The sequence below is a fragment of the Paenibacillus hunanensis genome (genome assembly GCF_014645615.1).
Taxonomy (GTDB): domain Bacteria; phylum Bacillota; class Bacilli; order Paenibacillales; family Paenibacillaceae; genus Saccharibacillus; species Saccharibacillus hunanensis.
In genome coordinates this window covers 519,043-576,713 of sequence record NZ_BMMB01000003.1, presented here as the reverse complement: position 1 = coordinate 576,713, position 57,671 = coordinate 519,043, and the positions used below count along the sequence as shown (strand labels likewise).

41 protein-coding genes and 1 tRNA gene (2 of these 42 only partly in view) are annotated in these 57,671 nt (G+C 45.9%); 34 read left to right on the top strand and 8 right to left on the bottom strand.

Going from position 1 to position 57,671, the window contains the following annotated elements; translation table 11 throughout:
• A protein-coding gene (locus IEX62_RS08640) for a phospholipase C (protein ID WP_229685685.1) crosses the window boundary here: on the bottom strand, positions 1-1,362 show its 5' portion. 270 nt of this gene lie to the left of the window's left edge; 1,362 of the gene's 1,632 nt are visible here — the first part of the coding sequence; the start codon lies at positions 1,360-1,362; its stop codon lies off the left edge, out of view.
• A gap of 953 nt (positions 1,363-2,315) precedes the next feature.
• Here IEX62_RS08640 and IEX62_RS08635 point away from each other — a divergent pair.
• The 10 genes from IEX62_RS08635 (at position 2,316) to IEX62_RS08590 (ending at position 14,966) form a co-directional block, all read left to right on the top strand.
• Entirely contained in the window at positions 2,316-3,515 is a 1,200-nt protein-coding gene (locus IEX62_RS08635) for a saccharopine dehydrogenase family protein (protein ID WP_188775015.1), read from the top strand.
• A 17-nt stretch (positions 3,516-3,532) separates the two neighbouring features.
• Positions 3,533-4,684, top strand: coding sequence for a carboxynorspermidine decarboxylase (gene nspC, locus IEX62_RS08630; RefSeq protein WP_188775014.1), 1,152 nt, complete (start codon positions 3,533-3,535; stop codon positions 4,682-4,684).
• A 229-nt stretch (positions 4,685-4,913) separates the two neighbouring features.
• A complete protein-coding gene (locus tag IEX62_RS08625; RefSeq protein ID WP_188775013.1) occupies positions 4,914-5,795 on the top strand; it encodes a protease inhibitor I42 family protein in 882 nt (293 codons plus the stop codon).
• Between the two features lie 433 nt (positions 5,796-6,228).
• On the top strand, positions 6,229-6,891 hold the full coding sequence (locus IEX62_RS08620; RefSeq protein WP_229685684.1) for an RNA polymerase sigma factor: 663 nt from the start codon (positions 6,229-6,231) through the stop codon (positions 6,889-6,891).
• Positions 6,881-7,648 carry a hypothetical protein gene (locus IEX62_RS08615; RefSeq protein ID WP_188775012.1) on the top strand — a complete coding sequence of 256 codons (768 nt, stop codon included), beginning with the start codon at positions 6,881-6,883 and terminating at the stop codon, positions 7,646-7,648. Before IEX62_RS08620 ends, IEX62_RS08615 begins: the two co-directional genes overlap by 11 nt.
• 429 nt (positions 7,649-8,077) lie before the next feature.
• Entirely contained in the window at positions 8,078-9,673 is a 1,596-nt protein-coding gene (locus tag IEX62_RS08610) for an ArnT family glycosyltransferase (protein WP_188775011.1), read from the top strand.
• Positions 9,673-10,680, top strand: a complete 1,008-nt coding sequence (locus IEX62_RS08605; RefSeq protein WP_188775010.1) for a hypothetical protein — start codon at positions 9,673-9,675, stop codon at positions 10,678-10,680. Before IEX62_RS08610 ends, IEX62_RS08605 begins: the two co-directional genes overlap by 1 nt.
• A gap of 869 nt (positions 10,681-11,549) precedes the next feature.
• Entirely contained in the window at positions 11,550-12,956 is a 1,407-nt protein-coding gene (locus IEX62_RS08600; RefSeq protein ID WP_188775009.1) for an amino acid permease, read from the top strand.
• A 446-nt stretch (positions 12,957-13,402) separates the two neighbouring features.
• On the top strand, positions 13,403-14,158 hold the full coding sequence (gene truA, locus IEX62_RS08595; protein WP_188775008.1) for a tRNA pseudouridine(38-40) synthase TruA: 756 nt from the start codon (positions 13,403-13,405) through the stop codon (positions 14,156-14,158).
• 187 nt (positions 14,159-14,345) lie between these two features.
• Positions 14,346-14,966 carry a hypothetical protein gene (locus tag IEX62_RS08590; protein ID WP_188775007.1) on the top strand — a complete coding sequence of 207 codons (621 nt, stop codon included), beginning with the start codon at positions 14,346-14,348 and terminating at the stop codon, positions 14,964-14,966.
• A 157-nt stretch (positions 14,967-15,123) separates the two neighbouring features.
• On the opposite strand, the gene IEX62_RS08585 is transcribed toward IEX62_RS08590, so the two are convergent.
• Complete coding sequence (locus IEX62_RS08585) at positions 15,124-15,855, bottom strand: aminoglycoside 3'-phosphotransferase (RefSeq protein WP_188775006.1); 732 nt, start codon at positions 15,853-15,855, stop codon at positions 15,124-15,126.
• Between the two features lie 298 nt (positions 15,856-16,153).
• Here IEX62_RS08585 and IEX62_RS08580 point away from each other — a divergent pair, with 298 nt between their 5' ends.
• Positions 16,154-16,318 (top strand): hypothetical protein, encoded by a 165-nt coding sequence (locus IEX62_RS08580; RefSeq protein WP_188775005.1) that lies wholly within the window; start codon positions 16,154-16,156, stop codon positions 16,316-16,318.
• Positions 16,319-16,676: 358 nt separating this feature from the next.
• Entirely contained in the window at positions 16,677-17,573 is an 897-nt protein-coding gene (locus IEX62_RS08575; protein WP_188775004.1) for an SDR family oxidoreductase, read from the top strand.
• 211 nt (positions 17,574-17,784) lie between these two features.
• Here the strand turns inward: IEX62_RS08575 and IEX62_RS08570 are convergent, their stop codons facing one another.
• A complete protein-coding gene (locus IEX62_RS08570) occupies positions 17,785-18,273 on the bottom strand; it encodes a DinB family protein (RefSeq protein ID WP_188775003.1) in 489 nt (162 codons plus the stop codon).
• Positions 18,274-18,573: 300 nt separating this feature from the next.
• Between IEX62_RS08570 and IEX62_RS08565 the strand changes: the two genes are divergently transcribed.
• The 11 genes from IEX62_RS08565 (at position 18,574) to IEX62_RS08515 (ending at position 33,691) form a co-directional block, all read left to right on the top strand.
• Entirely contained in the window at positions 18,574-19,113 is a 540-nt protein-coding gene (locus tag IEX62_RS08565) for a histidine phosphatase family protein (protein ID WP_188775002.1), read from the top strand.
• A gap of 79 nt (positions 19,114-19,192) precedes the next feature.
• Positions 19,193-20,296 carry an NADH:flavin oxidoreductase gene (locus tag IEX62_RS08560; protein ID WP_188775001.1) on the top strand — a complete coding sequence of 368 codons (1,104 nt, stop codon included), beginning with the start codon at positions 19,193-19,195 and terminating at the stop codon, positions 20,294-20,296.
• Positions 20,297-20,638: 342 nt separating this feature from the next.
• Entirely contained in the window at positions 20,639-21,943 is a 1,305-nt protein-coding gene (locus IEX62_RS08555) for an NAD-dependent epimerase/dehydratase family protein (protein ID WP_229685683.1), read from the top strand.
• A gap of 188 nt (positions 21,944-22,131) precedes the next feature.
• On the top strand, positions 22,132-22,788 hold the full coding sequence (locus IEX62_RS08550; protein WP_308422635.1) for a M48 family metallopeptidase: 657 nt from the start codon (positions 22,132-22,134) through the stop codon (positions 22,786-22,788).
• A gap of 125 nt (positions 22,789-22,913) precedes the next feature.
• On the top strand, positions 22,914-24,680 hold the full coding sequence (gene dhaK / locus IEX62_RS08545; RefSeq protein ID WP_188774999.1) for a dihydroxyacetone kinase subunit DhaK: 1,767 nt from the start codon (positions 22,914-22,916) through the stop codon (positions 24,678-24,680).
• Positions 24,681-25,170: 490 nt separating this feature from the next.
• Positions 25,171-26,733 carry a GGDEF domain-containing protein gene (locus IEX62_RS08540; RefSeq protein ID WP_229685682.1) on the top strand — a complete coding sequence of 521 codons (1,563 nt, stop codon included), beginning with the start codon at positions 25,171-25,173 and terminating at the stop codon, positions 26,731-26,733.
• Positions 26,734-27,133: 400 nt separating this feature from the next.
• Complete coding sequence (locus IEX62_RS08535) at positions 27,134-27,784, top strand: TetR/AcrR family transcriptional regulator (RefSeq protein WP_188774997.1); 651 nt, start codon at positions 27,134-27,136, stop codon at positions 27,782-27,784.
• Positions 27,785-27,996: 212 nt separating this feature from the next.
• A complete protein-coding gene (locus IEX62_RS08530) occupies positions 27,997-28,650 on the top strand; it encodes an HlyD family secretion protein (RefSeq protein ID WP_188774996.1) in 654 nt (217 codons plus the stop codon).
• An 18-nt stretch (positions 28,651-28,668) separates the two neighbouring features.
• The gene (locus tag IEX62_RS08525) at positions 28,669-30,192 is read left to right on the top strand and encodes a DHA2 family efflux MFS transporter permease subunit (protein WP_188775075.1); all 1,524 of its coding nucleotides are present in this window, start codon (positions 28,669-28,671) and stop codon (positions 30,190-30,192) included.
• 60 nt (positions 30,193-30,252) lie between these two features.
• Entirely contained in the window at positions 30,253-31,767 is a 1,515-nt protein-coding gene (locus IEX62_RS08520; RefSeq protein ID WP_188774995.1) for an efflux RND transporter periplasmic adaptor subunit, read from the top strand.
• A 307-nt stretch (positions 31,768-32,074) separates the two neighbouring features.
• Positions 32,075-33,691, top strand: coding sequence for a sensor domain-containing diguanylate cyclase (locus IEX62_RS08515; RefSeq protein ID WP_188774994.1), 1,617 nt, complete (start codon positions 32,075-32,077; stop codon positions 33,689-33,691).
• On the opposite strand, the gene IEX62_RS08510 is transcribed toward IEX62_RS08515, so the two are convergent.
• A complete protein-coding gene (locus IEX62_RS08510; RefSeq protein WP_188774993.1) occupies positions 33,688-33,879 on the bottom strand; it encodes a hypothetical protein in 192 nt (63 codons plus the stop codon). The two genes, IEX62_RS08515 and IEX62_RS08510, sit on opposite strands and share 4 nt — an antisense overlap.
• A gap of 378 nt (positions 33,880-34,257) precedes the next feature.
• Between IEX62_RS08510 and IEX62_RS08505 the strand changes: the two genes are divergently transcribed.
• Positions 34,258-34,710: a MarR family winged helix-turn-helix transcriptional regulator gene (locus tag IEX62_RS08505; protein WP_308422634.1), complete on the top strand. Its 453-nt coding sequence runs from the start codon at positions 34,258-34,260 to the stop codon at positions 34,708-34,710.
• A gap of 199 nt (positions 34,711-34,909) precedes the next feature.
• Entirely contained in the window at positions 34,910-35,500 is a 591-nt protein-coding gene (locus IEX62_RS08500; protein ID WP_188774992.1) for an NAD(P)H-dependent oxidoreductase, read from the top strand.
• Between the two features lie 211 nt (positions 35,501-35,711).
• Here IEX62_RS08500 and IEX62_RS08495 read toward each other — a convergent pair whose 3' ends face one another.
• The gene (locus IEX62_RS08495; protein ID WP_188774991.1) at positions 35,712-37,412 is read right to left on the bottom strand and encodes a methyl-accepting chemotaxis protein; all 1,701 of its coding nucleotides are present in this window, start codon (positions 37,410-37,412) and stop codon (positions 35,712-35,714) included.
• Between the two features lie 531 nt (positions 37,413-37,943).
• Here IEX62_RS08495 and IEX62_RS08490 point away from each other — a divergent pair.
• From IEX62_RS08490 to IEX62_RS08460, 7 genes are all read left to right on the top strand, one after another.
• Entirely contained in the window at positions 37,944-39,254 is a 1,311-nt protein-coding gene (locus tag IEX62_RS08490; RefSeq protein ID WP_229685696.1) for an MATE family efflux transporter, read from the top strand.
• 302 nt (positions 39,255-39,556) lie between these two features.
• A complete protein-coding gene (locus tag IEX62_RS08485; RefSeq protein WP_188774990.1) occupies positions 39,557-40,657 on the top strand; it encodes an ATP-binding protein in 1,101 nt (366 codons plus the stop codon).
• A 42-nt stretch (positions 40,658-40,699) separates the two neighbouring features.
• Positions 40,700-43,339, top strand: a complete 2,640-nt coding sequence (locus IEX62_RS08480; protein ID WP_229685681.1) for a DUF5682 family protein — start codon at positions 40,700-40,702, stop codon at positions 43,337-43,339.
• Positions 43,340-43,375: 36 nt separating this feature from the next.
• Positions 43,376-44,554, top strand: coding sequence for a VWA domain-containing protein (locus IEX62_RS08475; protein ID WP_188774989.1), 1,179 nt, complete (start codon positions 43,376-43,378; stop codon positions 44,552-44,554).
• Between the two features lie 253 nt (positions 44,555-44,807).
• Positions 44,808-48,383, top strand: coding sequence for a DUF4132 domain-containing protein (locus tag IEX62_RS08470; protein ID WP_188774988.1), 3,576 nt, complete (start codon positions 44,808-44,810; stop codon positions 48,381-48,383).
• 21 nt (positions 48,384-48,404) lie between these two features.
• Positions 48,405-50,288, top strand: coding sequence for an SWIM zinc finger family protein (locus tag IEX62_RS08465; protein ID WP_188774987.1), 1,884 nt, complete (start codon positions 48,405-48,407; stop codon positions 50,286-50,288).
• 147 nt (positions 50,289-50,435) lie between these two features.
• Positions 50,436-50,708 (top strand): hypothetical protein, encoded by a 273-nt coding sequence (locus IEX62_RS08460; protein ID WP_188774986.1) that lies wholly within the window; start codon positions 50,436-50,438, stop codon positions 50,706-50,708.
• 505 nt (positions 50,709-51,213) lie between these two features.
• On the opposite strand, the gene IEX62_RS08455 is transcribed toward IEX62_RS08460, so the two are convergent.
• Positions 51,214-52,122 (bottom strand): WYL domain-containing protein, encoded by a 909-nt coding sequence (locus IEX62_RS08455; protein WP_188774985.1) that lies wholly within the window; start codon positions 52,120-52,122, stop codon positions 51,214-51,216.
• Positions 52,109-53,404 carry a helix-turn-helix transcriptional regulator gene (locus tag IEX62_RS08450; RefSeq protein ID WP_188774984.1) on the bottom strand — a complete coding sequence of 432 codons (1,296 nt, stop codon included), beginning with the start codon at positions 53,402-53,404 and terminating at the stop codon, positions 52,109-52,111. The genes IEX62_RS08455 and IEX62_RS08450 overlap by 14 nt, the downstream gene beginning before the upstream one ends.
• A gap of 331 nt (positions 53,405-53,735) precedes the next feature.
• Here IEX62_RS08450 and IEX62_RS08445 point away from each other — a divergent pair.
• Together IEX62_RS08445 and IEX62_RS08440 are read left to right on the top strand one after the other, a co-directional pair.
• Positions 53,736-53,800, top strand: a tRNA-OTHER gene (locus IEX62_RS08445).
• A 797-nt stretch (positions 53,801-54,597) separates the two neighbouring features.
• Positions 54,598-56,136 carry a TROVE domain-containing protein gene (locus tag IEX62_RS08440; protein ID WP_188774983.1) on the top strand — a complete coding sequence of 513 codons (1,539 nt, stop codon included), beginning with the start codon at positions 54,598-54,600 and terminating at the stop codon, positions 56,134-56,136.
• 94 nt (positions 56,137-56,230) lie between these two features.
• On the opposite strand, the gene IEX62_RS08435 is transcribed toward IEX62_RS08440, so the two are convergent.
• Positions 56,231-57,671, bottom strand: the 3' portion of a protein-coding gene (locus tag IEX62_RS08435; RefSeq protein ID WP_188774982.1) for a cellulase family glycosylhydrolase. Its footprint extends 293 nt past the window's final position; 1,441 of the gene's 1,734 nt are visible here — the last part of the coding sequence; its start codon lies off the right edge, out of view — the gene reads right to left on this strand; it ends in the stop codon at positions 56,231-56,233.

Here is a 57,671-nt window from a genome sequence, read left to right as displayed (position 1 = left end):
CGAAATGATCAGCAATGGTAGACGCGGACCATAGCCTGCACGATCCTTATAATCGCCAAGCTTAGGTGTGCCTGCATCACCCTGTCCATTCAGTGTATCCAGCTTTGGATCATTGGAGCCATTGACGAGCGGTGCCATCACATGATCATACCAGCCATCCGAATCGTCGTAGGCGATGATGACTGCTGTGCTTTTCCACTCCGGTAGCTGTTGTAGCTTGTTAATCGTGTTCGTCAAAAATACCTGTTCATCGATTGGGTCGGAATAGCCAGCATGACCGTCCTCATACATCGGTGCTTTGAGAAAGCTTACTGCTGGCAGATGCCCTGCATCAGCAGCCGTCCAGAAATCCGCCATATCATATTGATGGTTAGCCTGATCTGTTTTGCCAATCATACTAGCCGCGGATGGTGGAAGATGGTTCGGATTCGAGGTTGATTTATAATATTGGAATGGTTCATGATGCTCGCTGTAGTCTGTCACGGAATGACCACCGATGTTTTGGTGCTGTTCATTAATATTGCGGAAGCCACCCTGGAACCAGCCCCATGTAATGCCTTTATCATTAAGTAAATTGCCGACGTTTTTATTCGTATCATCCATCGCGGCAGTCGTTCCTTTGGATGCTTTATCATAAAATGGATCATTGTCCTCGGTAATGGTACGTGTATCAAGCTGGGAATCCGCAAGCTGTCCATGCTGCGTGCTATTCGCAGTATACAGGCTTACTCCATGTGTCTGACCAGAGATTAGATTCAGCGCACCCGGTGTGGATGGGCCATAGCCTGTGCCAAATGAATTATCGTTTAATGTGTAATGCTGTGCATAGTTCCACATCGCCGTTACCGTATTCCCGTCAAAATAATCCATAACGACGCTAGAGCCTTTACCACCGTATTTTACGAATTGATCCATTTTGCCACCGTTAAATGCACTTTGCTCAGCGGAATAATTATGATCCATGTCCGCAGTCAATGCCTGTGACCGATCAAGTCGCTGTGGATTCGCACCATTTGGATTTTTAGTCAATAAAACGCTACTCAATCCATTCACCGTTGGTGTATTAGAAGCGGCCTTGAATGCAGGCTCCCCTTTAGGATTTAGCGCATACGGATAGGTGCCAAAATAATGATCAAATGCGACATTCTCCTGGAATAACACAACCACATGCTTAATAGGAGTCGTTGTCATCGAAGCATTGGCGCCAGTGTTGTTTGCTTTGGAGGATGAATGGGCAGTCGCTGCTTGGGCCTCAGCTGTTAGAGGAAGGAGATGGACAGATGCTGCGGTAAACGCGAGGAGTGAGCTTAGCGTTGTAGCCATAAACAACTTAATCGGAGTGGACATCAATTTCTTGGTCATGATAAAGCCTCCATACATATTTAAGTAATTGCATATATAGTATGGATTTATTTTATTAAATCTAATGAATGTAACTATGTACATCATGTAAAACTGTAAGATGGAGCTAATCTGCTTACTTGCAGTTGGAACCCAGCATGATAAGCTTAACATCAGGCAATTTCAATCAATTATCAAATACTGTCAGCTATGATTGTAAAGGCAGTGTTATTTTATCGCTTCTTTCTATAGCAATGATCAATAATCGTGTAACAGATAAATAGACGAGATTATAATGAACTAAAAGAAGAGTTTATGTTAAGAGCAATCAATAACATGACTATTTATAATGTAATAAGTATAAATATACATTCGGAAAATAAATCTTCCTTCATAATAAGCAGTGATTTTGAAGGTGACAGATGTAATATTCACTGTACATAACCCTGAATATAAGCTGGTGCAGAGCAAGGAATCGTTTTACACTCATTTCATTGTAATTAAATAGCGCCCTAATAAATGATAGCTACTCTATACTCAGCTACAATATCCATTCGCTGGAAGACGGAATCATACAAGCTCAATCTAGTGCAATTCTCCAATCCAGATCATTCAGGTGATGACATGAGTTCGATTCCTTGAAAGCAAATCTCTTTCATCCATATAAAACGTATAAATATCCATTTTAAAAAATTGAATCTTATCCTATCGAAAATACCCACATCATTTACTGCGCTAAAGCTTGAAAAATAAAGTATTAACGTGCATTTCAGAGCATTTCAAAGAAAAACTGTGACTAAACATGTGCCATAACGGAATTTGTCGATTTTTATTGATTAACTGCGGATAGTTATGTATAATCAACGTTGGCGTTTTTGATTGGCAGGTGAGCACCAAGACCTGTCCATTAGCATGTTCAGGCATAACCTGACAGATTAGAGCAAAACGAAACGGACTTTAAGGAGGTCAATATTTTGGGAAAAGCGTTAATTATCGGCGCCGGCGGCGTGGCTAGTGTGGTTGTACACAAATGCGTTCAGAACCCTGATGTATTCGAGGAAATCTGCATCGCAAGCCGTACAGTTGAAAAATGTGAAGCTTTGAAAAATAAATTGGACGGAGGGAAGACCAAGATTAGTACCGCGCAGCTCGATGCCGACAATACGGACGAGATCATCGCTCTGATCGAGAGCTTCCGTCCTGACGTTGTAATCAACGTTGCGCTTCCGTACCAGGATCTGACCATTATGGACGCATGTCTTGCGACCAAGACTCACTACCTGGATACAGCAAACTACGAACCGCCTGAAACGGCAAAATTCGAGTACAGCTGGCAGTGGGCTTATAAACAGAAATTTGAAGAAGCTGGCATTATGGCTCTGCTTGGATGCGGCTTTGACCCAGGCGTAACCGGTGTATTCTCCGCTTATGCTGTAAAGCACTATTTTGACGAAATCCACACGATCGATATCGTGGATGCGAATGCGGGTGACCACGGGTATCCGTTTGCAACGAACTTTAACCCGGAGATCAACATTCGTGAGATCACAGCGAACGGTCGTTACTACGAAAACGGCGAATGGATCGAAACTGCTCCATTGTCCGAGAAAAAAGTATACGATCTGCCAGAAATCGGACCAAAAGATATCTACCTGCTGTACCATGAAGAGCTGGAGTCCCTGGCGAAAAACATCCCGGGTATCAAAAAAATCCGTTTCTGGATGACATTCTCGCAAAACTACCTGACTCACCTGAAAGTATTGGAAAATGTAGGCATGACTTCGATCGAGCCAATCGAATTTGAAGGCCAACAAATTATTCCACTGCAATTCCTGAAAGCGATCCTGCCTGATCCAGCTTCCCTCGGTCCAAGAACGAAGGGTAAAACAAACATCGGTATTATCGCTCAAGGTACAAAAGATGGCGAAGAGAAAACATACTATGTATATAACGTATGTGACCACCAGGAGTGCTACCGTGAGGTTGGTTCCCAGGCGATCTCTTACACTACAGGCGTACCTGCGATGATCGGCGCAATGCTGATGATCAAAGGCGAGTGGATGAAAGCCGGCGTTTACAATGTAGAGGAAATGAACCCGGATCCATTCATGGAGCAACTGAACAAACAAGGTCTGCCTTGGCAAGAAGATTTCTCGCCAACGCTGCTTGACTAAGGGTAAGGGAGAAGGAAATGACCGATAACCTGAAACCGATTGATTACAGCACTGTTCCCTCTCCAAGTTATGTTGTTGACGAGCGTCTGCTCGTGAAAAATCTGGAGATTTTAGATTCCGTACAACAGCGTACAGGCGCGCACATCCTGCTGGCTCAAAAGGGCTTCTCGATGCATGCACTGTACCCGTTGATCGGGCAATATTTAAAAGGTGTAACGTCCAGCTCTCTGTTCGAGGCACGCCTCGGCTATGAGAAAATGGGTAAGGAAACGCATGTGTATGCACCGGCTTATGTCGATGCAGAATTCGATGAGATGATGAAGTATAGCGACCACATCGTTTTCAACTCGTTCTCCCAGTGGCACCGTTTCAAAGACCGCGTACAAAGCGCGGACAAAAAGATCAGCTGTGGTATCCGCATCAATCCAGAATATTCTGAGATTGAAGTGCCACTGTATGATCCTTGCTACAACTATTCCCGCATGGGAACAACGCTGGACAACTTCGACGAAAGCGATCTGGAAGGCATCGATGGTCTGCATTTCCATACGATGTGTGAGCAGAACTCCGATACACTGGAGCGCACACTAAAGGTCGTGGAAGAGAAGTTCGGCAAGTACATGCACGGAATGAAATGGGTAAACTTTGGTGGAGGACACCATATTACCCGTGCAGATTATGATCTGGATACACTGTGCCGCTGCATTACGCATATCAAAGAAACGTACAATGTTGAAGTGTACCTGGAGCCTGGCGAAGCGATTGCGCTGAATGCGGGTTACCTCGTCGCTACCGTTCTGGATACAATGAAAAATGGAATGGACATTGCGATTCTGGATACGTCGGCAGAGTGCCATATGCCGGATGTACTGGCGATGCCATATCGTCCGCATATTATCGGTTCCGGCAAGTCGGGCGAGCATCCACACACCTATCGTCTGGGTGGACTGACCTGTCTGGCTGGCGATGTGATTGGTGATTACTCGTTCCCTGAGCCGCTGCAACCTGGCGATCGTCTCGTATTTACCGATATGGCGATCTACAGCATGGTGAAAAACCATATGTTCAACGGTGTGAACCTGCCTTCCATCGTCAGCTACAATGACGAAGAAGGCGCTCGTGTTATCCGTAAATTCGAATTTGAAGATTTCAGCGGACGCCTGTCGTAAGCTGTGCTTTAAAGGAAGAATAAATAAAAATGTGATTTTCAACCCTCTCGGTGCTATTGGTGCATCGGGAGGGTTTTTTATATCTATTTTTGAATATAATATATACCCGTTGCAACAATAACAGGTGGTGTAGTGTGTATTGGATAGACAGTAAGCAACAGCAGTGTCAACGCAGCAATATAATGATTTATAAGTACGAATAACAACGTGCTAAGAGGAGAGAGCCAAAATGACCAACCATATGAGTGAACACCACCAGACAAAAACAAATACAAAAACGAAATCGCGTCGTTCTGGATTAAAAGTGATTGCATTAACAATAGGCTGTCTTTCATTACTGGGAGTAGGTAGCGGAATGATCTACGCAGCTCCTCAGCTGAATACGTATACCCCACAACAACCGATTACTATTCAAGCAATTGATGCTAGTAGTGAAGGAGATTCGGCAGTGAATGAATCCAAAGTTGTGAACAAAACAATGGCAGCAATCACAGGTCACACATTTACAATCAAGCTTCAGGAAAATGCATCAACTGGCTATTCGTGGAGTTACAAAGCAGATCCACAGTTGAAGTTTATAAAAGAAGTAGAAGTATCCCCAATACCTGCTAGCGTCGACCAGAGCAATGCGCCCATCGTTGGTGTACCTAATGATAAAATATGGACATTTAAAGCAACTGAATCAGGTACGTATAAAGTAACATTTCAATATACACGTCCGTGGGAAAAGGATACCAATCCCGTCGAAACTGTGGTGTATACGATCAAAGTGAGCGACAAAAAAGCAGCAGATCAATCGAATGTGATCAACAAAAAGATCGAGGCAGTAGCAGGCCAAACATTCAATATTAAGCTGGAGCAAAACGACTCGACCGGCTATGCGTGGAGCTATAAAGCCGATGAACAACTGAAATTTGTGAAAGAAGCTGAACAGGATACAGCTTCCAAAAGCAAAGACAGTGATCCGATCGTAGGCGCACCAACTAACAAAACATGGACATTCCAGGCGAGCAAGCCGGGCACCTACAAACTGACATTCAAGTATGAACGTGCATGGGAACAGGGTGCAAAACCAGCGAAGACGGTAGTGTATACTGTACATGTCAAATAAAAACGGTGGCCTAAAGCGAGCATGATGTAAGTTATAGCTTTAAGCTGATGCCAATACCGGGCAAAAAGCATTCCGAACCCTATTTCGGAATGTTTTTTGCCTGTCTGTAGTGGCGTACATCTGCAATCGATTTTTAAGGGCTATAATAGGCACTTTTACTGGCATAACTGTCTAACAGAGAGCGCTAGTTTCAGCCACAAACTCCAACAATTGAGCAACAATCATTCCGTTGTCGTTGTGTACTAGATACAGTACCCAAATCCGAAACGATAACGACAGTATCCGTATAATCACGTATAATGAAAGGGAGTCAGATAAAGACAAACAACAAGCCGTTTATACAGACTAACGTTAGCAACGCGCTGTTCGATGACTGATCATCCCATTTCAAAAGTGAAACCCATTCTTAATTTGTCGTGTAGGAGGTCATTTTTTGTTTGAGACAGGTACTTCTATATATAATCCTTTTCAAGCGCTGAAAGGTAGAGTAAAGCAGACTATTGCAAGCCTGACTTCGATCTGGAAAACGATGGTCGATAAAGAGCAGCCTGAAACGCATAGCGAAGCTGCTCGTAACAACGTAACGGTACTGGAGCCATCCGGTGCAAGGCGAGAGGAAATGAATCGCCAGGCTGAACGAGTGCTGGAGCAATACGGGAATTCCATTTTGCGTCTAGCCTATTCGTATTTGCATAATATGATGGAAGCGGAAGATATGGTGCAGGATACGATTATTCGGTACATGCAGTCTGCACCGGAATTTAATAGTCCGAGCCATGAGAAGGCATGGGTGCTACGAGTTGCGATTAATTTATGTAAAAATAAAATTCGGTATAATCGGGTTCGTCAAACAAGCGAGCTGGATGAGGGACTGATCGCAGACGAAGAGCAGCAGCTTCAATTTGTCTGGGAGGCGGTCAAGCGATTGCCTGACATGTATAGTGAGGTAATGCACCTGTTTTATCAGGAGGGTTACCCGACTGCTGCAATCGCGGAGATTATCGGTAAAAAGGAAACGACTGTGCGTTCATTGCTTCATCGTGCACGGGAAAAGCTAAAGCAGGTACTGAAGGAGGAGTATGACTTTGACGAGTGAGCCGCGCAAGCGCAACAAATACAACGAGATTATGGAGCGGGTTCAAGTGACTCCAGAAATGCATGAACGCATTATGGGACGAATTCGTACGATGGATATTCCACAGCAAGCTCCACCTGCGAAACCAACGCTATGGACACGCTATCGCAAATATATGGTTACCGCAGCAAGCTTGATTGTTGTATTAGCAGGCGTGCTGGCAGCACAGCACGGATTTGCTCCGGGTACAAGTACAAGTCAACAGCAATCGGTCACAGGAACGAACGCACCGGAAGTGAGCAAACAACAGGTGCCTGAATCGACTAAAGCGCCACAGTCCTCAGATATGATATCGCCTTATAGTAGCACTGTACCAAATAATCGTTCAATGGCAGTTACAGGTACGATGAGCTATGCATCACTGGCAGAGCTGACCCAGGCGGTTGGTTATGAGGTGAAGCAGGTGAACAAACTACCATTCCAATCGACGCAAACGCAGTATTCTGTAATTGGTAAGCTGGCAGAAATTCGCTATATAGGTAGTAGCAACGATCTAACCTTCCGCATGCAGCCAGGCAGTGGCGATATTAGCGGAGATAATGGAGAGTATAGCAATATCCGCACAGTAACCGAGAATGGTGCTTCGGTAACGATGAAAGGCTATGACAAGGGCTTTAATCTGGCAATATGGGAGCAAAATGGGTATACGTATTCGATTATGCTACAGCAGCCGATTAATAGTGAACATCTGATTGAAGCAGTACGTTCGGTAAAATAAAAGCTTTTTACACCCGAAGCCGAGTAACCCGAATCGATTAGCGAGGGAGATCAATGAATAGCGTATCGATTGAAAAGTAATATCGATTGTGGAGTCTTCCCGATTCGTCTTGATAACTTTATAAAGTGTCCCTTATAGAATGGGAGAATGCTCTGGATAGTGTTAGAGTGTTCTGCGAGCCCTTCCTATAAGGGACTTTTTGCTGTCTGGATCGTTAAGCCAATACCGCCTGAGCTAGCTAGTGAGAAATTTTATATATTTCTGTGCTGATTTTCAGGCATTTTTCATGTTTGCCCTTTATAATAGCGGCAATAGATCGACAGAGACGAGAGAATAGAAACGATCTGCCCCGATTTTTCCATCTCACATCATGGATATACGGTTCCTTGCACAGCTGGCAAACATTACACTACGCAAAGGGGTTTTTGCATGCAAACCTGGTTTCAGAAAATGCTATATGGGCTGCTTATCTTTTTTACAGCTCTCTTTATCGTGTCCTGCTTTTTTATACGAGCAGAGTATATTTATGCGGTGTATGCGGATAATCCGCTATTGGAGCAGCAGCAGTGGCTGATTTTCCTGCCGCTTATTCTTATTCTAGCGGCTTTAGCCTTTGTGCTATATCGGCTATGCTTGAAGCTGGAGGCTTATCGACCGCGAACGATCATTCCGCTTGTGCTGCTGGGTTCGTTTGTGATTCAGCTGGCGATTATTTTTATTTTCCCGCGTCAGCCGACGGATGACTCGCAGACGGTGCTGGGATTGGCAATGAGTATGCTGTACAACGGGGATTATTCTACCTTCCAGTCGGGCGGATATTTGCACATGTTCCCATTTAACTACTCGATTGTGCTCTATCTGGAAGCATTACTGGCTATTTTCCCGGATAATTATATTGTGATTAAGCTATTTAATATTTTATTTATGCTGCTGACGACCTGCATGATTTATCTGATCTATAAGCAGCTGAATCCGCAGCGTCCGAGTCGAGATTATGGTGTGCTGGTATTTGCAGCGACATTTATTCCAGCACTATTTATGAATAATCTAATCTATAACGATGTGGTAGGAACATCGCTATTAATTAGTGGATTTTATTTTGCGCTACGGTTTATGCGTGAGCAACGGATCAAATATATCGTGTTTGCTGCAATTTTACTGGCATTAGGGAATTATTTGCGTGGGATCGGTGTTATTTTCCTGATTGCCATTGTGATTACGCTGTTGCTGCGCTTGCGTAGCATTGGATGGAAAAAGCTACTGCTCAGCTTCGTGATTCTTGGCGCACTGTTTAATGTGCCGTCATGGACGCAAAATGCCTGGCTTCAGGCAAGTGGCAAAGTGTCTGGCTCTGTGACAGCTAACTCCGCTCCGGTCTATATGTGGCTGAATATGGGGATTAACCTGCAACGCTTTGGCTTCTGGGACAATATGGAGAGCTATATGATCTATCAGCGTGAAGCGGATTATCAGAAGGCAGAGAGTGCGGAGCTATACAAGCAATCGATTGAACAGAAGCTATCCGAGGCTACGCCGCAGCAGCTCGCCGAAATGTATTATAAAAAGCTGATCTGGACATGGACGGAAGGCACCTATCAACTGGAGCGCTATGGAATCGGTACAGATGGCACAGCGCAGGATGGGCTTCGTATGCGTGGCATTATGGGAAGCTATAGCTATACCAATCCGATTACAGAGCTGTTTGCTGGCAATTCCCCTTATCGACTGGGTGTATTATGGATTGCCTATACGGTTAGCTTCCTGATGTATGTGTTTATGCTGATTCGATTGATTACCAGCTTCCGTGCGAAGCGTTATGAAGAAGTATCGTTAGTGCTCGTCATTCTGGGCTTTATTGGCTTCTATCTGTTATGGGAAATCAAGTCGCGTTACGTATTCCCGGTGTATCCGCTTCTTATTGTGTTGTCGTATATGGGCTTCCGCGATGTATACGAATGGCTGCTGCATCGCAAGGGCTGGTCATTTCTTGCTGTAAAGCAGTCGACAAAGAGAGGTGAACAGTAATGTCTATTCATAAAAAGGGTCTATTTTCGATACATTCTAATGAATGCGTGACCTCGACTGAGCAGAAAAGCAGGCATATCAATAAAGATATTCAGCCTGTGCGTTCTGTTATTCATATAGCGCGTCATCGTCGGCGCGTACTGACCACGATGGCCGTTCTACTGGGCAGTGTACTCCTGCTAAGTGCATGTAACCCAATCACTTCGCAAAATATCAAGCTCAGTAGCGCAGCCGCTACAGGCACAGGCGCTGGTATGATGAGACCGATGAACGGCATGCGTGATGCTGGGATGCGCGAGCTAGCCAATCCAGATCTGATCGCGCGGGTCGTAGCGGTGGATGGGAATAAGGTCAAGGTAGAGCTGATGGAATCCAGCACCAGCAAAACAGATGCTTCAACACGAAATACAGATAAGAGTACCACAGATAAAACCACAACGGATAAAACCTCAACAGATAAAGCGGCAACAGACAAAACAGCAACGAATCAGGGCGCAGCAGGCTTACCAGATGCTACTGGAATTGAAAAAGGAACAGGAACGAGTGCAAACGGATCGGATTATACCGCAACAGGTGAGCGAAAGACGATTACACTGTCTGACGAAGTTCAGATTAGCGAAATGTCGACACTGATGGAGCGTTCAGGTCGTGGTGGCGGTATGGATCGAAATGCTGGCGGTACAGGCGGTGGTAATTGGATGGGCGCGGGCTCTCGCTCCGATACACCGAATACAGGCTCTGGACAGCAGGGCAATGCGACAGATCCAGCAGGTAATGGAGCTGGTGGGATGAACGGTAATGGTAGCCCGGCTATGCCTGGCGATCCGACTGGTGCAGGAAGTACGCCAGGTGATCGTTCAGCGTCCGATTCTACAACACGTGAACGTGGCACAGGCGGCGATACTGCAACAACTCAGGCAGAACTCCAAGCAGGCGATATCGTAATGATATGGTATGAGGAAGGCGAAGCCATCGCCAAGCGCATTGTGATTTTACCAATGCAATGAGTGGGAATGAGTAAGAAGGATGAAGTGCAGTATTGTTCAGTTCTATTCTATGATACACACGGGAATACCGCTTGGAATAGAGATAAACACGTAGGAGCATAAAAGATTGAATTGGATGAATAATCGTAAAAAGAGAAGGGCGCATCTATGGGTGTGTCCTTCTCTTTTTTATTTGATCGTTTAGCTTGATAGCTACCAATCCGCCTATAGACTGAAACCCAACCCAACCCAACCCAACCCAACCCAACCCAACCCAACCCAACCCAACCCAACCCAAAAATACACTTTCTACCAGTGTGGGATCTGACATATCCTAATTCACTGCAAATCGTATGTACAAATACACCATATTATGGATCAAACATAACGCTCTCACATTAAAAACGAACATCACGATGGAAGGTTGTTCATAAGGCGAAGACAGTTTTAGTAAAACGCTTTAATTATCTTTGTCACAATTTGTTCAAAAAGTACGTGTGGAATGGACAAGTTCCTTTCGAAACATACTATTTTAAGCTAAAGATACATTTTCTTTGTAAAGGATGTGGCAATCAAGAACAAAATATAATCCATCGTTCTATGTGGATCAGTCTCTTTTACCCTAAGGTACATAAAAATAAAGAATCATTTTGACTTCATGGATATAAAATGACCGGATATCTAAACTATAGTGACTTATAAAAAGAATAAGGGTTGTCCACTCCATAAAAACAGTGTATGACCTGCTTGTACATCCGTCTCCAGTGGAGTGTTCCGCATACTATTGAAATTACATAATGTTTACATTACACTGGCACAGTGTCGTTCTGCATTACATTAACGCGTTTGATTGTCAGAACGAAAGTTGTTCGTATAAAGGGGAGCTTTTTATGGAGCAAAAGCAATTAAACAGGGGATTAAAATCACGACATATTGAACTGATTGCACTGGGCGGAACGATAGGTGTCGGTCTGTTCATGGGCTCGTCAAGCACAATTCAGTGGGCAGGGCCATCCGTATTGCTAGCTTACTTGCTGGCAGGGGTTATTATGCTTTTTGTCATGCGTATTATGGGGGAAATGCTGATCGTACAGCCGGTCACAGGCTCCTTTGCTACATTCGCTCATCGGTATATCGGGCCGCTGGCTGGCTTTGTGACAGCATGGAGCTACTGGTTTCTATGGGTCACGGTCGGTATGGCAGAAGTTACGGCGATCGGAATCTATGTGAACTACTGGTTCCCGGATATTCCGCAATGGTTGCCCGCTCTTGCAGGGGTAGCGATCATTGCAGCCGCCAATCTGGCAGCGGTGAAGTTCTATGGTGAATTTGAATTCTGGTTTGCGATGATCAAAATTGTCGCGATCGTGTTCATGCTCATACTGGGCACAGCGATGATCTTCTTTGGTCTTGGCAATGGAGGCGTACCGATCGGATTATCGAATCTGTACAGTCATGGCGGATTTTTTGCTGGAGGATTAAAAGGCTTCCTGTTTGCACTCTGTATCGTCACCGCCGCCTATCAGGGCATCGAGATGATCGGAATTACAGCCGGTGAAGCCGAAAATCCAAAGCAAACCTTACGTCGCTCCATTAAAAATATTATTTGGCGTATCCTGATCTTCTACGCAGGTGCCATCTTCGTGATCGTAACGATCTATCCATGGAATGAGGTTGGACAAAATGGTAGCCCATTCGTCCTGACCTTTGCCAAAGTCGGCATCGTAGCCGCCGCAGGCATCATTAACTTTGTCGTGCTGACTGCTGCGATGTCAGGCTGCAACAGTGGGATCTATAGCGCTGGACGTATGCTGTACACACTCGCTGAAAATGGACAGGCACCGAAGTTTTTTGCCAAAGTATCTGCAGATAGTGGAGTACCACGCAACAGTATTATTACGACTATCGCGCTATTGCTGATCGGTGTCCTGTTCAACTATCTGTTCCCGGATTCCAAGCTGTTTCTGTACATCTACAGCGCCAGCATTTTGCCAGGGATGATACCATGGTTCGCTCTGGCAATCAGCCAATTCAAATTCCGTCGTCAAAATCGCGAGGAGCTTAAGGGACACACCTTCAAATCCCTATTCTTCCCGGTCAGCAACTACATCGTTATCATCTATCTGATCTGCGTTCTTTTCGGTATGTGCTTCAATCCCGATACACGCGTCCCACTTATTGTCGGCGCAGTATTTATCGGAATTGTGATTATTGGCTATTTCAGCTTCCGTATCGGCAAAGGCGACAAACGAAATGAACTGACAGAAGCACAGAAAGTAAGCGATCAGAGAAGTTGATGTGAAGCTATTTACTTGAAGTGTATATAAAAAGCTAAAAAAGCTAAAAGAGCTAAAAGGGCTAGTTTAACAAGTCGATTAAACAATCCCTTCTCGTCAACGTTTATTAACTGTATATGCTGCAATTCGCACAGAGCGATGGCAAGGAAATAAGGGAAAAGGCCGCCTTTCGAGCCCGGGAATCTACATTCCTTCCCCATTCATAGATTCCTGGGCTCCACCCAAGGCCGTTCCCTTATTCCTTGCCTGAGCGCTTGGTGCACTCCACTCCAAAACTCGTTTTTAACACCCCACCTCCTATCATTCAAATCCCATTTTTGTTAAGCTAAAAGAAGGCAGTCCACTCCAGGAATTGGCACCTTCGCTCATCGCTATATCATGATCCATACGAGCCTCCAATTCATTTTAGGAACACCGCTTAATTTACCGATTCGGGAGCAATGCAGATGAACAATTACAAATTAACGATTCAGTACGATGGCAACCGCTATAAAGGCTGGCAGCGTCTGGGTGATAGTGACAGTACCATTCAGGGAAAAATTGAAAAAGCGATCTCAGTGCTGATCGGTGAGCAGATCGAGATTATCGGCTCCAGTCGTACGGATGCAGGCGTACATGCGCTACAGCAGGTAGCGAATTTTAAAACCGTTCAAGAGCTAACAACCGAGCGCATTATGAGCTTTTTGAATCATTATTTGCCACCAGATATTAGTGTGATCCAGGTAGAGCAGGTCGATGAGCGTTTTCACGCGCGTTTCCATGCGACCGAGAAGACGTATTTGTATAAAATTTGGAATCGTGAATACAGTCAGCCTTTCCTGCGCAAATACAGTATGCATGTGGTGAAGCCGCTGGATATCGAGAAAATGAAGCAGGCAGCAGCGCATTTTATCGGCGAGCATGACTTTACTGCTTATGCCAATGCCAAATCGAAGAAAAAGGATTCGGTTCGTACCATTCATCAGCTGGAATTGAGTGAACAGGACGGGATGATCGAGCTGCGCGTGACAGGAAACGGCTTCTTATACAATATGGTTCGTAAAATGGTCGGTACACTGATTGCGGTTGGATTAGGTGAAAAGCAACCGAACGATGTTCCCGGCTTCATTCAATCCAAGGATCGTTCGCAAACAGGTGGTATGGCGGATGCGGAAGGTCTATATTTGGAACAAATTCGTTTTAAGAACGAACAAACTGAATGAAATGGATCACATAAAAAAGGCTCCGATAACGGAAAAGAAGGCTCCAGTTACGGAGCCCTTAGCCCTTAGCTTTTAGAAGTGTTCAAATTTTTACCGATTGCTGTGAAGAAACATGCATTCGTTGTAGCTTTTATATACTTCATATTCGTTTGATCTAACTTCCTCTATACATAAGGAGCGATGCCGTATGGATACAAGAACAGTACTGAGCCAGCTGCCTTCCATTGAGCAATGTCAGCACTATTTTCGAGCAGCAGCTATGCTGGATGCGATCATTATGCCGGAATGGGAATATCGGTATTACTCCTACAATGCACACTGGGACAGTGGAGAAGAGATGGCGTCGATGCGAGACGGCGAGGGTGATCATTATTTTGCACTGTTTACAGGTAGCGGCTTGATGATCAAAGCGTTTGAAGGTGGCATTATCCATCCGACTATGCAGCAGGGGATGCAGAGCGTCTCGGAGCAGGTGCCAGAGACGATGCAAGCTTTTCTGAGCGAGCCTGCATTTATTGGAGAGCAGGTAACCTGTCTGCTCTGGCATGAGCGTAAGGAAACTGGCTGGCGTGCTATAGGTGCAGAAGTAGATGCAGGCAGCGAATGGTTTCGTTTATTGCTAGAGGGTGCTGCTTATTATCATGCATGGGCAGAGGAATATTATGAGGTCGAGCTGGATCGTACAGTGATCGAACGAATTTTCCAGCAGGAACCATTAACGCGTGAACTGGCAGAGCAATTGAATGATGAGCTGGAATGGGATGATCTACAGGAGGATATAGCAGAAATTGCGTATCCAATCGCTTGAATGATGATGCTATGCTGGAATATGCCAATCACGACACATAAAGACAAGCTGCGCCTTGAGGACGCGGCTTGTCTTTATATATGTTATTCATTTCATTTTTGTGATTGTGGGGTGCTCAACCATAGGCGAATTACCGATTAAAAAAGCACAATGTCCCTTAAAAATCCAGACTATCAATAATACGGCTGAAATACACGATTCCCTTTTCATCGATATCCTTTCGTCCATAAGCATCTAAGAAATGCTCATGATAGCGATCCGTCTCCAGATTAAATTGCAACGACCATAATCCCCAAGCGAGATCATGATGGCGATCACCAATGCCGCCATCTCCGTTGTCAATAAATCCGCACAGCTCAAAATTATTCATGATGACATTAGGCAGGCAATAATCTCCATGGATAATAACATCATCTACAGGTGTATAGTCGCCGGATGCTTGTAGCTCAGCCTGCATCGCTGGAGAAGCTTCCAGCAGAATGTCGGCACTGCGATGAGCATAAGGACATCCATCGACAGGAATAGTATGCAGTCTGCGTAGATGGTTACCCAGTGCGGCTGCCAGCCGCTCGGGCTGCTGCATAAAGGCATCGGCTACGCCATCCTCACCAGCTACGGCAGTTGTGAGCAGATAATCCTGCTGTTGCTCTGTTGTATATAAGAGTGAAGCGGGTGCAAGCTCATGCTGATGGAGAAATGCATTCATCCGATACTCTCGCTCCAGTGTATGCGCAGCAGCGATTTTTAGAAATAGTCGTTCCGAGCCATCGATCAACAGCGTCTTTGCCTGTGGTGATGAGCTGCTATCATAGATGGTTGCTCCATTGACGTAAGGCAATAATGAGGTGGGTAGTGTGGAGAGGTCGTAGTTCATTTTAGTTTGCTTCATAGTTAAGGCTCCTGTGCAATATGTAATAGGGTAGTGCTGAGATAGGTAGCTTATTCGGTTGAATCTAGTATTGTCTGCTTGAGTATAGCCTATCGACAGCATAATAGATTTTAGTGATTGCAGCAACCACCCGGCCTGATCCGCAATTGCTTTAGCGCTTGCTTGCACCGTGTAAGCAGTCTGCTACAATAATCGCTGCATTCCATATGCTAGGCGATTCATAAGGAATAAAACCGTTTAATAACACTCAAATCACTTAACAACCAGAGGCATAATGCCTGAAAGGGAGCGAGAGGTTATGAACGAAAATCGTAATGTCGATGTCGATAAACGGGAAGTACGTGTAGAGCGCAAATCGGATTCCGGGATGGTCGCTTCGACATTTATCAAATATGCAGCTTATATTATCATTTTGGCGATCGTACTGTGGTTTGTAATCAAGTATCTGCTGCCAATGTTCTAATGAACATCCTGTAGCCTATAGGATGCAAATGAACAAAAGAAGCCCGATCGATAGCAACGGCTAGAGATTGGGCTTTTTGGCGTGTAATTTTGTGGAGATTTTTAGCTACCATATAGAGGGATTTATCACTGTATCAAGCTATATCAATGGGAATGCAAGCGGATTCATTTTGAAATATAAAAGCAATCGAAGTATGGGGATCACAATTTCCTGATCATGATATGCCCATTCTTCGTGGAGTGAACAATAGAGCAGGCTCGTTTGAACTGTACAAAACCCGGTTACATAAAAAGAGTTGGGATTGATGCAAGAAAAGAACAGCATGTACACATCCATCTATATGAGGAGGATATTCATCATGGCAGATCAATACACAATGCAAGATCCGACAAAGCAATTTACAAAGGCAGGCCCAGAATTCAAGCAGCAGCAACCCGAACCGGGCTTGCAGACCAAAATGACACCTGTACCGGATTGCGGCGAAGAATCGTATCGTGGCACAGGCAGACTTCAAGGTCGCAAAGCGATTGTAACGGGCGCAGATAGCGGAATCGGACGCGCGGCAGCGATTGCTTATGCACGCGAAGGCGCAGATGTGGTACTGGCGTATCTTCCGGAGGAGGAAGACGATGCACGTGAAGTTGTGAAGCTGATCGAAGCAGAAGGCCGCAAGGCTGTCGCTGTACCAGGCGATCTGAAGGATGAGCAATATTGCATTGAGCTGGTGGAGACAGCGGTTCGTGAGCTGGGCGGTATTGATATTCTGGCTAACGTTGCTGGTAAGCAGCAATATGTGGAGGATATCGCCGATCTGACGACAGAGCAATTTGATCATACATTTAAAACGAATGTATATGGACTATTCTGGGTGTGCAAAGCTGCGATCCCACATATGAAGCCGGGCAGCAGCATTGTAAATACCTCGTCCATTCAGGCATATAGCCCATCTGAAATTTTGCTGGACTATGCGACAACGAAGTCTGCGATCAACACATTCAGTAAAGCGCTGGCTCAGCAGGTAGCACCAAAAGGGATCCGCGTTAACGTGGTTGCACCGGGTCCAATCTGGACACCACTGCAAATCGTTGGCGGACAGCCTGCGGATGTATTGCCGGAGTTTGGCGAACAGACACCACTTGGTCGTCCAGGTCAGCCCGTTGAAATGGCTTCCGCTTATGTCTACCTGGCAAGTCAGGAATCGAGCTATGTGAGTGGCGAGACACTGAATGCCAATGGCGGTATGCCAACACCGTAAGGATTATAGTCATTAGCGATTCTATTCGTCGTTGCTTGTGTTGATGCTTATGATCACAGATAAATGAGCGAGGATCATCTGAATCCATCGCACTACGACAAAATAGGATGCTGAGTGCTTGTATACAAGACGATTCTATCGTCGCTTGATAAGCCCGGATAGGTAGCAGCAGTAGCTACGCCTATCCGGGCTTTTTTTGGTATGAGCCCCTTTAATCCTGTATTCCCAATACATCCGTATTTGGAGGTGTATAGCCCATTTGGCGCGCCATAGCCATAATTTGGCCTTTATGATGAAATTCATGTGTTATGGTATGTACGAGCAATTTGGCAGGCGTCATGGAGATTTCTTCTCCGCCTGCTCTCCATGGGATTTGTCTTTGAATCGGTTCATTCATTTGATCGTTTAGTTTTTCAAATACTTCAGTTACATAACGATCAACCTGGAAAAAGCGTTCTTTGATTGTCGCTAAATCGATTGTGGCTAGTTCATCTCTGGGTGTAATCGGTGTTTTCGTTTGTAATAAAATATATGAACCTAGCCAGGCATGATAACAATCTGCGATATGGATTAATGTATCTCTAATACTGTCAAAACCAAATCCGTGTTGACGAGTAAAATCTTGCGGACTTAGTTCACCACAAAAATCAAGTAAAATCGTTCTAGTCTTTTTGATCCATTCATATTCATATTGATCCATCGTGTTTCCTCCAAATCCAGATGATAGCAGTATATGGATTGTTCTAAAGTCTATTGCATGCATATAAACTATTATTTCTATTTGATCATAGCGTACTTTTTTGTGATATAAAAGTTATTCTATATTGTAGGATGTTGTTCATCATGACATTCAACTATGGTATGCGCTGACTAATCAGGTATGACCTTGACATTAGATTTTTGCTTTATTTACAGTTAAGCTATAGAGATTAGAAAAATTCAGCAGTTCTTTTAAGCTATAAGCAAGTAACACCTTCAATTCAGAAAGGAGTACACGATCATGAAGGAGCTGTACATTATTCGCCACTGTCAGGCTACAGGACAGGAGCCCCATGCACCATTAACAGAGCTAGGACACCAGCAAGCACAGCGACTTGCTACGCAGTTATCGACCATTCCGCTCGATACAATCGTGTCCAGTCCATATCTGCGAGCGATGGATACCGTCGCGCCGCTAGCACAGCAATTCAATTTACCTGTACATAAGGATGAACGCTTAATTGAACGTGTACTATGCGATACAAATGAACCGAATTGGCGTAATATGCTGCGACAAACGTATGATGATATGGAGCTTTGCTATCAGGGAGGCGAATCGAGTCGGCAGGCAACAGCGCGCGCTATGGCAGTTATACATGAGCTACAGGCAGGCGATGCTCAATATGCTGCTCTCGTTTCACATGGGAATCTCATCTCATTGCTGCTACGTGCCTATGATGAACGGATCGGCTTTACAGAATGGGAGCAGCTAACGAATCCGGATGTGTATCGATTAACATTGGATGAAACAGAAGTGATGATGAAGCGAGTACCCGTTTGATTTCAATAGTCTGCTATGTTAAAGTAGTGCCGTTACGAATAATAATCAAATAGTACATCATATACGAGGAGGCTCCTTTATGAATACTACACCTTTGTTCCAACCTTTTCACAGTGATAAGCTGAAGCTTGATAATCGGGTCGTGATGGCACCGATGACACGTGGGTTCTCTCCAGGTAATGTTCCGGGCGACGATGTGGCTGAGTATTATCGCCGCCGTGCTGCTGGTGGGGTAGGGCTGATCGTGACTGAAGGTACGGGAATTGATCATCCGGCATCGATTAGTGGGGCAAGCATTCCTGTCTTTCATGGTGAGGAAGCGCTTGCTGGCTGGAAAAAGGTTGTCGATGCGGTTCATGCCGAGGGCGGTAAAATTGCACCTCAGCTATGGCATGTAGGTATGGCGCGTAAAGTTGGAGATGAGCCGAATGTACAAGCCCAGCCGGTAGGCCCTTCCGGTCTAAACTTGAAAGGTGAAAAGGTCGGTGAGCCATTGACCGAGAGCGAGATTGCGGATCTGATTCAAGCGTATGCACAGGCGGCTTCTGATGCGAAAAAGCTTGGCTTTGATGCGATTGAGCTGCATGGTGCGCATGGTTATCTGATTGACCAGTTCCTATGGGAAGGAACGAATCAGCGTACGGATCGCTATGGCGGTGATCTGGCAGGTCGTGCTACCTTTGCTGTGGAGGTTGTTCGCGCTTGCCGTGCAGCCGTAGGGGAAGACTATCCGATTATTTTCCGCTATTCTCAATGGAAAATGTACGACTATAAGGCACGTCTTGCGCAGACACCGGAGGAGCTGGAGCAATTGCTCGGTCTGCTCGTGGATGCAGGTGTAGATATTTTCCATGCGTCTACTCGTCGTTTCTGGGAACCGGAATTTGAAGGCTCCGAGCTGAATCTGGCAGGCTGGACACAGAAGCTGACCGGCAAGCCAACGATCTCCGTCGGTTCAGTTGGATTACAGGCTGAATTCACACCTGGCGCCAATCAGGTGGAGGAGACGGATCCAACAGCGCATCTGGATGAGCTGATTCATAAGCTGGAGCAAAATGAGTTCGATCTGATTGCTATTGGTCGTGCACTGCTCAGCGATCCAGAATGGCCAAACAAAATTCGTGATCAGCGTAGTAACGATATCCAGATGTTCAGTCGTGAGGCATTAGAAACGCTCGTATAAATCATATAAGCAGCGTTCATCCATAGTAAGGCTTGATGTTGGAAACAGGATACGTTAACAAAATGTTGATTTTACGACAATCATGATATCAACTAAGCGCACAGTGTGCTTTTAAGCGTACAGTGCGTTTTGAATCGAATGATCATTGAACAGCCAGCGTGCAGAATGAGGAGACTACCTATTCTGTACGCTGGCTTATTTTACATAAAATAGGGCTAGCGCTTACGACTCCGTTGACAGTGTACCCTTATAATCGAGATGGGTCTGCTGTTCGGCATACAGATGGAGGAAAGCATGAGCTATGAACGAACAGCGTCACATTACGGAAAAGGTGGGTTTCTATTGAATACTACATCTGGACAAGCCTGGAGCGGACAGCAGAAGAAGATTTTCGTATTGGGTGGAGATGGTTTTTGTGGCTGGCCAACGAGTCTGCATCTGTCCCGTCTCGGTCATCATGTGACCATTATCGATAATTTGTCCCGCCGTAATATTGATATTGAACTGGAAGCAGAGTCGCTAACACCGATACAGCCAATTGGTATCCGTTTGGATGTATGGGAGCAGCGGAGTGGACAACGAATCCATTTTGAACGACTTGATCTGGCGCTGGAATATGAACGTCTTTTGCAGCTGATCGTCAAGGAAAAGCCCGATGCAATTATCCACTTTGCCGAGCAACGTTCTGCACCATATTCGATGAAGTCCTCCCGTCACAAGCGTTATACCGTAAACAATAATCTGAATGCGACCCATAATGTGTTATGCGCTATCGCTGAGTCTGGACTGGATATTCATCTATTGCATCTCGGTACGATGGGAGTGTACGGCTATGGAACGTCTGGTATGAAAATTCCTGAGGGCTATCTCGATATCGAGGTGCTAACCGAGCAGGGCGAACGTGTACAGCAGCAGATTCTCTATCCAACCAATCCAGGCTCGATTTATCATATGACCAAATCACAGGATCAGCTGCTATTTCACTACTATAATAAAAATGACGGACTGCGTATCACCGATCTACATCAGGGGATCGTCTGGGGTACGAATACGCATGAAACGATGCTGGATGAGCGGCTGATCAATCGGTTTGATTATGATGGTGATTATGGAACTGTGCTGAATCGCTTCCTCATGCAGGCAGCGGTGGGGCATCCGATTGTAGTACACGGCACAGGCGGACAAACCCGTGCCTTCATTCACATTCAGGATACGGTTCGTTGTGTACAGCTTGCACTGGAGCATTCTCCCGTCTATGGGGATCGCGTAATGATCTTCAACCAGATGACGGAAACCCACCGTATTTGCGACCTGGCAGCACTCGTCAGCCATCTGACCGGCGCAGAAATCGCTTATGTATCCAACCCTCGTAAGGAAGCAGAGGAAAATGATCTGCACGTACGAAACGAATTATTCCTATCGCATGGACTGCAACCGATTAAGCTAAATGAAGGCTTATTACAGGAAGTTACCCGTATCGCCAAAGGCTATGCCCACCGTGCCGATTGGAGCAAAATTCCAGCCCGTAGCACGTGGACACGTAACCAGCAGCCGGGCATTCCGACATCGGCTACAGCAGCTACACCAAGCTTATCGACTTCATCCACCAAGCCAACTATCGATAAAGAAGAACAGCCCGTACATTAAGGCAGACAAAGAGGCATCCTTATTCGCGATTAGGCGAGTCAGGATGCCTTTTATTGTTCGTCTTATGTATAGCCAGATTACATTTTTATCGAAATGGATGGATGCTCCTTACCGTCGCCTATTCTACCGACCATGCTATAATCAAATCATCGATCAATCCCTATTGAACTCAAGGAGACCCTTCAACAATGATGAACATCCCCATCGGCGATACAACAATCGCCTGTCATGTAGAATATTCGCGCCGCGGTAAAGTGTCGATCCAGATGGAAAGTAATGGACTGCTCACTGTCAAAGCGCCCAACGGTACAACCGAAGCAGACATTATCCGCCTCGTTCAGCGCCATAGTCAATGGATCACCGAGCAGCAACAGCGTCTTGCTAATCGACGTGTATTGCCAGAAACAAGGGAGTACGATGATTATGGCACCTTTATGCTGCTAGGCAAGGAGCAGCCGCTCCAGCAGCTAATCGATGTAACGGATGGGGATGAAGAGGAGCTACGCGCACGACTTAAACGATATTATTTTACGACATGCAAGCGTGTCATTCAGGAGCGTATCGTCCCGTATCAGCAACAGCTTCGTGTGAAGCCGGCTAGCATTGAGATTGTAGAATCGACGACACGCTGGGGAAGCTGTAGCTCTACGAAGAAGCTCACCTTCAATTATCGTCTGGCGATGGCACCTGTCGAGGTGATCGATTATGTCATTGTGCATGAGCTATGCCATCTGCTGCATATGAATCATGATCGCTCCTTCTGGCGTAAGGTGGGCAGCTTGATGCCTGATTATAAGGAGAAGGAGCAGTATTTAGCCCACTATGGGCGTTATATGACGCTATAATACGAATATTGAGCGGGACTGAGCAAGTACCCACCGCTGCTACGACTGATTAAAGCGACCATCAATATGGTTAACTACGGGATGTAACCGAACGATCCTATACCTTGTGAACAGGAGGAAGACGGATGAAAAAAGTAATGAATCGTGCAGAGGACATGGTACTGGAAATGGCGAAGGGCATGGTGCTTGCTCACCCTGAGCTGGAGCTGATCCCCAAGTATAAGATTATTAAAAGCAAGCATATCGATCCGAATAAAGTGGCACTCATTAGTGGTGGCGGTAGTGGACATGAACCGGCACATGCAGGCTATATTGGTAAGGGTATGCTGGATGCTGCGGTGTGTGGAGATATTTTCGCCTCACCATCTCAGATTCAGGTGTATCAGGCAATCAAGGCAACCGCTGGCGACAAGGGCGCCTTATTAATTATTAAAAACTACAGCGGCGACATGATGAACTTCAAAAATGCCGCCCATCTGGCGAGCGAGGATGGGATCAAGGTTGATTATGTAAAGGTCGATGATGATATTGCGGTGGAGGATAGCCTGTATACGGTCGGACGCCGTGGTGTAGCTGGAACTGTGCTGGTACATAAAATTGCAGGAGCAGCCGCAGCGGAAGGACGTGATCTACAGGGCGTTAAGGCAGCCGCGGAAAAGGCTGCTGCACATGTACGGAGCATCGGCTTTGCGCTTACTTCCTGTACCGTGCCTGCCAAAGGAACCCCAACCTTTGCACTCGGTGAGGGTGAAATGGAATACGGCGTTGGCATTCATGGCGAGCCGGGGATGGAGCGCGTGGAGCTAACCACGGCGGATGAGCTTGCCCATCGTATGATTGCCGATCTGCTACGGGATATGAAGCTGGAAAGCAATAATACCGAGGTGGCTGTACTGATCAATGGCTTTGGAGGAACACCACAGCAGGAGCTCTATCTTTTTCATCATGCGGTGAGTCGTGAGCTATTCGAGCAAGGTATCGCTGTAAACCGTAGCTTTGTCGGTAATTATATGACTAGCATTGATATGGCAGGATTATCGGTGACCCTGATGAAGCTGGATGATGAGCTCAAGGAGCTGCTATCTCGTGAGAGCGATACACCTGCATTTAAAGTTTCTGGGCCGGTCGAGCCGATTCCATATCAAGCGATGACAGAGGATGACGAGCAACAGGGCGATGTATCCTATACCGTAGAGACAGATGAAGCGGCAGCGACCGTGAATAACGAGACGATTACGCTGGATAATTTAGTCTATCTAGTGGATCGTATGAGCGAAGTCATTATTGAAAATGAAGTACCATTTTGTGAGCTGGATTCGCATGCAGGTGATGGTGACTTCGGTATGAGCGTTGCGAAGGGCTTCCGTCAGTTGAAGCGTGAGTGGAAGACGATTCTGGCACATGAGCCGCTTACGATGGGAAGTTTCCTGCATGATGTATCTCTGATTATTATGGAATCATGTGGTGGTGCGTCCGGGCCAATCTGGGGCTCGGCATTCCGAGCAGCAGGCAAAGAAGCAGGTGATCGTACCGAGGTGACGGTGGCTGAATTTGCTGGAATGCTGCAAGCGGCAGTCGCAGGAATTCAATCGACAGGCGAGCGTTCCTTTGGACGCGGCGCAGTAGTAGGCGATAAGACATTGATCGATGCGCTTGTTCCCTGTGCGGATAGCTGGACAGCCAGTGCAGAGACTGGAGACGATGTAGTGACTGCATTCCGTAAAGGAGCAGAGGCAGCCGTTCAGGGAGCGAAGAGCACAGCCGATATTGTGGCACGGATGGGCCGAGCAGGAGCAGTCGGTGAGCGGAGTCTTGGTTATCCAGATGCTGGTGCACACGCGCTGGGTGTTATTTTCACAGCGCTATCGGATAGCCTGCATCAAGGGAACTAATCTAAAGCGGAGTATGAATGGATTCAGTCGGTTATCACGAAATTGGATGCTAGGACACGATGAGCAGCATAGGCATGTCTCCAGTCCATCCTTTATTAAATAATATCAAATAAGTAATACCATATTAATTACCACAAAATTCTTATAAATTAATTATATGTAAGATAAATAATTTATTTACAACCACCTATTTCTCTTCTAGAGTAGAGAAATAGGTGGCCTTTGTTATAAGGTGATAGGTAATGAAAGCGTTTATTTGCTAATCAGAGATATGAAAATGGAAAGTTTACATAAAAAATATCTTAAAATTCGTCATTTTTCGCTAATTTCTGTTGTCAAACGGTGTTCATTTTCTTACGATAGGAATACTGGAAACTTATACTGATCTAGCTACGAGTGGCATCAACCAAGGTGTGAATCGGAAAGTGGTATAGGCTTTACGTGGAACCTACCCGAACTGGAAAGGACATTGCCGATGAGCGCACTTTTTATGGATTTTTTAACAATCCAGTTGCCCACCTACTTTTTCTTCTATATGGCAATCACGTTGATCTATCGTAATCGACGCAGCATGATTAATCGCGTCGCCGCATTGCTAATGGGGTCACTCGTGCTTTATTTTATGTTTGAATATTTGAAAACATCGCTGCTGCCCGAATATCAGATGCAGCTTGTTTTATATGGAAGCTCGCCATCGTTACTGCTGTTTATTAGTACACTTGTTCATCTGTGTATCTTATTCGGTGGAGAAGTGACGCGCTCCTTTAAAAAGGTATTGCCGCTCGTCTATGTGACACCTTATATGCTATGGCTATGGTTTATGGTCACATGGGATCACAGTGTGCTGTACGATGTGCATGTAACGGATGGACGCAGCCCACTACATCCAACGTATTTGCTCGTCACGATTGTATTTGTGATCGGGTATATTTTGCTGTCCGTCGTATTGCTCGCCTGGGGCTGGTTACGTACCAGGGAGCGCAGACAGCGTGTTATTTTGCGTTCATTACTGGCAAGCGGATTGATGTTATTTGGTAGCTTTGCGCTTATCACCACATTGCTGCAAGCAGGCATTATCGTGACCCGTGTATCGATGATTTGTTATTTTATCGGGTATCTGATCTGGGCGATGAGACTGCGTCACTTAATTGGAAAGTACAATATTATGCCGGATTATCGTAAGCTGTTTCAGGTGTTGTTCGAGACGGCGCCGAATGCTATTTTGCTATTGGATGCACAGGGAAGAATCAAGGAAATGAATCCGCGTGCGCAGAGCTGGTTTGAAGGCATTCCATCTGAGGAGATTCCAGAGCATTTTGAGTTCAAGCAGGTAAAGGGCTTGCAGGGCTTGCTCGCTTCTTATGCTGATCAGCCGGGGAAGGAATCGCACTGGGAGGTGCGTATGAACGATTCGCGTAAGGAGCATCTGGATCTGATCGTAGGTATTGATCGGATTGAAGGGGCGAATGAAGATCTGTTTGTGCTGCATCTCACCAATGTGACCTCGCTCAAAAATACGGAGCGAAGATTGATGGAATCGGAGCAAAGCTACAAGCACAGCGCATATCATGATGCATTGACTGGATTATATAATCGCACTGCACTGGAAGAAGAGCTGCGTGTACGAACAGCGGCAGCTGATCCGTTTGCTGTAATTATGATTGATCTGAATCATTTCAAGCCGATTAATGATACGTATGGACATGCTGTAGGTGATATGTATTTGAAGTTTATTGCTGAATTACTGCAAGGCTTAATGCATAAGCCAGGTGATACGGTAGGACGAATTGGTGGAGATGAGTTCATTTTACTGCTTAGTATTACAGATCGTGCAGGTGCCGCTGAGCTGGTGGAGAACCGGCTGACATTGCTGGACGATCAGATTTTCTGGTATGGAGATCGGGATATTACGGTATCCTTCGCCGCAGGCATGAGTGTGTATACCGCTAATGGTGAAAATGGTAATACCCTGCTGCGATTGGCAGATGAGGATATGTACCGCCGGAAACGGGAGCAACGGCAAAAGCGCGAGCTTTTAATTCGAGAGCTATAGAATACTAAAGGTCTAAAGCTTCGAAATAACGAAACGTTGAATGGCAAAGCACGAATGATTAGAACGTAAACGTCAGCAGGTATACAAGCAGTCACGAACTACAAAGTCAATATAGTCAGGTCTGTAGCCTCGTTCCTTCATGAACAAGCATACAGGCCTATTTTGCATTTCAAGAGAGCAATTATAGTAGTAGAGTCCATTGCAACTAACAACAGTTTGGAACGAAATATGTATAAATTTTAATAATAAGATTGACACATGACACCGTGTCACATATAATTCTCTATGTAACTTTTGACAACAAATCAAGCCTGCCTACACTAAGAGCCACATTTTATTCGTGCTAGCATCCCAACATCAATCAAAAGCCCGAGGTTGCAGGGGGTAATGGAGTGAATGTATGCCAACGAAAACCTTTTTTAACCTGCCGGGGGAAAAGCGGCAAAACTTGATTGATGCAGCGTTACGTGAATTTTCACGCGCTTCGCTTGCAGATGCGTCGATCGCGAATATCATCAAGGATGCTTGCATTCCGAGGGGCAGCTTTTATCAGTATTTTGAGGATAAGGCCGATTTGTTTTTCTACATTCTGGAGGAGCACAGCGCTAGAAATCGCGAGCAAATGATGTCGCTGGCGATTAAGCATCAAGGCGATCTGTTCACCTCATCGGCAGAATTTTTTGAGAGCTCGCTGCATCGTTTTATTCATGACGAGCAGGGGGCGAATCGCGAGTTTGCACGCAATATTTTCCTGAACATGAATTATAAGATTGAGTACAAGCTGATCCTTGATGTGAAAAATCCCACGACCAGAGAACGGATTCGCGAGTTTTATCGCAACTATATGGGTGTGATCGATACAAGCGGTCTGAACATCCATAGTGAGGAAGAGCTACTGCACTTGATCAAAATTTTGCGTGCGATATTGATCCAGAACTTTATTCAGTTTTTCGCCGGAGAAGCGGATGAGCAAGAGGTACTGCATAACTTCAGGCTGGAGCTGGAATTGTTAAAAAGAGGCTTATATACCTCTAGGAGTCATGAAACGTAAGGAGCGAAAGACCGGCGGCTAGTGCGTGCGATCCAAGCGCCCCCTAACTGCGATGTGTCTGCCAACAGTTCCTTGCTTTTTTTGTGCCTGATCTCTCGAAGTTGAGAAATTGGCATTGTATTATTTTGTGCAACTATCTATATGTAAAGTTGCGAAAGGATTATCGTTTTACCGATTAGCCCATTTTATTAGAACTGCAGAGGTGGAGTACGTTGAAAAGAAAGATTATTTTGTCGATACTGGTTGTGCTGCTCGTCGTGAGCGGCGGAACAATCGGTTACTACTACTGGTATCAAGGCGCTCATTTTGTGAAAAGTGATGACGCACGCATCACGGCGGATCAATATAAGGTGATGCCGCAAATTACAGCCGAAATTGATCACATCGATGTAGAAGAAGGCGATGTACTGAAACGCAATGAGCCGATTGCCGAGCAAAATGTCTCGGGTCTGGATTCCAGCGTGATCAGCAAATCGGTTCTGCGCGCACCAATCGACGGTACCGTGATCAAAATCTATTCCAAAGAGCATGAAATTGCTTCTCCAAGCTCGGCAGTTGCGATTATGGCAGATATGAAAAATCTCTACGTATCGACCAATATCGAAGAAACCGATATTAACCGCATCAAGCCAGGCGAGCTGGTAGATGTCACACTGGATGCGGATGGCGATCATGTGATTCAAGGTAAAGTACGCAAGGTCGGACAAGCGTCCAACTCTGTATTTGCCTTAATTGCAGCAACTAATACAAGCGGTAACTTTAATAAGGTTACACAGCGCATTCCGGTTGAAATTGCGCTGAACGTGCCAGACGGCATGACGCTGATTCCAGGTACGAACGTTGAAGTTAAAATTCACACATCTTAATTAAAGGAGGGGTCGATGGTGGCTTCCGAAGTTATTGCCGCTGCTCCTCCTGCTGATTCGCCCCGCGAGAAATGGCTTGCCTTTTTCGCCATTGTATTGGGCGCCTTCGTGGCGATCCTGAATAACAGTCTGATCAATGTGGCGATTCCGCAGTTGACGACCGATCTGGGCTCGACTACGTCGCGCATCCAGTGGGTCATTACTGGCTATACACTCGCTTCCGGTATTATCGTACCGATTACGGGATTTATGGAACAGCGCATCGGGTACAAAAAGTTTCTGATTGCCGCACTGAGCGTGTTTACGCTCGGAACCGTTTTTTGTATTTTCGCGTGGAGTGATACATCATTGATCGCTGCACGTATTGTTGCCGGTCTGGGCGGTGGTGTGATTATGCCGCTGAGCATGACGATCGTGTACAAAATCATTCCACGTGAGCAAATCGGGATGGCGCTCGGGATCTGGGGGATTGCCGCTATGGCTGCGCCAGCGATTGGCCCAACACTGAGTGGTTATCTGATCGAATGGTTCGACTGGCGCTTCCTGTTTATCGTCTGCGTACCGGTAGCTCTGTTTGCGATTCTGATGGTCATCCTATTGATCAAAGAACCGCCACCAGGCATCAAGGTGAAGTTCGACCTGCTCGGCTTCCTGCTGGCAGCGACCTGCGCAGGTACACTGCTATACGCACTATCCAGCGGCTCGACCGATGGCTGGGGCTCATTCAAAATTGTTGGACTGTTCTTCATTGCCTTCTGGGCACTCGTCTTCCTCATCTTCGTGGAGAGTGGGCAGGAGAATCCGGTTATCGATATTTCATTATTTAAAAATTATAAATTTGCGATCAGTGTGATCACATCCAGTTTTGTCATGATGGGTCTGTATGGTGGTACATTCCTGTCGCCGCTCTTCCTGCAAAATATTCAGGCGGTATCGCCAGTACACACAGGGATTATCCTATTACCACAGGCGATTGCGATGGCGGTTATGATGCCATTTGCCGGGAAGCTATTTGACAAAATCGGTATCGTGCCAATCGGTCTGGTTGGTCTGACGCTTACTAGTGTGATGACGTATCACCTGCACACTCTGACACCACAAACACCACATCTATGGCTGCAAATTGTGCTGATGTTCCGCGGGATGGGAATCGGGATCTGTATGATGCCACTGTCCACCGTAGGCATGAACGCTGTACCGAAGGAAAAGGTAGGTAAAGCTTCGACCGCATCGAACCTGGTGCGTACCATTGCCGGTTCGATGGCGATTGCGATTCTGACCTTCCTGATGCAAAACCGTACAGCACTGCACAGTCAGCAAATCTCGGAGTCGATTACGCCGGATGCGGCACACTCGTTTCAAGCGATGCTGGGCAGCTCGTGGACATCGACCGTATCAGGTCTGATCACATTAGATGCTTATTCACGCGGCATCGCCGATACATTCCTTGTATCCTCGATCCCGTTGTTCTGCTCGATTCCATTTGTATTCCTGTTCATTACGAGACGTAAAAAGAACGCATTACAGGAAACGAAAGTCTGAGCATTCCTCGCTATAACGAAGCGATGAATCGAAATTCTCATGAAAGAAAGGGAACATGCAATGAAAATCAAAAAATGGGAAGTTACCGCCAGCGCATTACTGCTGAGCTCAGTCATGCTGGCTGGATGCTCCACAGCAGGCAGTGAAGCTGCTCAGGAAATGAGCGTAAATGTAAAGGTCGCTAGTGCTCAACAGGGCATGATCGGTCAGGGCGATATTTATACGGGTACCGTTACACCATCCGAAACGGTAAACATTATGCCAAAAATCTCCGGTAAAGTATCCGCTATTGCCGTTGATGTAGGCACCGAAGTGAAAAAGGGTCAGGTGCTGCTGAAGCTGGAGGATAGCGATATTCGTGACAATCTGGATATCGCCAAATCAAACGTGGATGCTGCTGCCGCAGGCGTGAACACAGCCAAGGATTCTCGCGAAACTGGCATGGTGTCTGCGAACTCCGGTGTCGTTAGCTCCAAAAATGGAATCATCTCGTCGCAGAGCGCAATCACACAGGCAAAGGGTAATATTAACTCTGCTCAAGGCGCAGTTAACCAGGCACAAACTGGCTTAAAGCAAGCACAGACAGCTGTGTCGACAGCAGCGAACACGATCAAGCAAACACAGGAAGCGATGAATACAGCTCAAAAAACATTGACTCGTACGCAATCCCTGTTCGACAATTCGCTCGCTACACAGGCAGAGCTGGAGCAAGCACAGGCGGCTGCGGTGAATGCTAAAACCGCTTATGAAAATGCAGTGAATGCTAAAGCAAATGCGCAGGATCAACTCGCAGGTGCGCAAAAATCACTGCAAACCGCACAAACTGCACTGTCTACAGCAAAAGAAGCTTACACCAATGCAACAAACAGCTATGAAAATGCGAACTCTGGCTATAGCAACGCACAGCGTCAGCTTGAAGTATCTCAGAGTACAGCAGGCATCGAAGCAAGCCAGCAAAAGCTGGAGCAAGCCAAGCTGAATGTACAGATCGCACAAAATGCACTGGGTGATGCAGTAGTTAAATCACCAATTAACGGGATCGTAACGACGAAAAATGCCGAAGTAGGCGAGATGGCAGGCCCATCCGCAGCGTCGATCGTGATCGCTGATCTGAGCACGGTTAATATGCTGATCTACGTACCAGCCAATGAGATTAATCAGGTGAAAACAGGCGATCAGGTGCAGGTACGTGTAGCATCGTCAGATATCGTTACTAACGGTAAAGTAACAAGCATCAGCCCAATGGATTCCAGCGGTAATGGTTATCCGGTAAAAGTTACTGTGTCCAACACAGACGGTAAACTAAAATCCGGTATGCTGGCAGACATTAGCTTTGTAAGCAAGGATGCGAAGCAGGGCTTGATCATACCAAGCAAAGCGATTCAAAAAGACGGCGACAAAAGCTATGTCTATGTAATTGCGAATGGTCATGCCGTGCGCAAGGAAGTAACTGTCGGTTCGGAAGCAGGCTCTGAAGCACTGATTACAGGCGGACTGAAAAGCGGTGATCGTGTAGCCGAAAACAATCTGGCACTGCTGGGGGATAATTCGCCGGTTACAGTGTCTCAATACTAAAATAAAATGCTAAATCGATATAACAGCTCCGGTATTTGATACCGGAGCTGTTGTTGTACATAAAATGGTTACAATATCGTGCTGACTTGCTTTATAATATACGCCATAATAAAGGAATAACGGGTGTTTTACATTATGTGGCTTATAGTACAACCTATAAAGGATTTGCATCCGTGCAGCTTGGCTGATAAAAACATTATAGGATAATGATTACAAATTTGTCTTGCATAACCAATACCTTATAAACTAAGCTAAACAAGCCGATATAAATAAGTAAATCGAAGATATGAAGCAAGGAGAGTATGCGATGCCGTTTTCCTCAAAACGCAAGGCTGGTAAATATAAGCTGTCGACATTAACCTGTGGCCTAGCTTTTTGTGCTTTTTTTCTGATTCTTGCTGCTTGTTTGCTGATTAGTTATGTTAGCCAGAAGGAATCGATTGAACAGCAGACATTAAAGCTCAATGAAATTCACGCAAAGGAATTAAGTAGAATTGCGCAAACCTTAATTTACTCGATGCAATCGTCGCTTGCACGTACTTCAAAATACATAATGGCGAATCAGGATAAAGCGACTGAGGACGCTGGGCAGCAGCTACTGGACTATTTTCGCCAGTCCAATAGCTTTTTTAATGCGGTATTGATAGTGAATGAGGATGGGGTTGTACGGATGGCTTCACCAATGAATAGCTATCAGCGCGGCGTTGTACCTACAACCATCCAAATTGAGACGGCGTTGCACAAGCGAGAAGCTTATATTTCTAAGCCGTATCGAGATACGAATAATCGACTTGTCCTGATGATTAGCTATCCACTGTACACCGATCAGGGGAATTATCGCGGTATGCTAGCAGGGATTTTGTATTTGGAAGAAGCGAATCGTCTGAGTGAACTATTTGGCGAAGGCAGTAAGAAGGAGGACGGCTCCTACTTTTATGTCGTCGATAACGAGGGGAATATTTTATATCATCCTGTCGCCAAACGTATTGGACGGCATCTGACCCAGAATGACAATCCGATTATCGGTGAATTGCAGGATGGGAGAAGTGGAAATCAGCTTGTATTAAATCTGGAGCACAAGGAAATGCTTGCCGGATATGCAGCTATACCAGGGATTCGCTGGGGCATTATTTTTCAGACGCCAGTGTATAATACGACGATCTTTTCAGCCCAGCTCATTAAAAGTATGCTTTTTTATCTGGTGCCTGTTATTATTCTGATGCTAATGATTATTTATCAGCTGTCGCTTCGCCTTTCACGCCCGTTAGAGGAATTAGCTGACTATGCCCATAGTATTGCTGGTGAATCCAAGGGCTCGTTTCGACCGGAGCAAAATATGTGGAACTATGAAGCGCATGAGCTACACTATGCGATTATGACACTGGAGCAGCAAACTCGGGAAAAGGAGCGCAAGCTACAGCAGGAAGCGCATTATGATGCACTGACCGGCGTATTGAATCGCCGCGCTCTGCGAGCGATCATGCAAAACTGGATCGATAATAGCTATCCATTTGCGATCATTATGCTGGATATCGATTATTTTAAAAAGATTAATGATACGTACGGACATACGATGGGTGATGAAATGCTTCGAAGAGTGGCAACGCTAATTGAAGAGCAGATTCAGCCAGCAGATTTGTGCTTTCGATATGGTGGTGAGGAATTTGTGATCCTGTTATTTGAAGCTGATCTGATGATGACAATGAAAACAGCTGAGCAGATACGAAAGGTAGCAGAGCAGTCGCCAACTCCATATGGAGAGCCAGTGACGGTGTCGCTTGGGATGACGCTATACGATGGGGATGAGAGTAGTATGGAGGCGCTATTGGAGCAGGCGGATTCCGCCTTATATGATGCAAAAAAAACCGGCAGAAATCGGATGATCGTCTACGAAGGACTGGATGCCATTTCAGCCGGTGATTAATGAGTTACTGCTGTTTTGATTCGTTTGATTGTCCAATAAGGAAAGGTAAGGTCACCGCAATCGGTATGAATGATGAAAAAGTTCGGATTATCATGAGTTTCACAAATGCCGATATACGTTTCACCGCTGATCAGATGAACATGCAGCGGGGTCTGATTATGCATCGCTTCCTGAATGGCTGGTTTCACTTTACATTCTCCTTACTTGATTGAGTTGGACTATAGCTCTAGTTGCTATTATCGGTTAATACGACAAAATTCTACATTTTTCATCAATAAGAAACACTATTTCCCTGTTTATTACCCGTTTAACGAGATAGTAAACAGGGGTTACTAAATTTTAACTAATTATTTTTACATATAGTTAACAGTGGGCTATATCTCTACTGATGTATGCACCGATCGATATGCATAAACAAATTGTATACATAAATAAGTATGATGAATTATAGAAAGATGTAGAGAAGGTAAAGAGTAGCCTATAGTGTTACCTCTCTTCCTTGCTAACAGCCTCGACAATATCAGATTTGGCTGCTAAATAAAAAACATATCCTTGCAAATGCATAGATGTCTATGTATAATGAATTCATGCCTAAATATTATGCCACATCGATCATTAGTAAAATTCGTGATGAACTGCATCGACTTATTGTTTTTGAGCTAGAGCAACATGGTGTTGAAGGAATTGTACCCTCACATGGTGATATTCTAGTGTTTCTGTATCAAAAAAATGGACTTTCTGTCAAAGAACTAGCAGAGAAAATTCATCGCAAACAGCCAACCGTCACGGTACTCGTCGATAAATTAGCTCGATTGGGTTATGTCGAGCGGGTAAAGAGTCAAGACGATAGCCGCATCACACTCATTTATCTTACTGAAAAGGGAAGAGAGCTGGAGCCGCTTTTTCACCGTATTTCCGCGACTGTGAATGCAGCTGTATATGACGGATTTACAGAAGAGCAGCAGGAGCAGCTAGAGCAGATGCTTGCTGTTATTTTAAGCAGAGTTTCGGAGCGTTAGGCGAGGCGCTTGTCGCTCCTGAATTTGTTTGGAAGTGAACCAATCTGACAAGATGCAGTGTTCGCGAAATGGATCGAGTGTGATCGAGATGCTATTGGGGTCATAAGGCTATATTTTTTTGTGAAATACATAGATGTCTATATTTTGATGAGGATCGTCTATGCTTATTTTTATATCTTATTTTATGGAGGAATGGACAATGAAGCATTTGATCGTTTACGCTCATTCGAATACACAAAGCTTGAATCATTCTATTCTCGAAACAACGGTGCATGCTCTGAAAGAGCAGGGGCATGAGGTGGTCGTACGTGATCTGTATGCACTTCAGTTTGATCCGGTATTCACACCGAAGGATAGTGAAGCGATGCGTGCAGGCCATATACCAGCAGACATTCAGACAGAACAGGAGTATGTTCGTGCTGCGGATGTGATCACATTTATTTATCCCGTGTGGTGGGCGGGGTTACCTGCAATTTTGAAGGGCTATGTGGATCGTGTATTTTCCTATGGATTTGCTTATGCGTCGGATGAAACTGGTGTTGTACAGCTACTGAAGGGCAAACAGGGCTTTATGATCAGCACCCACGGTACGCCGAATGATATCTATGATCAGATCGGCATGACGGAAGGGATGCGAATGACAACGGATGCAGGAATTTTCGGCTTTGTCGGTATCGAAGCAGTAGGGCATCTATTCCTGGGCAGTATTGGCTATTTGGATGCAGCAGGGTATGAGCAGCTTTTGAGCCAAGTGAATACGACAGTAAAAGAATTGTTCCCACACGCATAACGCGCGTATACGGAGTACGATGCGTACAAGCATTATGTCATTAACAAACAGCCAGCTTCCTCCACTAGATTGGAGAAAGCTGGCTGTTTGGCGTTTGCATCGTATGGTAAACCGCAGTGGTAATCTATAATTATCAGGTACGATCAAGCTAGGCATAGGTATCCACTTGCCTAATCGATATTCATATCAATCTGCGAATCTAATGCGATCATTATACCTTACAGTTAGCGACAAGCTGTTGCAGCTGTTCAGCAAGCGTGGACAGGTGACGTGCAGACGAAGCTACATCCTCCATTGTGGACAATTGTTCTTCACTTGCGGCATTCATCTCTTCAATGCCAGCAGCCCCTTGCTGGGATAATGCACTCAGATGCTCCATCGCTTCAGCGATCGACTGGGATTGTGTATTCGTATCACGGATCAGCTGACCTGCTACATTCACCTGCTCGGCTGTATGCAGAACTGATTGCTCGATCGCGGTGAACGCTTCGCTAACCTGTTGACTGCTGCTTACACTTGCCTGCACGCTTTCTACTGATTCCTGAATCTGCTCTACAGCATGATTGCTCTCTGCCTGTACATCCTCAATCAAGCTGCTGATCGTTGTAGATGCATCGGCAGCACTTTCAGCAAGCTTACGAATCTCATCTGCCACTACGGCAAAGCCACGACCGGATTCACCTGCACGTGCAGCTTCGATTGAAGCGTTGAGTGCCAGTAGATTCGTTTGACGAGCGATTTGCTGAATAGCGGAAGAAGCGAAGCCGATCTGCTCGGACTTGCCGTTCAGATTGGTGAGCACTTGCAATGTATCATGAATATCTCCAGAGAGCTTCTGAATACGGGTTTGAATCCCACTAACCTCCTGCTGACCTTGTGCAGCGGTTTGCTTCATCGTACCTGTCATGCCTTCCACACTGGAAGCGGAGCCAGCAATGTCACTCATACGACCAGCCATTTGATTAACAGCCTCATTGACCTGAATAACGGTCGTTGTTTGTGAATTGAAGCCAGTCGAAAGTTCGCCAGACGAAGACGCGATATGCGAAGAAGCGCGTGCAGTCTGATCGGCGCTCGCTGTAAGCTCTTCAGAGGAAGCAGAGAGCGTCAGGGCACTTTCATCAATGTTTTTGATCAATTTACGGATGTTAGTGACGAGCGTATTAAATGCAGCTGAGACTTTACCAATCTCATCTCTGGATTCATACGTAGACATCACCGTAAAATCCTGCTCAGCAGCGCGACCCATCAAGTCCTGAATTTGACGAAGCGGCTTCGCGATTAGACTGACAATCCACAGTCCAATAATCAGGGCGAGAATAAGCCCTGCTGCCAGAATAGTTCCTACCGTGATCATAGAGCGCTTAAATGTAGCATCTGCATTGGCGTTGCTCTCACTTGCTCCGGTGACCATATTTTTCCGAAGCTGATCTGTATCTGCACTCAGCTCTAAACGAATAGTTCGTAGATCGCCATAGGCCTGACGTGCTGCATCCTTTTGATTTTTGCTGATTGCATCAATCATACTTTGTTGAGCAGCATCAAAGCGTGCATCTGCCGCTTTGACTTTGTCGTATAAAGCTTTGTTCGTTTGATCAAATGAGATTTTATCTAAAATAGCATACGTTTGATCCGTGTTTTGAGTCGTGGCATTGATTTTTTGAGTTAGCTCGGACTGACTTTCATTGAAGGAGCCATCCAGCATACGCAGTAAGCGAATTTCATTTAAGCTATAATTAGAAATGTTTTGATCGAATAAAACGATGGAGTTTAGATGCTTGGTGTACATATCTGAGGCGAGATTAGCCATACGGCTAGTTGAGGTAAAGCTATTGATGCCGAGTACGGCCATAATAAGTAGATTGATAACGATAAAAATTAGGATTTTTGTTCTCACTGATATATTTTTCAAGAATGATCAGCTCCAATTATAAAATGAATCAAGCCATAAATAATGATAGGTTAAATGAGTCATGTAAAATATAATACATATCTGTCATCATTCATTGATATGAGCGCTCTGATCAATGAGGGTAGATGTCAATGTATAGAAAATGGAAATGAACTCCTTTCTGGACATATATCGGTGTTAGCGGTGCATTTTTTTATGGAAACATCTTAATTATGAAGAAATAATTAAGATCATTACAACCATCATTAAACAGTTGTAGTCAAAAGGAATCATGACTATATTACTAATAAACATTAAATATCACTCGTGATTAGATCATATTTCGGTAAAATTTTAAGAAATTTTATAGTTTTGGTTGAGTAATTGTAACAATTTGTACATCTGTGTCTAATTATTAAATAAATCATAATTTTTTTGTCGAATGAAACGAAATCGATTATACTCGGTATGGATTGTCTCTTTACATATGTTCAAGCAAGGGAGCTGAATACCATCATCAAGCAGCCTTCACCCACGCATCGTGATTATTTGATGCTCAGCTTACCGCTGATTGTGTCTACGATTACGACTCCGTTACTCGGTCTGGTCGATACCGCTGTCGTTGGGCATTTGTTCGATCCAGCCTATCTAGGTGGAACGGCGATCGGGACTTTGATTTTTAATACGATGTACTGGCTGTTTGGCTTTTTGCGAGTAAGTACATCGGGCTTTGCAGCACAGGCGAGAGGCAAGGATGATCTACGTGCAGGAGCGGATGATTTACTTCGTCCGCTGGCGATTGCGCTGGTGATCGGACTTTGTTTTATCGTTTTGCAGGTGCCGATCTTTAAAGGGGCATTATGGTTGATGCGTCCAGATGCTAATGTTGCGCACTGGGCAGGCGTCTATTTTCATATTCGCATCTGGGGCGCACCGATTACACTGCTTAACTATGTATTGATTGGCTGGTTAATGGGCATGTCGCATATTCGGCAGACCCTGATCGTACAGATTTCGATGAATGTGCTGAATATGGCGCTAGCGATCTGGTTTGCACAAGGGTTACATTTTGGCGTAACTGGTGTAGCAGCAGCCACATTATTTGCGGAAGGCATTGCCCTGATTGCAGGATTATGGTTTGTATGGCGTTCTCCTTATATGCAGCTGGCGCTTGTTCGCTGGAAGGGTCTGTTTGCATGGAGTAGTCTGCTGCCTATGTTCCGTGCTAATGGAGATCTGCTTGTACGCACGATTTGTCTGCTGGCGATGTTCAACATTTTCACCGCACAGAGCACTGCTTTTGGGCCGGAGCTACTAGCAGCGAATTCAATTCTAATTCAGCTGCATTATATGATGGCATACTTCTTTGACGGATTTGCGAATGCAAGCTCGATCTATGCTGGACGGGCAAAGGGGGCTGGAGATTCAGGCTTGCTTCGCCGCAGCTTGCAGCTCACACGAACATGGACGTTGCTCACAGCGCTACTGCTTACGCTTATTTATGGAGTGGGGCGCGAGCTGTTGGTTCGTCTGTTTAGCGATAACGAAGCAGTGATCAGCCTGGCGCTTGCTTATAATGGCTGGTTATTGTTATTTCCGATCTGTGCAGGCTTTGGTCTGGTGTTTTATGGTATCTTCACAGGCATGACGTTAACAGCACCTGTGCGTAACTCGATGCTGCTGGCTTTGCTGCTGTATGTGCTTGCATGCTGGATTCTAGTGCCACTGTACGGTAATCATGGATTATGGATTAGCTTTCTGTTATTTGCGGTTGGGCGTTCTGTGTTTCTGGTGATGTATGTGCCGGGGCTGGAGAAAAGGTTGATCGGTCAGATATCAGAGCGTGCGGAATCGACAAGCTAAAAGTATGGAGAAATACAAGTAAAGGTGGATGTGTACTATTAAAATCAAATAAGACTGGATATCGTGTTGAAAAGGCTATCGGGTGCGTTCGATAGCCTTTTTTTATTATTCTACTGTTCGTGCTTACTGCATGCTCAGGCGCTCACCCATAGCGATACAGTATAAAAATAGAAAATACCTCAGGTCTTTTGGCTTATTTTTGTGGAGAACGCTTGCTGTTATTCGCTTTGCCATGTTAGATATGGTAGAATAAGAGCAAAAAAAGGGAACATATGATCTTGTTACTGGAGGGGAGTATGGTCATGAATGAGATGATGAAGCCGCCTGCCGAGGTGCTTTATGATAAGGAATTACAGGCATTACGTCAGGAGGATGGAGGGAAGCGTCCACCAAACTGGCAGCTATCACCTGCATACATACGAGATTTTATTATTGGACGGGATCGACCTGCTTTGCTTGACGGAGAACAGGTGCCGATCACACGGAAGTTTTATGGGAATGATATTTTGATCGAGCGCGCGATCGTTACGCTAGCGGGTAACCGCGGACTGATGCTAGTCGGCGAGCCGGGAACAGCGAAGACGATGTTAAGCGAGCTACTGTCAGCCGCGATCTCCGGTACAAGCACCAATACGATTCAAGGTACGGCAGGTACGACCGAGGATATGATCAAGTATTCGTGGAATTATGCGATGCTGCTGGATAAAGGACCTTCTGAGCAGGCGCTTGTACCGTCTCCACTCTATCATGGTATGAAGCATGGCGTAGTGACCCGATTTGAAGAAATTACACGCTGTCCGTCCGAAGCGCAGGACAGTCTAATCAGTATTTTAAGTGATAAAGTGATGAATATTCCTGAGCTGGATGGCGGTGTGTTATTTGCCAAGCCGGGCTTTAATGTGATCGGAACTGCCAATATTCGCGATAAAGGCGTAAATGAGATGAGTAGCGCACTCAAGCGTCGTTTTAACTTTGAGACGGTGAAGCCGATTGGTAATGTAAAAATGGAAGCTCAGATTATCGAGGCACAGGCGCATAATTTATTGCTGCATAGCGGTATTGATATTCCAGTAGAGCGTGAAGTGGTAGAGCTGCTGGCAACGACCTTTATGGAGCTTCGCACAGGCAAAACAAAAGAAGGCTATAAGATCGATATTCCCCAATCCGTGATGAGTACAGCTGAAGCGGTATCCGTCTATGTACAGAGCGCAATGACCTCCTATTATTATGAAAATGGTGGCGTAACGATGGATCGACTTGTACAGAATATGCTCGGTACGGTGGCAAAAGAAGATGAAAAGGATCTGGGTGCACTCAAAACCTATTTTTCCAGAGTCGTGAAGGAGCGTGCAGGACAGGATCCGATCTGGACAGCTTACTATGAAGCTAAAAAATGGATTTGATCGCTACAAGCTATACCGATTGCAGTATGGAGGTGAATAGTGATGAATGGTGTACCGCAGCAACCCAATCAACAGCAACCTGATCAATCAGTGAGCGCTTCTATATCAAATGAAGGTGCAGCACGATTAGACAATACTTCGCCTGGTATACAGTCGGATGAGAGTTTAGTTAATCTTCAATTGACGACTGCGGATGAGCGGCAGTGGCTGGAGCAGTTGTTTCGACAGCAGGTGTTTAATCGCGAGGCAGGAGTACTTTATATGCCGATTCGGCATCATAGTCCGGGCTGCTCGCATCATCTATTGCGGACGATTGCTGAGTATGAGCCAGAGGTCATTTTGATCGAAGGCCCGGAAGCGGGCAATCCGCTGATTCCGGTACTGGCTGATCCAGCGACTCGAACACCGGTCAGTCTGTACTATACATATGAGCAGGGAGAAGAACGAGGTGCATTCTATTTTCCCATGCTTGCGTGTTCACCGGAATATATTGCGATCTGTGAAGCAGCAAGACGAGGAATCAAGGCTTCGTTTATCGATCTGAATTATCGTGCTCCGCAAACGCTACATAAGGAACAGCAATCAGAGGATGAGAAGTCACAGGAGCATGCTACTGAACAGGGAAACTCGTATCAGGATGAGACGTTGCTAACAAGCTCGTCGTTTATGCATCGATTATGTACGGCGCTGCATTGTCGAAGCTTTGATGAGCTGTGGGATCGCTGGTTTGAAGCGGGAGCTACGAATGCGGTAACCGAACATTATATTGAGGAAATATTTCTGTATTGCTCGCTATCCAGACTATGCTATACATCAGAGCAGCTGGAGCAGGATGGCACGCTGGCACGCGAGCGACATATGCTACAGCATATTGAAGCGGCGCGCCAGCAATATAAACGGGTGCTGGTTATCACGGGGGGATTTCATACACTGGGATTACTTGAGCTGCAAGAAGAACAATATGTACATGCAAGCTCTATCACAGCTCGAAACAATCCGTCACAGCAAGACATCGTATCACCTACTCGTATTACTACCAAAACCAAAATATCGAAGCAGGGTAGTAAGCGTAATCAGCCAGCCAAGCCGATCAAGGAGCAAATCTATCCGATGGTATACACCTTCGAGGAAGCCGATCGGCTCAATGGCTATGCTAGCGGAATGCCCTATGTTGCCTACTATGATGAGGTATGGACGAGGATGCAAAAGGGCATCACACAGCCGGGACAGCAGACGGCGATTCGCTTGTTATCGGTATTAATGAAAGAGCTGCGTCAAGGCGAAGCCGAAGTGTCCACCAGCGATGCAATTGAAGCGTATAGTATGCTGCAAGGTCTGGCTGCTATTCGCGGCAAGCCGGAGGGCAGTGTATATGAGCTACTGGATGGTGTGACCTCCTGCTTCATTAAAGGCGAAGAGACGCTGGTCGCTGTACAGCCCCTTCAACGATTACAGCAGCTACTGACAGGCAACCAGATCGGCGAAGTGGCAAGTAATCCATTTGCTGTCCCGATTGTAGAGGACTTTAAAAAGCAGGCAACAGCTTGCAAGCTCAAGCTACAATTTACCGGTCGACACAAAAAGGTGCTTGATCTGTACACGCGTCCGCAACATCGGCAGATCAGCCGTCTTTTTCATTGCATGACTTTTCTCGGTACAGAGCTAGCTGTATTTGAATCCGGCCCCGATTGGGTAGCTTATCGCGATATTAATCTGATGCGCGAGACATGGACGTATTCGTATTCTTCATTTACCGAGGCACGCTTGATTGAAAATTCGATCTATGGCGGTACAATCGCCGCCGCCGCGACTCGAAGATTGGAAACGATTGTTGCAGAGCTTCCAGAGCAGCATAGCGGACAGGCAACACGCTGGTTATTGCGCGCATTGCTTATGGGATTGGAGCATAGTGTGGATGGATTGCTCCAGCATACACGGCGAGCTTTGCGTCAGGATGGTAGCTTTTTATCTTTATCCGAGGCACTTGTACTGCTAGAGCGTATGTATGAGCATCGACGGTTGTTAGGCTTAGAGGGCGATGCAGGCTTGCCAGAGCTGCTGGAGGAAGCCTATCAGCATACGGTAGCTGCTATGGATACGCTGGAGCATGTGCATCCGGATGACCAGGCGCAGGTTGTGCAGTCGCTCAAGCAGCTACATATGCTCGCGATGACAGGTACTGCCAGCTTTGCATCCGAGCCGCTATATGATCGATTGCAGGAGCTATTAGAGCGAACGGGATTACCTGCTTCTCTGGAAGGAGTATCGGTCGCGATCTTATCTCGAGCAGGTATGCTGCCAGCTTCAGAGATCACAGATCGAGCTAGAAGCTATATGCGCGGAACGCCTCAGCAAATGGCGCATACAGCTGCTTACTTGCAGGGTGTATTTGCAGCGGCGCGAGATGCTTTTTTGTATGATAAGGAGCTATTGAACGAGCTGAATAGTATGCTAGCACGATTATCACATGATGACTTTGTACGTATGATTCCCGAGCTAAGAATGGCATTTACCTTCTTCACACCAGCCGAGACCCGAACGATTGCTACGCGTGCTGCGGAGCTATTGGGTGAATCTGAGCAGGCACTGGATGAACCGGGGCTAGATGAGGAAGTATTGTTACATGCACAGGCGACAGATAAGGCGATCCGACAGGAGCTGGCACGCTGGGGATTACTGTAGCTGGCTGAGGAACTCGGTGGAGAAAGGAGGAACAGCATGACGAATCCGTCAGATCAGGGGACTGAGGAGCAGGAGAATCGCCAGACACTGAATCGATGGCGTTTACTGCTCGGTGAAGCAGCAGAGGAATCACTCCGTGAGGCCGGTGGGGGTAGTTATGACGCTGACCACTTTCAGTATCAAGAGCTAGATGAGGTGCTCGGTTATCTATATGATCGTGAATATGGAGAAGCGCAAGGATACCGGGAGCGAGGACGTGGTGGAGGGTGCGGCGATTCGCAATTGACGGTGCCGCGCTGGCTGGATCATGTGCGCCGCCTGTTTCCAAGCGAAACGGTCGAAATTCTAGAAAAGCAGGCATTGGATCGCTATGGCTTGAGTGAGATTTTATTTGATAAAAAGGTATTAGAATCCATGGAGCCTAATATGGCGTTGCTCAAAAATATTATGCAGTTCAAAGGCCGCATGAAGGGCGAGATATTGCGTAGTGCGCGTGAGATCGTCAGGCAGGTAGTCGAGCAGCTTCGGCGCCAGCTAGAGCAGGAAGTACGAGCCAGTATTATAGGGAAACGTAATCGCTATACCGCGAGTCGTACACGTTCGCTTCGCAATCTGAATTTCAAAAAAACGATTCAACGTAATTTGAAAAATTATGATCGTGATCGGCGCAGACTCGTTATTGATAAGCTCTACTTTGATGGCAATCTACAGCAGCATAATCGCTGGAATATTGTGATCGCTGTGGATGAGAGCGGAAGTATGATGGATTCAGTCATTTATAGCGCGGTGATGGCGAGTATCTTCTATCGACTGGAGACATTGCGAACGCATCTGATCATTTTTGATACCGAGGTGGTTGATCTGAGCGGCCGCCTTGAAGATCCGGTTGATCTACTGATGAGTGTTCAGCTTGGCGGCGGTACACATATCGCCAAGGCGCTACGCTATAGTGAAAAGCTGATTGAGAATCCGGCACGAACGATTGTCGTGCTGGTTAGCGACCTGGAGGAAGGTTATCCGATTCAGAGCATGTATGCGGCATGTAAGGATATTTTGGATGCAGGAAGCCGCTTGATTGTACTACCCGCGCTTAATTATGAAGGCACAGCAGTGTATGATCGTAACGCTGCACGCAGGCTTACGGATATGGGAGCGAATGTGGCTGCGATTACTCCCAATCGCCTAGCAGAATGGATTGGTGAGATTATACGGTAGTAAGCAATATAGATGAATGGAGGGGAAGTTGTAGAATCATTTATACCTAAGCAGGTTGATGTTGCAAGGAAAGTACGTAGATTTTTAATAAGTTCTAAGTTCTAAGTTCTAAGTTCTAAGTTCTAAGTTCTAAGTTCTAAACGACATGACCCAGTGGATGAATTCTATTCTAGATTATATTTCAGATTAAAAGGTAACATGCTCATACGAAATGAGCTATCACCCTATCCTATTGATAACAGGAGGAAATATCATGTCTCTTTCTCAAACGATTGATCCTTTATTAGAGCGCTTTGCTACTTATTTCTCGGAGGAATATTCCAAAACGACTGACCGTTCCAAGTCAATACTCGATTTTATTACAGGTGAGACGGATCAACTGCCAGATATGATGCGGAGTTCTAATATTCGCTCGTACCTCACGATGGATACGTTATCGAAGCTTTCGAAAAAGAAATATGGGGATGCTTTCTACCGTGCTGCTGCTCTGGTACTATATGTATCGAATGATTGGAATCATTTTTATTATGGTAACTGGTATGTGATGGAGATGATGCTAGGAGAAAGCATTAAGAATGCTACATTGGCAGGGAATTCTGCACCTCTTCTAAATGAAGAACATAATGAAGAACATGCAGTGGAAGTGCTTGGATTTATCGCTCGTTATAGTGGCGAAGAGGTGATACATCGCGCATTTGAATTTTTGATATCCAAAAGTCATCTCTATGCACCGGATGCCAAGCCTAAACACCAGTCAGAGCTTGTATCACGCCTGGATCACTCTGTTCAACTCTTGTTATTAATGCGCTACTATAGCAAGCATAATCCGGCTTACATAAATACATTGATCGATAAATTGCCACCATTATTACAAGCTTTGATGACGCACAATCAATCCACATTTGAATATGAACTGACTAAAGTATTGGTATTTCTGTTACCGACCACAACGCAAAGTAAAGATAATCCAAGTGAGCTGGATCTCAAGGAAGACTGGCTACAGGCAAGACGCGAGGCAGTCTGGAATAAAATGTTTCCAGAGCACCCCTTTGCTCAGGTAGCGAGTCAAATTAAACGTGAAGATCGTTATCGTGTGCTAGCTTATGTGAATATCGTCTTTTTCTACCTGCTGAAGCTATATGGTGGTAAAACGCAGCTACTCCAGCAGCAAGACCCCACAGTTATAGCGATATTGGATACACTACGCGCATTGCATGAAGCATTGCCACTGGAGATTCGTGAATCGTTAATGCAGCTGGAAGCGCGCAATACAAAAGCTAATACGGCTTTGGAAGGTATTTTACCATTGGATGAGCCATTTGAGCTGTTAGAGCTTATTCGTACGCAATCTCAACATTCAGTCGCATGGCAAGCCATCCGATCGGCGATAGCTGCTAATCCAAAGCGTGCCAAACGAGCTTATGAGCTCAGTAACAGTGCTTTTATTCGTGTATTGCTTCTTAAAATGCTGATGGATATCGGAGAGCTGGAACAGGACAATACCCTGCTGGAGCAATATGTGCTTGAGGCGCTGGAGGATAAGCACGAGAGCAATGGTGCTGGACACAAGCTGGCAAAGTATTTACGTGGCGAATTCAGAGTAGATAGTATGCACCGTGATCAACAAATGCGTATGTTATGGTCAGGGAAAAACGCTGATCCGAAGCTATTTAAAATGATGTATGTACTATCATACTTGCCTGCTGAGTCAGAATTAGTAAAGCGCTTTTTTATTCTGATCACACAGCCGGATGTGATTACGATGAATGTGCTATCTAATCTATATCGTTCGCCATTTTTCAAAGGGAGTCAGGTACTGGAAGCTTATCGGAATGATCCTGATATTGATACGGATCATTTGCTGAGTGAAATGCTATTGCTACAAGGACATCAGGAATATTATTATGTTTGGATTCCAGAGCAGGAATACCGCACATTGATTCGAGGCGATGTGGATCATGTGCTGAAGCAATATAACAAGCTGCTAGTTGATGGACGTGAGCTTGTGATTGACACGTTACTGAAAGAATCGCTGGATACGAAGAAGGTGGCTCAGGTGCTCAGTCTGGGTATGGGAGATAGCTCTAAGCGTATTAGTGGCTTTGCCCGCTCGGAGTTCGCCCGTCTTGCGAGTGCCGAGCTGTATACGGCTATCTATATGCTGGAGAAGAAGGCGAGCATTAAAGAAATGGTACTGAATGCCATTCGTAGCTTGCCGGATGCACGGAATATTTTTGAAGAGTTATTGAAAAAAGAAAAGTCCGAAGCGTCCCGTTCCTTGCTGCAAGTGTTGATTGATACTGCGGATCAAACTCCAGATGTCGCTCATGCTGCACTCGCAGAGCACGCAGATGTCAAAAAGCTGAAAAGTATCGAGTGGGTACCGGTGGATCAGCTACCCCAGCTAACGTCTATCAATGGAGAAAAGCTGGAGAATAATGCGAATCTCAAGCGCTATCTATTACTGCAATCGCTCGACTACAATAGTGCACCGAATGAGCGTCTGCGTGAGGTGGAGCAGTACGCATCGACGTCATCGCTGGCCGATCTATCCGCTGGTCTGGTGGAAGCATGGATTCAACAGGGGGCACCTGCGAAGGAGAAATGGGTGCTATACCTCGCAGCTCTATTCGGTGATCGTCGTCTGATCAGTCTACTGGGTGGTCAGATTAAAGAGTGGGCGGAGAACAGCCGTGGTGCCATTGCCGCAGAATCGGTACGTGTGCTGGCCTACCTTGCTGATCCAGCTGCACTTATGCTCATCGATAAGCTATCTCGTACAATCAAAAATCGTCAGGTCAAAACAGCGGCGATCGACTCTCTCCAGCTTGCGGCTGAAAATATGAATCTGACACCAGAGCAGCTTGCTGACCGCCTTGTCACTACACTTGGTCTGAATGATAAGGGCGAAATGCAGCTTAGCTATGGCGAGCGTACCTTTACGATTAAGGTGGGAATGGATCTACAGCTACGTGTAATCAATGAAGAGACAGGCAAAGCAGCTAAAAGTCTACCTGCTGCCAATCAGAAGGATGATCCCGAGCTGGCAAAAGCAGCCAAGGCTACGTTCACACAGCTCAAAAAAGACCTCAAAACGATGGTAACACTACAATCACAGCGTTTGGAGGAATCGCTATCCAAACAAAGATTATGGACAGGTGAAGAATGGAAAGCGTTATTTGTAGATAATATTATCATGCGTCAATTTGCGATTAGTCTTGTATGGGGCGTCTATCAAAATGGTGAGCTGATAGATACATTCCGATACATGGAGGATGGGACGTTTAACACCGTTGATGAGGATGAATACGAACTGATGGATGAAATGCAGATTGGTCTCGTACATCCATTAGAGCTATCAAGTGAGCAGATTGCAGCCTGGAAAAGTCAGCTTGAGGACTATGAGATCGTACAGCCGTTCAAGCAATTGGATCGCCGTACGTATACGCTTGAAGAGGAGCAGGAGAACGAGCGTGAGTGGGCAGGCCTTCCCAAGGAGGAATACTCACCAACTGGCTTCCCGAATGCATTGGAACGCTATGGCTGGTACAAAGGACGTGCAGAGGATGGCGGCTTTTACAGAGAATTGTTCAAGCAGTATGACGGTATTGTGGCTGAGCTGGAATTCAGTGGCGCCAGCATCAGTTATTATGAAGGTATGGACGATGTTACGCTGGAAAGGCTGCGATTCCTGCCTACTGAAGATAAAAGCACATGGTATAAGGATTATTCCAATGATACTAGCTTGCTGCTGAAGGATGTACCAGCTCGTTTGTTTAGTGAAACCGTATATGATATTTTGCGCGCGACAGGACAGGCAGACGAATAGACGCTGGAGGTGAATGCGAGGATGGAGTCCTTTACGACACGCCTGAATACTTTTATCGATGGCTGTACAGAGGATTATCTGATCCGGTACGCCAACAAAGGGCTCTATAATCGGGCAAATAAAGATATCGATAAAGGGATAACCGTGCAATATACGTGGACGGGGCAGGAAGCTGTACAATGCATTTTGAGTGATGAGCATATCGTGCAGCTGACCGACGATATAGAGCGATGCACCTGTAACTGTCCTGCTGAGCAACTATGTAAGCATATATTAATTGCTATTTTGTATGAACAGCGTCACCATTTGATCGGTGCTGGTGCTGGTGCTGGTGCTGGTGCTGGTGCTGGTGCTGGTGCTGGTGCTGGTGCTGAAAAATTGTCGGATGCATCCCATTTAGAAGGCGAAGATGAGCAGAATGAAGCTACTATAGATATCGCAAATGATACCGCGTCTGCACATCAATCGGATACCGCCGATCCATCAGAACGAGCAAACCCAGCAAACCCAGCAAACCCAGCAAACCCAGCAAACCCAGCCTCCGTTTCCAACGGATTTGCCTGGATGACAGATGAGCCATTATCGGAGCTATTAAGCGGCTTTACTCATGCCCAGCTGGAGGAAGTGGATTTTCGACTTGGGCTAGAGGAGTCAATTAAGGTCATACACGATACATTATTGACAGTACGTTTAGAGCGTACAGGGGTTGATGTTTCGTTTCAACGTGATAAGGCTGATCTAGCAGCTGCGCTGTGCTCTGTGAAAACAAAGGATGCCCCCATTTATCGATTGGAGGCACTGCTTCGTTATCGTCAGCAGCACGGGATCGATGACCAGCTATCGTTAGAACAGCATATGTACATGTTCTCCAATCATCCGCGGGTGCTTGAGGAAGCCCAGCAACTATTTCGTGAAATGCTACTAACCGGACTGGCAAGATTACCACAAACGGTTACTGCTCGTCTGGAAACGCTGGCGATTACAGCGCGAAGTGAAGGGATGCCTAATCTGGAGCTACTATTACGCGGGATTCAGGGAGAGCTGGAGTTGTTTTTTGCTCGCCATGTGCGTTTTCAAATAGGAATTTTGCGCACACGTCTGATGGAAGCCTACCTTTCTCTGGAAGCATGGCAGCAGGAGATTGGTGCTGCTCAGCGTGCGCGTTTGGCAGGGAGCTTCCGTAGCAAATATTATGCGGTAGCACAGCTCGACCTGTACGGCATCGGTGCCGAGCCCTGGGAAACGCGGTCGGGATATCGGGGCATTACCTGCTATTTATATAGTGCGGCTGAGCGGCGTATTTACACGTATACGGATACGCGTCCGGTATATTATGAATCCACTACATTTAATTATGAAAAACAGTATCAACAGTCTGTAGCATGGCGCCATGCCTTGTCGTTACAGCGATTCGTTCGTGGACAGTGGTCATTCCGTATGGTGAAGATCAATCGAGATCATCGTTTGTCGACAGGAGAGGTTGGAGCTCTGGAAGAACAGCCACGTCAGCCGGTAGAGACTCTCGATTTTGCTTCCTATGAACTGAATGCTGATGCTGATTCTATGGTGAGTGCGACCATAACACTAGCTATACAGCCATCTTTGTTTGGTGAAAATAATAGACAGCTATTAATGCTAGCTATCGCTCAAGTGGAGTCTATCCAATTCGACCGTTTATCTCAAACTACACAAATAAACGTGATAACCGAAGCAGGAGAGCTGCTAGAATTCACACTGCTTGATCATCCCGAATGGCGCCAGCAGCTACAGCGTGTGGAGCGCAGTGAAGCGATTCGTAAGCTGGAGCATTTCCGAGCCCTTGTGCAGACAGATGGACGTCAGTTTTACCCGATTAGCTTTCTGCAAGAAGATCGTATGCTGAATTTGCTGCTAGATCAGTTGTAGAGACTTGATTAGGTAGCGGTGCTCTACTCGAGTAGCTATAATAATGATCGGTAAGGCATATATGTGTGATTATATTTAATGATCGATAGCATGCGATGGGTATAGATTATAAATATAGACTAGATAGAGGCGTAGGGAGGTAGTGTCATGAATCCGGCCGAACAACTACTATCCGAGCTGACCTCGTGGTTGGATAGTGTATTACTACGTGGTCTGGCACAGCTGCGGCTGGACGATCTGCCAGAGCTGGAGCGTCTGATCCGTTCTGCCAAGCGGTTAGGTATGGAGACACTGGTAGAGCTGTTAACCAGACAAGCGGAGCATATTCGTCAGTATACCTTTCAGCCGTCTGAGCCAGAGCCGAAGGAATGGATCGGAAACTTCTTCCGTCTGGCAGCTTATGCAAAAATGGCGATGTGAAAGGGTCAATGCAAAATAACATGGATGCAGTAGAAATAACTTTACTGCAATACAAATAACGCTACTGCAATAGAAATAACGTTAGTGTAATCGAATTAGCGCTGGTGTAACCCAAATAACGAATCACCTAACGAATAACCAAAAGGAGATACGGACATAATCGCCGTATCTCTTTTTCCGTTGTAAGCAAAGAAGGGTGCAGTACATACAAAGTATTTTTAATTACTCATGTGCTCACATTCGCCAAACAAAGCAGTATGACACTGTTCACTTTTGCAAAGGAAGACTACACAGCGGATCATTCAAGAAAATGTATCGTTTTCCCATGGTCGGCTGTGCCTGCGTATGAATAAGTATGGCAATTTATCTCTGCGCAGATCGACTCTAGCGCAGAACAGATATCTTAGATATGGATCCTACGTATCTTAACGCATTCTCCGTGCTATCCTATAGCATCCTAATACAAGCCTGCCTTCACTGTTCAGTTCATGCCGCATCGATTCATCTATTTCTCATCATGCAATGAATCTGTAGCCGCTGTGGACAGTGCATCAGACTCCGACCATTTCTGCTCATTAGACTCTGACCGTTCATCCCCATCGGGTACAGGCACAGGTGTAACTCCATAACGTGACAGTGCACGAAGTGCAGTGTCCTGCATACGCTGTTTGAAATCATCGCCCTCTATAATTTGGACGCGTTTGCCGAGGAAGCGCAGGCGATTCAGCACATATTCCCGTTCGCTATTCGTAAATCGCACATAGATTGAATAGGACTGCTCCTGTTCATCAAAGCGCACGCGTTTATCAAAGCAGGAGAAGGCATGCAAAATACGTGTAAGCTCCTTGTTGTAAATAGGCAACACCTGAATCGCGATCTCATGCCGTTCGGTCTGCATATGTAGCTCCATTCGCTGGCTGACCGCATCATATTGCTGCTTTGTTATTGATTGTTCGGTGACTTTATACATATGCTTGAGACGCGTTGTCATCGGTGCAGAACGGTGCAGGTTGAACCAGTACATATACCATTCCTGACGTGCTGCCGAATATTCGAGCTTCCAGGGTACACCAAGCTCTGGATTCATATGTTGCCCGTATTTGTTATGACGCTGGAGTAGAACGCCTTGCCGCTTCCGCATGATTCGACGAAGTGGAATAAGCAGTTCAGGGAAATCGGTATGCTGGCTGGAAGCTGCCTTTTCGACGATAACCTCATGTACACTCGGCACCTCATCGCGCTCCAATCGTTGCTGCAAACGATTCAGTGTCGATTCGTCCAATGCCAGCTCCGCCGCCGTACTGGACAGCATCAGCTTGAGCCAGGATCGCTCCTGTGAGGTCAGTGTGAAAATCTGTTGCTCCTCCAGCCGGGAAGCAAGCTGATAACTGAAAATTTTCTCAAATGGATTCATAGTAACCAGCCAGCTCCTTCCATTCCTCAATCAATGAGTTACGCAGCCCAACAGGCTCCAGTACCTCGCAGGAGGAGCCAAAGCTACGTAGCCACGGTCGAATCTCCACCCAACCATTTACCTCAATCTCAAATATAAAGCTTGTCTCATCCTCTTCCGTAATGCTGCCCCATTGTCCCTGCATAGCTACCCGTTCACGAATAAAATCATACTGCGTGTCTGGCTTGAAAAAGCGAGCCTTTACCTTGACCATATCACCTGTATCCACGAGCCAGCTATAACGAATTTTGCTATCGACACGAGCGCGACGCTCCTGAAATAGAGTGGATTCAACTGCTTCCTCTCCAGCAATATCAACGATTCCATCCATTCGAAATTTGACGATTCGTCCACCCTCAAGTGTACCGAGCAGATACCAGCGTCCATACTGATGATCGTAAATGATGCGTGCGGGTAAGACACGCTTACGCAGTTGCTCCTGTCCACTACTAAATAGCGGATTCGTACTGCGCGCCCCATAGGTGCGTTTACGACTGGGCGAATAATATTGAAAGGAGACGTATCGCTGCTGTTCCACCATACTCAATAGCGCAGAGAGATGAGCTTCATCCAGAATGCGCGCTTCATAATGGTAGCGATAACAAAATGGCTCTAACAGCGCGTCATCCCAATCCGTTTCGGAAATAGCTGCGCGTAGAGCAATTTTCAGATTATCGCGTAGCAGGTAGCCCTGTACAGATGGAATACGCGTATGCGCCATCACATCGACAAATTCATACAGATCCAGTAGCTCGTCCACAGATAGCTGCTCGATCAGATCATGATTCAGTCGGTAGCGATACGGTCGTCCACCTGGCTCACGACGTACCACGCCGATTTCCTCCAGATATCGCAGATCAGAGCGAATCGTCTTTTCATCTGGTGGTGCTGCGGCATAATCGGCAAGCTGTTCATCGCATAACTCCAGTAGCTCGGATGCTGTATGAGCTTGCTGCTGTAATGCAGTCAGCAGAATGGGAAGGCGGCGACTTTCCGATTCCTTCATCGATTTGGCACGGAATAAAAACATTAGCGCTGGCTCAGCAGAATCTGTATAGCGGTATCCGAATAGCTCGGTCAGATCATTCTCACCATTGAGTTCTTTGAGCCGCCGAATCGTTTTATCAAATGTATGTACAGAAATCCCCAGTCGCCCAGCAAACTGCTGACGATCAAACGCATCTCCAGTTAACGCGAGCAGACGGAGAAACTGAATTTCTTTATCAAAGCTTTCTTTTGCCATGATGATTGGCCTCCTAACTTGCACATCTTGCTTTTACATCTGCACTGCTTTATTAAGCTACTGTTATATTGTAGCATCAATTGACAAAGTAGCTAGTCCACATCAATAGCCGACTTGATGCGAGGCGAACTGGTACAGTTTGAATGACGCTTTGCCTGTAGAAGAAATCCGACGACTCCAGATTATAGAACATGAAGCCGTCTATATTTCATCTTTTTTATACAATTAGCAATTCGCCATACTTTCGCCCTGTTGTTGTCATCCCATCCATGAGAAGATTGGTTCAACAAAGGAACAGTGCACCACACAGTGTACTGACTCACATATCCGAGGCGCCTGAAAGGGTTACTTCGACTGTTAATCGACCGGTCGCCGGTTCGAATCCGGCTTCTGCCGTTCATGGCAGAATAGCTCAGTGGTAGAGCGGTACCGTACCTTTTCACCACTTTCCTCGGATATGTCCCTTACCATTATGAACCTCAAGTGTTACGAGCTTCACTCTATATTCTTTGAAAAATAATACATCCATATCCGAGGCGCCTGGAAGGGTTACTTCGAATCTAATCGACAGGTCGCCGGTTCGAATCCGGTTTCCGCCGTTCATGGCGGAATAGCTCAGTGGTAGAGCGGTAAAAAACCTTTCCACCCTTTTCCTCGGATATGATTTTATAGCATGTAGGATCAGAGTATTTCTGTATAGTGGATGAGTTGTAGCCTGTATAGCATGGCACATAAGTAACACTACCAAATATCATAACGAGGAATAAATTATACCATTTATAGTTCTAGTAACAACGTATAAAAGAATTTTAAAAAAGAGTAACTATTAAGAAAAAGTAGCAAATACAAATAAGCACATACCAAGCTGTAAACGAAGTAAATAGAACGCCCGCCATCCACTATACAGAAATGCCTCTCATCATCCTGAGTATGAAATGAGCATGAACCGAACGCTATAATGATCAGCTTGCGATGACCAGCTCGCCTGCACATCATCAACGGATAGAATCTGCAAGGCATCCCATAAAGTAACACAATCAAGAAAGTAATCCAACCAAGCCCTACCATGATAAGTGTGAATATCAACAACATAAGTATGATTATGAACAACGATAAGCACCAGAATCGGCACCAGCATCAATTACCTAACGTAAACGAACCAATCCAACACCCGTAAAAAAGGAGGAACGATCATGAGCCAGGCTAAAAAATTATTCGACCGTCCAACCCCATCCATCTCTAACCGTGAAGGGTATAAAGCTTACAATCGCAGCGTAGAAGAGGAGTACATTCAGCTCCTGATGACCAATACATTTGCCAATACATTTTATGCGGATAGCAATCAGCTTATTGCTGAAGCCCGTAGCATGCATGAGATGATGCTGGAGCTGGATGCCGAGTTTATGGCACGTGCATTAGTATTTGCTCGTAACGAAGGCTTTATGCGGATGCAGCCCTTATTCGGATTAGCATTATTGTCCAAAGCACGTCCTGATCTATTTGCCGCTGTATTTGACCGCGTTGTGCGTATTCCGTCGGATCTGGCTGATTTTCTGACCATTTTACGTGGGATGGGACGTGGACAGGGAGGACGTGCGGTGAAGCGTCAGGTGAACCGTTTCCTAGCTGGAGTTAGCGAATACTGGGCGCTCAAATACAATGGTCGCGGTCGTGGCTTCAGTCTTGGCGATGTCATCGCGACTGCCCATCCAAAGCCGCAGAATGAGCAGCAACGCCAGCTATATCGCTATTTATGCGGACAGAACGCCGATTTGACAGGCTTTCCACAGCTACAAGCACTGGAACAGCTCAAACAGGCAAAAACAGACGAGGAACGCCTGCAACAGATTCGTGCAGGTAAGCTACCCTACGAAACGGTCACAAGCACACTTCAACCGAGCCGACGCGTTTGGATTGAACTCATGCAGCAAATGCCTGCTTTTGCACTGCTACGTCATCTGAATGCATTGCATCGTCAGGGTGTATTCAACGGGACAGGTACACACAAAGCACGCAAGCTGAAAACACAACATATTGACTATATCCGTTCTCGTTTGCACGATATTGAAGCATTGCGTAAGGCGAAAATTTTACCATTCCGCTTTGCACGTGCCTACCGTGAGATGGAGCTGCCAGAGCTGCGTGATATTCTTGCCGAGGCGGTAGAGCTAAGCTTTAATAATTTGCCAAGCATGCCAGGACGAACGGCTATTTTTCTCGATATTTCCGGTTCGATGAGTGGAGAATATTTGCAGACCGGCTCGATCTTTGCACTTGCGCTGTATAAAAAAACGAGCGGTAACTCGCTATTCTGGACATTTGATACACTGGTACAGGATGCCTGTCCTTCCCATAATGAGAGTATTATGAAGCAAGCCGAACGCATTCATGCACGTGGCGGTACAGATACAGGAGCGCCAGTGCGCGAGCTGATCCGTCAAAAGTACAAGGTTGACCAGATCATTATGATTACGGATGAGCAGCAAAATACAGGTAGTCCATTTTATAGAGAACTGCAAACGTATCGTCATAGTGTCAATCGGGATGCGAAAGCGTTCATTATCGATATCGCACCTTATCGTAGCGCGATGACACCACCGGAGGATCTGAATACCTTCTATGTATATGGTTGGAGTGATACCGTATTGTCGTTTATCGCACAGGCGTCACGAGGCTTTGGTGGAATGGTGAAAACGGTACAGCAGATTGAGCTGGAAGCGGATTCCCTGTAATTGCGCTAACGTCTACCATGATCACCTGCTAGCATTGCAAAAAGCTCGCACCCATCGAATCTGACGGGTGCGAGCTTTTTTTAGCATAATCGAATTAAGAAGCGGTTCCGGTTACGTTGCTACCGTTTTTTGTGATTTTATACGTCACGGTTTCACCACTCCAGAAGTAGAATTTCAGGTTAACGACACCGTCCTGTGTTTCGTTAAACAGGGCAGGCTGGAGCTTGATCGAGTTGCCGCTGTAATTTGGACTAAAGGTTGTTTCGAACTCTTTGTAGGATGTCCAGTTTTGTGGGCCAGCGTTGCCGCCGTTAGCATAGGTCGCTTCCATCGTCGCCAGCTGATCACCGTTAAATGTAGTTGGGATGCTGAACGAGCTTGTTGTGCCCTGTGTGCTCGACAGTTTTGGTGTAGAGTACAGAATAACCTTGAACTTCCAGTCCACACCCTTGTTAAACTTAGCTGTTAATGTAGCTGCTGTACCGAGCTGACCGGAAGCTGTAAGCTTGGAAAGCTGGCTTGCCTTGATCGTGAGTACATTACCGTTCATCGTATAGTCTGTCCCTTGTTGCAGTACCGTATTGCCTGCACTCAGGGAGGAGAACTGATTGCCATTCAGATTCAGATTAATCTGTTTATCTGTCACAGTTGCTCCTTTTTTCAGGTAAATTAGATCGCTATCCGCAGTCGCGGAGCGTGTATTCCAGCTTGTTTTAATCATATTGAACAGCTCTGGGTCTGACCATTGGAAGCTAGTGCGTCCAAAATGCTGTCCATTGTCCCACAGCATCGTAGCGATTTTCTTTTGCTTGGTGTAATAGCCGAGATACTCGAAAAACTTCAGCTTCTCGCCTTGCTCGATCACACCGGTGCTTTTATCAAATCCGAGCAAACCATATTCGCCCAGAATGACTGGAATGCCACGCGCAGTAAAGGTGTTATACACATTATCAAATGTAGTCGTTACATCCTGCTGTACCTCGCTATTGAATTTGGTATAACCAGCGATGTTGACGCTAAATGGCCAGAAGCCGTAGTAATGCACAGTGGCGATCAGGTTGCTATCATTCAGCCTGGTCATTGTATTGTATAGCGCCGTCATACGAGTCTGTGTTGGCGATGCTTCGAGTGTGGACAGGACGAGTGGACGTGTCGCATTTTGCCCACCGGAGCTACGCAAAATGCTGTGGAAGGACACATTCAGCTCATCGAGTAGCTGTTGCTGCTTGCCTTCATCCGTTGTACCACCATCTGTGAAGCGAGGCTCGTTCACACTTTCAAACATCAGCTTGGTGGATGTATTTTTGAAGCGATTCGCGATTTGCGTCCAGACGGCATTATAACGTGCCAGTGTCGCATCGTGCTGAGATTCCATTTTACTAATCCATACCCAGGAGTCGTGGTGCACATTGATCATGACGTACAGATTCTCATTCAATGCCCAGTTCACGACTTCTTCCACACGATTCAAGTAGGTAGCATCGATGGTATAGTTAGGAGCAGCACCGATGTGGGAATCCCAGGTTACAGGAATA

Excerpts from the sequence above, each read along its gene's own strand:
- IEX62_RS08455 (WP_188774985.1), bottom strand. The coding sequence starts at position 52,122 with ATGAATCCATTTGAGAAAATTTTCAGTTATCAGCTTGCTTCCCGGCTG.
- IEX62_RS08570 (WP_188775003.1), bottom strand. The coding sequence starts at position 18,273 with ATGGATCAATATGAATATGAATGGATCAAAAAGACTAGAACGATTTTA.
- truA (WP_188775008.1), top strand. The coding sequence starts at position 13,403 with ATGAACAATTACAAATTAACGATTCAGTACGATGGCAACCGCTATAAA.
- IEX62_RS08505 (WP_308422634.1), top strand. The coding sequence starts at position 34,258 with ATGTCTATGTATAATGAATTCATGCCTAAATATTATGCCACATCGATC.
- nspC (WP_188775014.1), top strand. The coding sequence starts at position 3,533 with ATGACCGATAACCTGAAACCGATTGATTACAGCACTGTTCCCTCTCCA.
- IEX62_RS08600 (WP_188775009.1), top strand. The coding sequence starts at position 11,550 with ATGGAGCAAAAGCAATTAAACAGGGGATTAAAATCACGACATATTGAA.
- IEX62_RS08440 (WP_188774983.1), top strand. The coding sequence starts at position 54,598 with ATGAGCCAGGCTAAAAAATTATTCGACCGTCCAACCCCATCCATCTCT.
- IEX62_RS08585 (WP_188775006.1), bottom strand. The coding sequence starts at position 15,855 with ATGAAGCAAACTAAAATGAACTACGACCTCTCCACACTACCCACCTCA.
- IEX62_RS08625 (WP_188775013.1), top strand. The coding sequence starts at position 4,914 with ATGACCAACCATATGAGTGAACACCACCAGACAAAAACAAATACAAAA.
- IEX62_RS08470 (WP_188774988.1), top strand. The coding sequence starts at position 44,808 with ATGTCTCTTTCTCAAACGATTGATCCTTTATTAGAGCGCTTTGCTACT.
- IEX62_RS08450 (WP_188774984.1), bottom strand. The coding sequence starts at position 53,404 with ATGGCAAAAGAAAGCTTTGATAAAGAAATTCAGTTTCTCCGTCTGCTC.
- IEX62_RS08535 (WP_188774997.1), top strand. The coding sequence starts at position 27,134 with ATGCCAACGAAAACCTTTTTTAACCTGCCGGGGGAAAAGCGGCAAAAC.
- IEX62_RS08460 (WP_188774986.1), top strand. The coding sequence starts at position 50,436 with ATGAATCCGGCCGAACAACTACTATCCGAGCTGACCTCGTGGTTGGAT.
- IEX62_RS08605 (WP_188775010.1), top strand. The coding sequence starts at position 9,673 with ATGTCTATTCATAAAAAGGGTCTATTTTCGATACATTCTAATGAATGC.
- IEX62_RS08475 (WP_188774989.1), top strand. The coding sequence starts at position 43,376 with ATGACGAATCCGTCAGATCAGGGGACTGAGGAGCAGGAGAATCGCCAG.
- IEX62_RS08580 (WP_188775005.1), top strand. The coding sequence starts at position 16,154 with ATGAACGAAAATCGTAATGTCGATGTCGATAAACGGGAAGTACGTGTA.
- IEX62_RS08590 (WP_188775007.1), top strand. The coding sequence starts at position 14,346 with ATGGATACAAGAACAGTACTGAGCCAGCTGCCTTCCATTGAGCAATGT.
- IEX62_RS08490 (WP_229685696.1), top strand. The coding sequence starts at position 37,944 with ATGCTCAGCTTACCGCTGATTGTGTCTACGATTACGACTCCGTTACTC.
- IEX62_RS08500 (WP_188774992.1), top strand. The coding sequence starts at position 34,910 with ATGAAGCATTTGATCGTTTACGCTCATTCGAATACACAAAGCTTGAAT.
- IEX62_RS08560 (WP_188775001.1), top strand. The coding sequence starts at position 19,193 with ATGAATACTACACCTTTGTTCCAACCTTTTCACAGTGATAAGCTGAAG.
- IEX62_RS08540 (WP_229685682.1), top strand. The coding sequence starts at position 25,171 with ATGGATTTTTTAACAATCCAGTTGCCCACCTACTTTTTCTTCTATATG.
- IEX62_RS08485 (WP_188774990.1), top strand. The coding sequence starts at position 39,557 with ATGAATGAGATGATGAAGCCGCCTGCCGAGGTGCTTTATGATAAGGAA.
- IEX62_RS08520 (WP_188774995.1), top strand. The coding sequence starts at position 30,253 with ATGAAAATCAAAAAATGGGAAGTTACCGCCAGCGCATTACTGCTGAGC.
- IEX62_RS08550 (WP_308422635.1), top strand. The coding sequence starts at position 22,132 with ATGATGAACATCCCCATCGGCGATACAACAATCGCCTGTCATGTAGAA.
- IEX62_RS08480 (WP_229685681.1), top strand. The coding sequence starts at position 40,700 with ATGAATGGTGTACCGCAGCAACCCAATCAACAGCAACCTGATCAATCA.
- IEX62_RS08515 (WP_188774994.1), top strand. The coding sequence starts at position 32,075 with ATGCCGTTTTCCTCAAAACGCAAGGCTGGTAAATATAAGCTGTCGACA.
- IEX62_RS08575 (WP_188775004.1), top strand. The coding sequence starts at position 16,677 with ATGGCAGATCAATACACAATGCAAGATCCGACAAAGCAATTTACAAAG.
- IEX62_RS08610 (WP_188775011.1), top strand. The coding sequence starts at position 8,078 with ATGCAAACCTGGTTTCAGAAAATGCTATATGGGCTGCTTATCTTTTTT.
- IEX62_RS08565 (WP_188775002.1), top strand. The coding sequence starts at position 18,574 with ATGAAGGAGCTGTACATTATTCGCCACTGTCAGGCTACAGGACAGGAG.
- dhaK (WP_188774999.1), top strand. The coding sequence starts at position 22,914 with ATGAAAAAAGTAATGAATCGTGCAGAGGACATGGTACTGGAAATGGCG.
- IEX62_RS08465 (WP_188774987.1), top strand. The coding sequence starts at position 48,405 with ATGGAGTCCTTTACGACACGCCTGAATACTTTTATCGATGGCTGTACA.